56 protein-coding genes and 1 pseudogene (1 of these 57 running past the window's edge) are annotated in these 57,671 nt (G+C 49.9%); 28 read left to right on the top strand and 29 right to left on the bottom strand.

Features of this window, described 5'->3' with window-relative positions; all coding sequences use genetic code 11:
• Nucleotides 1-441: the 3' end of an NAD(P)/FAD-dependent oxidoreductase gene (locus tag FFM82_RS08005; RefSeq protein WP_137645339.1), read on the top strand. It extends 666 nt beyond the left edge of the window; the window shows 441 of its 1,107 coding nt (coding positions 667-1,107); the start codon falls outside the window, past its left edge; its stop codon occupies nucleotides 439-441.
• On the opposite strand, the gene FFM82_RS08000 is transcribed toward FFM82_RS08005, so the two are convergent.
• Nucleotides 438-821, bottom strand: coding sequence for a ribonuclease HI family protein (locus FFM82_RS08000; RefSeq protein ID WP_137645338.1), 384 nt, complete (start codon nucleotides 819-821; stop codon nucleotides 438-440). The two genes, FFM82_RS08005 and FFM82_RS08000, sit on opposite strands and share 4 nt — an antisense overlap.
• A 32-nt stretch (nucleotides 822-853) precedes the next feature.
• On the opposite strand from FFM82_RS08000, the gene FFM82_RS07995 reads away from it, so the two are divergent.
• The 7 genes from FFM82_RS07995 (at nucleotide 854) to FFM82_RS07965 (ending at nucleotide 8,900) form a co-directional block, all read left to right on the top strand.
• Entirely contained in the window at nucleotides 854-1,240 is a 387-nt protein-coding gene (locus FFM82_RS07995) for an EbsA family protein (RefSeq protein ID WP_137645337.1), read from the top strand.
• A 98-nt stretch (nucleotides 1,241-1,338) separates the two neighbouring features.
• The gene (locus FFM82_RS07990) at nucleotides 1,339-2,994 is read left to right on the top strand and encodes a formate--tetrahydrofolate ligase (RefSeq protein WP_137645336.1); all 1,656 of its coding nucleotides are present in this window, start codon (nucleotides 1,339-1,341) and stop codon (nucleotides 2,992-2,994) included.
• A 166-nt stretch (nucleotides 2,995-3,160) separates the two neighbouring features.
• On the top strand, nucleotides 3,161-3,610 hold the full coding sequence (lspA, locus tag FFM82_RS07985) for a signal peptidase II (RefSeq protein ID WP_137645335.1): 450 nt from the start codon (nucleotides 3,161-3,163) through the stop codon (nucleotides 3,608-3,610).
• Nucleotides 3,591-4,547 carry an RluA family pseudouridine synthase gene (locus FFM82_RS07980; protein ID WP_137645334.1) on the top strand — a complete coding sequence of 319 codons (957 nt, stop codon included), beginning with the start codon at nucleotides 3,591-3,593 and terminating at the stop codon, nucleotides 4,545-4,547. Before lspA ends, FFM82_RS07980 begins: the two co-directional genes overlap by 20 nt.
• A gap of 157 nt (nucleotides 4,548-4,704) precedes the next feature.
• Nucleotides 4,705-5,226, top strand: a complete 522-nt coding sequence (pyrR, locus tag FFM82_RS07975; protein WP_137645333.1) for a bifunctional pyr operon transcriptional regulator/uracil phosphoribosyltransferase PyrR — start codon at nucleotides 4,705-4,707, stop codon at nucleotides 5,224-5,226.
• 33 nt (nucleotides 5,227-5,259) lie between these two features.
• On the top strand, nucleotides 5,260-6,342 hold the full coding sequence (locus tag FFM82_RS07970) for a carbamoyl phosphate synthase small subunit (RefSeq protein ID WP_137645332.1): 1,083 nt from the start codon (nucleotides 5,260-5,262) through the stop codon (nucleotides 6,340-6,342).
• Nucleotides 6,339-8,900: an ATP-binding protein gene (locus tag FFM82_RS07965; protein ID WP_137645331.1), complete on the top strand. Its 2,562-nt coding sequence runs from the start codon at nucleotides 6,339-6,341 to the stop codon at nucleotides 8,898-8,900. The genes FFM82_RS07970 and FFM82_RS07965 overlap by 4 nt, the downstream gene beginning before the upstream one ends.
• A gap of 105 nt (nucleotides 8,901-9,005) precedes the next feature.
• Here FFM82_RS07965 and FFM82_RS07960 read toward each other — a convergent pair whose 3' ends face one another.
• The 3 genes from FFM82_RS07960 to FFM82_RS07950 form a co-directional block, all read right to left on the bottom strand.
• A complete protein-coding gene (locus FFM82_RS07960; RefSeq protein ID WP_137645330.1) occupies nucleotides 9,006-9,398 on the bottom strand; it encodes an iron chaperone in 393 nt (130 codons plus the stop codon).
• Between the two features lie 77 nt (nucleotides 9,399-9,475).
• Nucleotides 9,476-10,162 (bottom strand): DUF2087 domain-containing protein, encoded by a 687-nt coding sequence (locus FFM82_RS07955; protein WP_137645329.1) that lies wholly within the window; start codon nucleotides 10,160-10,162, stop codon nucleotides 9,476-9,478.
• Nucleotides 10,163-10,361: 199 nt separating this feature from the next.
• Nucleotides 10,362-12,068 (bottom strand): NFACT RNA binding domain-containing protein, encoded by a 1,707-nt coding sequence (locus FFM82_RS07950; protein WP_137645328.1) that lies wholly within the window; start codon nucleotides 12,066-12,068, stop codon nucleotides 10,362-10,364.
• A gap of 250 nt (nucleotides 12,069-12,318) precedes the next feature.
• Here FFM82_RS07950 and FFM82_RS07945 point away from each other — a divergent pair, with 250 nt between their 5' ends.
• The 10 genes from FFM82_RS07945 to FFM82_RS07900 all read left to right on the top strand — a co-directional run bounded on the left by FFM82_RS07945 (nucleotide 12,319) and on the right by FFM82_RS07900 (nucleotide 18,671).
• The gene (locus tag FFM82_RS07945) at nucleotides 12,319-12,741 is read left to right on the top strand and encodes a MarR family winged helix-turn-helix transcriptional regulator (RefSeq protein WP_137645327.1); all 423 of its coding nucleotides are present in this window, start codon (nucleotides 12,319-12,321) and stop codon (nucleotides 12,739-12,741) included.
• A gap of 89 nt (nucleotides 12,742-12,830) precedes the next feature.
• Complete coding sequence (locus FFM82_RS07940) at nucleotides 12,831-13,703, top strand: DegV family protein (protein ID WP_137645326.1); 873 nt, start codon at nucleotides 12,831-12,833, stop codon at nucleotides 13,701-13,703.
• On the top strand, nucleotides 13,700-14,140 hold the full coding sequence (locus tag FFM82_RS07935; protein WP_137645325.1) for a GNAT family N-acetyltransferase: 441 nt from the start codon (nucleotides 13,700-13,702) through the stop codon (nucleotides 14,138-14,140). The genes FFM82_RS07940 and FFM82_RS07935 overlap by 4 nt, the downstream gene beginning before the upstream one ends.
• 106 nt (nucleotides 14,141-14,246) lie before the next feature.
• Entirely contained in the window at nucleotides 14,247-15,002 is a 756-nt protein-coding gene (locus tag FFM82_RS07930; protein ID WP_137645324.1) for a DUF975 family protein, read from the top strand.
• A gap of 86 nt (nucleotides 15,003-15,088) precedes the next feature.
• Nucleotides 15,089-15,787, top strand: a complete 699-nt coding sequence (locus FFM82_RS07925; RefSeq protein WP_137645323.1) for a hypothetical protein — start codon at nucleotides 15,089-15,091, stop codon at nucleotides 15,785-15,787.
• Nucleotides 15,788-15,851: 64 nt separating this feature from the next.
• Entirely contained in the window at nucleotides 15,852-16,139 is a 288-nt protein-coding gene (locus FFM82_RS07920) for an RNA-binding protein (RefSeq protein WP_137645322.1), read from the top strand.
• 91 nt (nucleotides 16,140-16,230) lie between these two features.
• Entirely contained in the window at nucleotides 16,231-17,019 is a 789-nt protein-coding gene (locus FFM82_RS07915) for a DUF4931 domain-containing protein (RefSeq protein WP_137645321.1), read from the top strand.
• A gap of 64 nt (nucleotides 17,020-17,083) precedes the next feature.
• A complete protein-coding gene (locus tag FFM82_RS07910; protein WP_137645320.1) occupies nucleotides 17,084-17,416 on the top strand; it encodes a hypothetical protein in 333 nt (110 codons plus the stop codon).
• A 26-nt stretch (nucleotides 17,417-17,442) separates the two neighbouring features.
• On the top strand, nucleotides 17,443-17,751 hold the full coding sequence (locus FFM82_RS07905; protein ID WP_137645319.1) for a DUF960 family protein: 309 nt from the start codon (nucleotides 17,443-17,445) through the stop codon (nucleotides 17,749-17,751).
• 182 nt (nucleotides 17,752-17,933) lie between these two features.
• Entirely contained in the window at nucleotides 17,934-18,671 is a 738-nt protein-coding gene (locus FFM82_RS07900) for a DUF1003 domain-containing protein (protein WP_137645318.1), read from the top strand.
• On the opposite strand, the gene FFM82_RS07895 is transcribed toward FFM82_RS07900, so the two are convergent.
• Nucleotides 18,672-19,529: a DUF368 domain-containing protein gene (locus tag FFM82_RS07895; protein WP_137645317.1), complete on the bottom strand. Its 858-nt coding sequence runs from the start codon at nucleotides 19,527-19,529 to the stop codon at nucleotides 18,672-18,674.
• A 221-nt stretch (nucleotides 19,530-19,750) separates the two neighbouring features.
• Here FFM82_RS07895 and FFM82_RS07890 point away from each other — a divergent pair, with 221 nt between their 5' ends.
• On the top strand, nucleotides 19,751-21,103 hold the full coding sequence (locus tag FFM82_RS07890; protein ID WP_137645316.1) for an amino acid permease: 1,353 nt from the start codon (nucleotides 19,751-19,753) through the stop codon (nucleotides 21,101-21,103).
• Between the two features lie 63 nt (nucleotides 21,104-21,166).
• On the opposite strand, the gene FFM82_RS07885 is transcribed toward FFM82_RS07890, so the two are convergent.
• The 4 genes from FFM82_RS07885 to FFM82_RS07870 form a co-directional block, all read right to left on the bottom strand.
• Nucleotides 21,167-21,511, bottom strand: coding sequence for a hypothetical protein (locus FFM82_RS07885; protein WP_137645315.1), 345 nt, complete (start codon nucleotides 21,509-21,511; stop codon nucleotides 21,167-21,169).
• Nucleotides 21,512-21,595: 84 nt separating this feature from the next.
• Nucleotides 21,596-23,182, bottom strand: coding sequence for an L-lactate permease (locus FFM82_RS07880; protein ID WP_137645314.1), 1,587 nt, complete (start codon nucleotides 23,180-23,182; stop codon nucleotides 21,596-21,598).
• Nucleotides 23,183-23,198: 16 nt separating this feature from the next.
• Nucleotides 23,199-24,539 (bottom strand): glycosyltransferase family protein, encoded by a 1,341-nt coding sequence (locus FFM82_RS07875; RefSeq protein WP_137645313.1) that lies wholly within the window; start codon nucleotides 24,537-24,539, stop codon nucleotides 23,199-23,201.
• Nucleotides 24,540-24,990: 451 nt separating this feature from the next.
• Nucleotides 24,991-26,160: an MFS transporter gene (locus tag FFM82_RS07870; RefSeq protein ID WP_137645312.1), complete on the bottom strand. Its 1,170-nt coding sequence runs from the start codon at nucleotides 26,158-26,160 to the stop codon at nucleotides 24,991-24,993.
• 132 nt (nucleotides 26,161-26,292) lie between these two features.
• Between FFM82_RS07870 and FFM82_RS07865 the strand changes: the two genes are divergently transcribed.
• From FFM82_RS07865 to FFM82_RS13755, 5 genes are all read left to right on the top strand, one after another.
• Nucleotides 26,293-26,694 carry a winged helix-turn-helix transcriptional regulator gene (locus tag FFM82_RS07865; protein ID WP_137645311.1) on the top strand — a complete coding sequence of 134 codons (402 nt, stop codon included), beginning with the start codon at nucleotides 26,293-26,295 and terminating at the stop codon, nucleotides 26,692-26,694.
• A complete protein-coding gene (locus FFM82_RS07860) occupies nucleotides 26,678-27,196 on the top strand; it encodes a GNAT family N-acetyltransferase (protein ID WP_137645310.1) in 519 nt (172 codons plus the stop codon). The genes FFM82_RS07865 and FFM82_RS07860 overlap by 17 nt, the downstream gene beginning before the upstream one ends.
• A gap of 191 nt (nucleotides 27,197-27,387) precedes the next feature.
• Entirely contained in the window at nucleotides 27,388-28,680 is a 1,293-nt protein-coding gene (locus FFM82_RS07855) for a glycosyltransferase family 2 protein (protein ID WP_137645309.1), read from the top strand.
• A gap of 15 nt (nucleotides 28,681-28,695) precedes the next feature.
• Nucleotides 28,696-29,430, top strand: coding sequence for a hypothetical protein (locus tag FFM82_RS13760; protein WP_225425650.1), 735 nt, complete (start codon nucleotides 28,696-28,698; stop codon nucleotides 29,428-29,430).
• Entirely contained in the window at nucleotides 29,403-30,239 is an 837-nt protein-coding gene (locus FFM82_RS13755; protein ID WP_225425649.1) for a hypothetical protein, read from the top strand. The genes FFM82_RS13760 and FFM82_RS13755 overlap by 28 nt, the downstream gene beginning before the upstream one ends.
• 2 nt (nucleotides 30,240-30,241) lie before the next feature.
• On the opposite strand, the gene FFM82_RS07845 is transcribed toward FFM82_RS13755, so the two are convergent.
• Both FFM82_RS07845 and FFM82_RS07840 read right to left on the bottom strand, forming a co-directional pair.
• A complete protein-coding gene (locus FFM82_RS07845; protein WP_225425648.1) occupies nucleotides 30,242-30,799 on the bottom strand; it encodes an SAV1803-related protein in 558 nt (185 codons plus the stop codon).
• 23 nt (nucleotides 30,800-30,822) lie between these two features.
• Nucleotides 30,823-31,719 carry a helix-turn-helix domain-containing protein gene (locus tag FFM82_RS07840; protein WP_137645307.1) on the bottom strand — a complete coding sequence of 299 codons (897 nt, stop codon included), beginning with the start codon at nucleotides 31,717-31,719 and terminating at the stop codon, nucleotides 30,823-30,825.
• A gap of 89 nt (nucleotides 31,720-31,808) precedes the next feature.
• On the opposite strand from FFM82_RS07840, the gene FFM82_RS07835 reads away from it, so the two are divergent.
• Nucleotides 31,809-33,026, top strand: coding sequence for an MFS transporter (locus tag FFM82_RS07835; RefSeq protein ID WP_137645306.1), 1,218 nt, complete (start codon nucleotides 31,809-31,811; stop codon nucleotides 33,024-33,026).
• A 144-nt stretch (nucleotides 33,027-33,170) separates the two neighbouring features.
• On the opposite strand, the gene FFM82_RS07830 is transcribed toward FFM82_RS07835, so the two are convergent.
• The gene (locus FFM82_RS07830) at nucleotides 33,171-33,839 is read right to left on the bottom strand and encodes an ABC transporter ATP-binding protein (protein WP_137645305.1); all 669 of its coding nucleotides are present in this window, start codon (nucleotides 33,837-33,839) and stop codon (nucleotides 33,171-33,173) included.
• Nucleotide 33,840: 1 nt separating this feature from the next.
• Nucleotides 33,841-34,590, bottom strand: a complete 750-nt coding sequence (locus FFM82_RS07825) for a hypothetical protein (protein ID WP_137645304.1) — start codon at nucleotides 34,588-34,590, stop codon at nucleotides 33,841-33,843.
• A gap of 1,408 nt (nucleotides 34,591-35,998) precedes the next feature.
• Here FFM82_RS07825 and FFM82_RS07820 point away from each other — a divergent pair.
• The gene (locus FFM82_RS07820; RefSeq protein ID WP_137645303.1) at nucleotides 35,999-36,844 is read left to right on the top strand and encodes a phage integrase N-terminal SAM-like domain-containing protein; all 846 of its coding nucleotides are present in this window, start codon (nucleotides 35,999-36,001) and stop codon (nucleotides 36,842-36,844) included.
• A gap of 159 nt (nucleotides 36,845-37,003) precedes the next feature.
• Nucleotides 37,004-37,213, top strand: a complete 210-nt coding sequence (locus tag FFM82_RS07815; RefSeq protein WP_307722440.1) for a YozE family protein — start codon at nucleotides 37,004-37,006, stop codon at nucleotides 37,211-37,213.
• Nucleotides 37,214-37,269: 56 nt separating this feature from the next.
• On the opposite strand, the gene msrA is transcribed toward FFM82_RS07815, so the two are convergent.
• The 6 genes from msrA to parE form a co-directional block, all read right to left on the bottom strand.
• Nucleotides 37,270-37,785, bottom strand: coding sequence for a peptide-methionine (S)-S-oxide reductase MsrA (gene msrA / locus FFM82_RS07810; RefSeq protein ID WP_137645301.1), 516 nt, complete (start codon nucleotides 37,783-37,785; stop codon nucleotides 37,270-37,272).
• Between the two features lie 11 nt (nucleotides 37,786-37,796).
• Nucleotides 37,797-38,243, bottom strand: a complete 447-nt coding sequence (msrB, locus tag FFM82_RS07805; protein WP_137645300.1) for a peptide-methionine (R)-S-oxide reductase MsrB — start codon at nucleotides 38,241-38,243, stop codon at nucleotides 37,797-37,799.
• A 132-nt stretch (nucleotides 38,244-38,375) separates the two neighbouring features.
• On the bottom strand, nucleotides 38,376-39,305 hold the full coding sequence (locus FFM82_RS07800) for a manganese-dependent inorganic pyrophosphatase (RefSeq protein WP_137645299.1): 930 nt from the start codon (nucleotides 39,303-39,305) through the stop codon (nucleotides 38,376-38,378).
• Nucleotides 39,306-39,327: 22 nt separating this feature from the next.
• The gene (locus FFM82_RS07795) at nucleotides 39,328-40,287 is read right to left on the bottom strand and encodes a LysR family transcriptional regulator (RefSeq protein WP_137645298.1); all 960 of its coding nucleotides are present in this window, start codon (nucleotides 40,285-40,287) and stop codon (nucleotides 39,328-39,330) included.
• Between the two features lie 215 nt (nucleotides 40,288-40,502).
• The gene (gene parC / locus FFM82_RS07790; protein WP_137645297.1) at nucleotides 40,503-42,953 is read right to left on the bottom strand and encodes a DNA topoisomerase IV subunit A; all 2,451 of its coding nucleotides are present in this window, start codon (nucleotides 42,951-42,953) and stop codon (nucleotides 40,503-40,505) included.
• A 13-nt stretch (nucleotides 42,954-42,966) separates the two neighbouring features.
• Nucleotides 42,967-44,973 carry a DNA topoisomerase IV subunit B gene (gene parE / locus FFM82_RS07785; protein ID WP_137645296.1) on the bottom strand — a complete coding sequence of 669 codons (2,007 nt, stop codon included), beginning with the start codon at nucleotides 44,971-44,973 and terminating at the stop codon, nucleotides 42,967-42,969.
• A gap of 380 nt (nucleotides 44,974-45,353) precedes the next feature.
• Between parE and plsY the strand changes: the two genes are divergently transcribed.
• Nucleotides 45,354-45,977: a glycerol-3-phosphate 1-O-acyltransferase PlsY gene (gene plsY / locus FFM82_RS07780; protein WP_137645344.1), complete on the top strand. Its 624-nt coding sequence runs from the start codon at nucleotides 45,354-45,356 to the stop codon at nucleotides 45,975-45,977.
• Nucleotides 45,978-46,169: 192 nt separating this feature from the next.
• On the opposite strand, the gene FFM82_RS07775 is transcribed toward plsY, so the two are convergent.
• The 10 genes and pseudogenes from FFM82_RS07775 to FFM82_RS07730 all read right to left on the bottom strand — a co-directional run.
• Nucleotides 46,170-47,048, bottom strand: coding sequence for an aldose 1-epimerase family protein (locus FFM82_RS07775; protein ID WP_137645295.1), 879 nt, complete (start codon nucleotides 47,046-47,048; stop codon nucleotides 46,170-46,172).
• 32 nt (nucleotides 47,049-47,080) lie between these two features.
• Nucleotides 47,081-48,502: an ATP-dependent protease ATPase subunit HslU gene (hslU, locus tag FFM82_RS07770; protein WP_137645294.1), complete on the bottom strand. Its 1,422-nt coding sequence runs from the start codon at nucleotides 48,500-48,502 to the stop codon at nucleotides 47,081-47,083.
• Nucleotides 48,503-48,519: 17 nt separating this feature from the next.
• Nucleotides 48,520-49,062 carry an HslVU peptidase proteolytic subunit gene (hslV, locus tag FFM82_RS07765; protein WP_137645293.1) on the bottom strand — a complete coding sequence of 181 codons (543 nt, stop codon included), beginning with the start codon at nucleotides 49,060-49,062 and terminating at the stop codon, nucleotides 48,520-48,522.
• Between the two features lie 17 nt (nucleotides 49,063-49,079).
• A complete protein-coding gene (gene xerC / locus FFM82_RS07760) occupies nucleotides 49,080-49,994 on the bottom strand; it encodes a tyrosine recombinase XerC (protein WP_170178253.1) in 915 nt (304 codons plus the stop codon).
• Nucleotides 49,995-50,058: 64 nt separating this feature from the next.
• Nucleotides 50,059-51,396, bottom strand: a complete 1,338-nt coding sequence (gene trmFO, locus FFM82_RS07755; protein WP_137645292.1) for an FADH(2)-oxidizing methylenetetrahydrofolate--tRNA-(uracil(54)-C(5))-methyltransferase TrmFO — start codon at nucleotides 51,394-51,396, stop codon at nucleotides 50,059-50,061.
• A gap of 277 nt (nucleotides 51,397-51,673) precedes the next feature.
• Nucleotides 51,674-53,821 (bottom strand): type I DNA topoisomerase, encoded by a 2,148-nt coding sequence (gene topA / locus FFM82_RS07750; RefSeq protein WP_137645291.1) that lies wholly within the window; start codon nucleotides 53,819-53,821, stop codon nucleotides 51,674-51,676.
• Between the two features lie 88 nt (nucleotides 53,822-53,909).
• Nucleotides 53,910-54,776 carry a DNA-processing protein DprA gene (gene dprA / locus FFM82_RS07745; RefSeq protein WP_137645290.1) on the bottom strand — a complete coding sequence of 289 codons (867 nt, stop codon included), beginning with the start codon at nucleotides 54,774-54,776 and terminating at the stop codon, nucleotides 53,910-53,912.
• Between the two features lie 35 nt (nucleotides 54,777-54,811).
• A complete protein-coding gene (gene rnhB / locus FFM82_RS07740; protein ID WP_137645289.1) occupies nucleotides 54,812-55,579 on the bottom strand; it encodes a ribonuclease HII in 768 nt (255 codons plus the stop codon).
• A complete protein-coding gene (gene ylqF / locus FFM82_RS07735; RefSeq protein WP_137645288.1) occupies nucleotides 55,572-56,426 on the bottom strand; it encodes a ribosome biogenesis GTPase YlqF in 855 nt (284 codons plus the stop codon). The genes rnhB and ylqF overlap by 8 nt, the downstream gene beginning before the upstream one ends.
• 275 nt (nucleotides 56,427-56,701) lie before the next feature.
• Nucleotides 56,702-57,487 (bottom strand): annotated as a pseudogene (locus FFM82_RS07730) (zinc-binding dehydrogenase); the annotation flags it as partial.
• Nucleotides 57,488-57,671: the final 184 nt, after the last annotated feature.

Genomic DNA, 57,671 nt, shown 5'->3' with positions numbered 1-57,671 from the left:
ATCGAACTGCAACTACCCCAAACTTGGCCCGACGACGTCCCGGTGTTGATGCCCGAGGGTGAGCGGGACTTTATTCCGTTCACGCGTAGTAAGTTAGTCGTCGGTGCGACTCATGAAAACGATCAGGGTTACGACCTGCAAGTTTCGTCACTAGTTGAAGATGACTTATTTGCCAGCGGCCGTCAGCTGGACGCTAACTTAACGCGGGATCAAATTACGACCGTTAAAGTGGGGACCCGGGCGTACACCCGCGACTTTGCGCCGTTCTTCGGGCCGTTACCGGATAATCCGCACGTGCTGGTCGCCAGCGGTTTGGGCTCCTCAGGCTTGACAACTGGCCCAATTATCGGCAAATTGCTCGCCGATTACGTTCGTACCGGCCGTCACGACTGGTCCGCTTACCAGTTACCGGTCGAAACTTACTTGCGGTCGGCGGATTAATCTAGGTGTAGGCCTTGCTGGGCGAGTTGGTGGGCGCCGTGATTATCGCTTTCAGCGATCCACTGGGTGATGACGACTTGGCACTGGTCCTGTAATTTAAGCAGGGTGGCAAGTTCCACGGCGAAGTTTTTACTATACGCCTTGTCAACACTTTCGGCGACCACCTGACTATCGGTATAAAAGAACACGGCCTGGTCAGGACCATAAGTATCTAATAAGATTTTAAACCCGGCGATTGCCGCTAAAAATTCTGCGGTATGATTGTCACTAACCGGTAAGGGTTGCTTGTACTGGTGTTGCTGACCGCCGGCAATCAATAAAATCCCGGCGGCGCTGGCATTGGTCGTTGGTGCCGTTGCGGCATCCGTATATAATTGCATCGTTATCGCTCCAATTTGAAAGGAATTTTGCTGTGAATAATACGAAACGTACCTTTAAGTATCAACCAAAACCCGTGTCGAGTCTAATTGTTTGGTCCTGGACCGGCTTAATTTTAATGCTCGGCATCATTTACTGGCTTGAAATTTTGAAATTTAACTGGTTATTAGTTGCAATCGTGCTCGTCTTTATCCTAGCGGTGACACTGCAAATCGGTTTACGCCGGGTATCCATTGACCGGAATTTGCTGATTTTCAGCACGGTTTTTAACCGCTCGTGGTTAGTGATTCCGCGCGATCAGTTGGAATCGATTCGCCCGGTCCGCGGGGGGATTAAAGTTAAAATTGATAAAAACGAGTACCAGTTCTTAATGACGAAGAAGTCCCGTGAAAGTTTGATTAAAATCGCTCAGAACGCTTAATAACCGAACTAATTTATTTATAAATCTATTTATTGTTCATATTTTTGGGATATTCGGTATAATAGACTTAAGTATTGATCAAAAAAGGAGCGGCAAAGATGAAAGATATTGAAATTGCACAACGTGTCACCCCGCAACCGATTACGGAAATTGCGGCTAAGGCTGGCTTAACGGCTGATCAAATCGACCAGTACGGGAGTGCTAAGGCCAAGTTAAAGTTACCATTACCGGTTAAAAAGACGAAGCGTAACCTGATTTTAGTCACCTCGATCAACCCAACTCCGGCAGGTGAAGGAAAGTCCACGGTCACCATCGGGTTAGGTGACGCTCTGACTAAGATTGGCGAATCAACAATGATTGCCTTACGCGAGCCGTCGTTGGGGCCGGTCATGGGCATGAAGGGTGGCGCAACCGGTGGCGGTTATTCGCAAGTCATCCCAATGGAAGATATCAACTTACACTTTACCGGCGATATGCACGCCCTAACTGCTGCGAATAATACGTTAGCGGCCCTGATCGATAATCACATCCAACAGGGTAACGCACTCAATATTGATCAGCGCCGCGTTCAATGGAAACGTGCCTTAGACATTAACGACCGGGCCCTGCGCCACGTGGTAATCGGGCTAGGCGGCCCGACTTCGGGTGTGCCGCGCGAAGACGGCTTCGACATTACGGTAGCCAGTGAGTTGATGGCGATCTTATGTTTATCAGAAAACATCGCCGATTTAAAACGGCGGATCAACCGCATTGTGATTGGCTATACTCACGACCGCCAGCCGGTCATGGTTGCCGATTTGCAAGTTGGCGGCGCAATCGCCCTGTTGCTAAAAGACGCGTTGCGGCCGAACCTGGTGCAGACGTTAGCGCACACGCCGGCAATGGTTCATGGTGGGCCGTTTGCGAACATTGCTCACGGCTGTAACAGTGTGCTCGCGACCCAAGCAGGGTTGAACCTAGCGGATTACACCGTGACCGAAGCCGGTTTCGGTGCCGACCTCGGTGGGCAAAAGTTCATGGACATTAACGTGCCGGCGGTTGGTCAAGCCCCCAATGCCGTCGTGATCGTTGCGACCATCCGCGCCCTGAAGATGCACGGCGGAGTAGCGCTTGCGGATCTCGGTGAAGAAAACGTAGCGGCGTTACGGGCCGGCGCAGCCAACTTGGGGCACCACATCCACGCAATGCAACGTTACGGGGTTCCAGTGGTGGTAGCCATCAACGAATTTACCGCTGACACGGAAAATGAAATTCAAGCCGTTAAGGAGTACTGCGCGGACCTCGGCGTTCAGGCGATTTTAGCCGACGTTTGGGGCCAGGGTGGTGATGGTGCGGTCGAACTGGCCCACGCCGTTGTTGCATTGTGTGACCAGCCGAGTGAATTTAAGCCGTTATCACCGGCTGACGCCCCGATTGAAGACAAAATTCAAGCCATCGTTGAAAAGACCTACGGCGGGGCGGCGGTCGAATATTCCGGTAAGGCTAAACGCCAACTTAAGACCTTTGCCAAGTATGGCTGGGATAAGCTACCGGTCTGCATGGCCAAAACCCAGTATTCACTGAGTGATGATCCCAAGTTGTTGGGGGCGCCGAGCGGCTTTACGATTAACGTGCGGGAGTTCGTACCGAAACTGGGGGCTGGCTTTATTGTCGCACTGACCGGCAACGTGCTCACGATGCCCGGCTTGCCAAAGCATCCGGCGGCGTTGGACATGGATATTAGCGATGACGGCACCATTTCCGGGCTTTTTTAGCTGCTGGATTTAAAACAAGGTGATTTGAAAACCAGACTGCGGGGGCGGTAACGACCGTCCGGCAGTCTGGTTTTATGTTCGGCGGATAATTTAGGCGGCGAAAATGCCATGGCTAGTCGACTTTTGGTATAATAAAAGTCAGTTTAGTGATTGTGAGGAACAGCAAATGTGGATTTATTGGATATTAATGTTTGCCCTGGTCGTGATCGATCAGGTGATCAAAGCGGCCGTAGTCAGTCAAATTGCGCTGGGAGCGACCGTCAACGTCGTACCGGGTTTACTGTCCCTGACTAATTTACATAACAGCGGGGCGGCCTGGAGTATGTTAGAAGGTAAGATGAGTTTCTTCTACCTGATTTCGGTCGTGGCGCTTGGTGTGATGCTTTATTTATTTTGGCGGTTACGGCAGCGCCGGATTTACGAGTTCGGGCTGGTCTTAATGGTTGCCGGGACCCTCGGCAATTTTATCGACCGGATTCGGCTGGGCTACGTGGTCGATATGTTTCAGTTAGATTTCTTTAATTTTCCGATTTTTAATTTCGCGGATACCTGTTTAACGGTCGGGGTCATCGTGATTTTAATCGGTGTTTTGCGGGATGATAGTTTTGAAAAATAATTTGGAAGGGGCTGCCCAGTTCGCTAGTGCGGCCCAGACGTTTACGGTCACGACCGAAAGTGGCCGCCTAGACAAAGTTTTAGCGGGGCTGCAGACCACCTGGACGCGTTCGCAGGTCGATAAATTGATCAAGACCGACCAAGTAAGAGTCAACGGCGCACTTCAGCCGAGTAAATATAAGGTCAAAGCGGGTGACGTGGTGACCGTGGCTGCTCAGAAAGTCCAGTCGACCGAGTTAGTGGCCGAAGACCTCCCGTTAGATATCGTTTACGAAGATGACGACGTGTTAGTGGTCAATAAACCGCAGGGAATGGTCGTTCATCCGTCACCGGGGCACCCGGACCACACCTTAGTCAACGCCTTGCTCTACCATAGCCCCCTGTCAACGATCAACGGCGAGTTTCGGCCGGGCATCGTGCACCGCATCGATAAGGATACTTCGGGATTATTAATGGTAGCTAAAAATGACCGGGCGCACCGCTCCTTAGCCGCCCAGTTAAAGGCCAAGACTAATTTACGCGAATACGTGGCGCTGGTGCACGGTGTTATTAAGGAAGATACCGGCACGGTCAACGCGCCGCTCGGCCGGTCGCCGAAGGACCGTAAAAAGCAGGCGGTCGTTCGCGATGGTCGTGCCGCCGTGACCCACTTTAAGGTGTTGAAACGTTATCAGCACTATACCCTGATCAGTTGTCGGTTAGAAACCGGACGGACCCACCAAATCAGGGTTCACTTACAGTCGATCGGTCACCCGCTAGTTGGTGATCCGCTTTACGGTCCGAAGAAGACCATCAAGGGCAACGGCCAGTTTTTGCACGCCCGGCTATTGGGCTTTAAACACCCGGTGACTGGTGAACAATTGACGTTCGAAGCGCCGTTACCACCGATCTTTAAGGCAACGTTGGCGAAGCTTGACAAAAGTGACTTGAATCATTAGGCTTACTATTAATGAGAGTCCTTTAATCCGGCCCTGCGAGACTGAAAGGCAACCTGTTAACAATAACTTTTCGTTGACGGCCGGGATGTATTTTCCGGCCGTCTTTCTTTGTAATGTTGGTGACTCGCATGCAGACCAAAATACTTAGGAGGCAATTATGCAAAAAGAAGTTGTTGATTCCATGGCGATGAAACGTGCATTGACACGGATAACGTATGAAATCATTGAACAAAATAAAGGTGTTCGTAACGTGGTCTTGGTTGGCATTAAAACCCGTGGTGTGTACCTTGCTGAACGGATTGCGGCCCGCTTGGAACAATTAGAAGGGGCCCAAATTCCGGTCGGTGAACTGGATATCACGGCGTTTCGCGATGACCAACCCAAAGACGATCAGGCGCCGAGTTCGTACCAGCTGGCGTTTAGCGTGGCGGATAAGCGGGTTGTTTTGGTTGACGACGTTCTCTACACCGGCCGTACGATTCGTGCCGCGCTGGACGCGTTGATGGGTGGTGGCCGACCGCAAAGCATTGCGCTAGCCGTGCTTGTTGACCGCGGCCACCGGGAACTCCCGATTCGCGCTGATTTTATCGGTAAGAATATCCCAACGGCCCTTCAGGAACGGATCAAGGTTTCCGTGACGGAGGTCGATGGCCGCGATGGTGTTGAAATTATTAATTAGTTTTATAAGTCAATTAAGTGAGAAGGGATCGCAATGGCAGACCGCTATTTGATTCTTGAAGACGGCAGTGCCTACCTAGGTGAAGGCTTTGGCTCACCAGCGGTTTCAACTGGTGAAATCGTGTTTAATACGAGTATGACGGGCTATCAAGAAATTATTACGAATCAAATTTATCATAACCAAATTATTGCATTCACCCAACCGACGATCGGCAGTTACGGTATTAATCATGATAGTTATGAATCGATCCTTCCGACCGTTAAGGGCGTGGTTGTCCGCGATGTCGCAAGTATTTCGACTAACCGGCAGCGGCGCTGGTCACTGGATCAGTACTTAAAGCAGCAAAACATTCCCGGAATCAGCCACATTGACACTCGCCACTTAGCGAAACAGCTCCGGGCGAGTGGACCGATGAAGGCCAGTATCGTGGACGTGGCGGATGCCCACGCCTTTGATCAACTGGGCGCGACCGTGTTAACCAACCGGCAAGTTGCTGCCGTGGCGACGCCCAAGCCGTTTCCTAACCCGGGGACCGGTTTAAACGTGGTCGTGGTCGACTTTGGGCTCAAACACGGGATCTTACGTGAGCTTAGTAAACGGGCTTGCAACGTCACGGTCTTACCGTATACCGCGACGACCGACGAAATTATTAACTTGGATCCGGACGGTGTGATTCTCTCGACCGGTCCCGGCAAACCGCAGGACTTACCGGAAAGCGTACTGACGATGATCCAAGCGATTCAAAAACGGGTGCCGTTATTTGCCATCGGGTTGGGACACGAATTATTCGCAATGGCCAACGGCGCGACGATTATTAAGCTGGCGCCCGAACACCACGGTGCGAACCACCCGATTCGCGAAGTCATTACCAATCAAATTATTTATGCGTCACAGGGGCAGGGCTTTGCGGTTAATCCGGACAGTGTCGACCGTGATAAAATGATCACCACCTTTGTCGACTTGATCGACGGGACGATTCAAGGCCTGCGGTTACGGGATTTTCCGGCCTTCTCGGTCCAGTTTTTCCCGGACGGGGCGCCCGGTCCGACCGAGACGCGCGACATTTTTAATGAATTTGTAGAATCGATGCAACAAGCAAGGGGGCCGATGTGGTGAATAATCAGGGCTTACAAAAAATTCTCATCATTGGTGCCGGTCATAACGACATTGGTCGCGAAGGCCAACACGACGCGGCCGTCATCCAGATCGGGGCGGCCATCCATAAATTAGGGATTGCCGTCGTGCTAGTCGATAATAACGCGTACTCGGTCGCGGCCGAAAATAACTTTGCTGACCGGGTCTACGTTGAACCACTAACGGTCGCGGGATTGTCGCGGGTGATCGAAGCTGAACAGCCGGACGGCTTAATTCCCTCGTTAGGTGGCTTACACGCCGTCAGCCTGATACAGGGGCTGATTCGAACCAACGTCTTAAAAAATAATCACGTCCGGCTTCTGCAATGGGATTCGGAAATCATCGACATGATCGTCAATCCGGCGTTAATGAGCAACCGCTTGAAAGCCATCGGCGAACCGGTGATTGCGTCGCAAGTGGTGGCGAGTGACGTCGAGGCACTGGCGGTCGTCCGTTCAATCGGATTTCCAGTGATTGTGAAGTCGGTGGCGCCCCGCATCGAGGCCAGCCGGCAACTTTGCAAAGACCAGGAGGACCTGGCACGGGCGTTGGCAATGGGCTTTAAAGTTTCTGCCACCAAGCAGTGTATCGTCGAGCAGAGTATCGTTGGCTGTAAGGAACTCGAGTTTGTGGGCGTCCGTGATAAGAAGGATATGGCGCTGCTGATTAGCGGGATGGAGAACTTTGACCCGGTTGGGATTCATTCGGCTGATTCGATCGTTTTCGCGCCGACCCAAACGATCACTGACCAGGAGTACCAACAATTTCGAGCTGCAACGTTGAAAATCATGCGACGCTTGCGAATTAACGGTAGCTGCCACGTGCAGTTTGCCCTGGACCCGAATACCCAACACTATTACGTGATCAAAGTGACACCGTACTTTGACCGGGCGATGGCCTTGGCCGCCCGTGCGACCGGCTATCCGCTGGCACGGGTCGTGGCTAACTTAATGGCAGACATTAGCTTAGCCGAATTAAAGTTGCCGAGTGACTACCGTAAGCAAACGGCGTTGATCGAACCGGTACTCGACCACATCGTGTGCCGCATTCCGGTCTGGCCGTTCAACGTGTTAAAAAAGGTCAGTCACCAACTCGATACGGTCACCGAATCGACCGGCTCGGTCATTGGAATCGGCCGTTCAACCGAGGAAGCCCTGCTGAAAGGTTTACGCTCCACTGATGAATCGCGCTACCACGTCATCGCCAACCGGCCGCAAAATTATTCTGAAGGTGAATTGATTCAACGGCTGATCCACCCGCAAGCCGGGCGGATGTTGGTCTTACTGGAAGCGCTGAACCGGGGGTACCAGATTGATGAACTGGCGGAATTAACCAAAATCGACGCGTTCTACTTTTATAAGTTGCAGCACATTATCGAAATTGAAAAGGCGCTGTGGGCGCGTCCGTTTGACGTGCACGCGCTGGGGCGGGCCAAGTACTTTGGCTTCACTGACGAAGACGCGGCGGACGCTTGGCATACCGACGTGAAAAAGGTGCATCAGTTTGCGTTGGAAAATGAAATTCACGCGACCTTCAAGGAAGTTGAACCGACCGCCGGCGAGTTTACCGAACAGACGAATACGTACTATTCAACCTACGAATTTGATAACGAAAGTCAGCCCCAAGCCGGCCGTCCAGTCGTCGTCATCGGGACGGGAGCGAACCGGATTGGGACTAATCATGGGAACGATTACCTCGTTTCACAGCTGCTCTTTTATTTGCGTAAGGCCGACTACCAACCGATTTTGATCAACGCCAATCCGAACAGCGTTGCAATGACGCCGCGGTTAGCGACGAAGCGCTACGTTGAACCCAAGCAGTACTCCGATATTTTGAATATTTTGGCGATTGAAAAACCGGAGTTGATTTTTACGACCTATCACGATTACCGGTTAGGCCAGCAGTTAAGCGCGGATGGTTACTCGGTGGTTCAAATCAATAACAACTTGCCGCGGGAACAAATTAAGACTAACGATTCACCGGCCGTTGAAGTGATTTCGGACGGCATGGACGTGGCGGTGTTCGGTGTCAGTGAAATTATCGCGGGCAATAACTTACGCACGAACGTCCGTGGTTCGTTGCAAGTCTTTCCGATTCGCGATAAGGCGGAAAACCAAGCGATTAAGGCGTTAAGTGCCGAAATCAAGCGGCGGGTGCTAGCTTTCGGTGTACCGGGACTTTATACGGTACGGTTGACGATTGTCGACGACCAGTTACAATTAGCCACGATCGAACCGATGAGCATTGCCACGATGGCCTTGATCAGTAAGGCGGTCGGCTCCAGTGTGACCCGGTTGCTCCTGCACGTTAAGTTGGGCGAACCGTTGAGTAAGGTCATGTACGACTATCCGGATATTAGTGCCTTGAATACGGTGTACGTCCAAGCCAATACGTTCCCGTATAATCAGCTGCAAATTTACGATGCGGATGAAGTCACCGGCGAACCGAGTCACGCTACCGGAACGGTGATTGCCCACGGTGAAACGCTGAAAGCGGCGCTGACCGCGTTGGGTTCCGGTAATGAGGACACTGACTTTTAAGTACTGGTTATTTCGTTTCGAATTAGGAACAACTTATTTAAATTAAAATTATGTAAACTAAAAACGGCTGCCCGGATTAATTTCCGGGCAGCCGTTTTTAGTCGTTCAGTGGCGCCAAAAGGTGGTGACGGCAGCCTTAGTGGTTAAATTATACTGGATCGCCTGGTGAAGGAGCGGGTAGTTGACGGGTTGATCAAAATTAATTTGCCAGAGCATCTTCGTGACCCGGTCACCTTGGGCCGTGATTTGTGCCGCAAAGTGGTTGAGGGGGGCCTTTTCAAGGGCGACGTTCAAGTGGTGCTTGGCAACGCTGAAACCAACGATAAAGGTGCCGTGGGCGGTGAACATCGGTTGGTTCCAGGCCAATCGCGGTGTTAATTCTGGAAATTCGGTCGTAACCCAGTTTAGGACGGTAATCAATTGGTCGCAGTGCGATTGGTCACTAATTTGGCTAACAAACGTGGTAAAGTCGGTTAAGTTCGGTGATAAGGTCGTCATCAGGGCGCCTCCCAAAGTCGTTTAAGCCTAGTTTAGCGGTTGGGCGGCTTGGCGCCAAGTAATTTCACTCGGAGTGCCTACTTAGCTGGTCGCCAGTAGTCTGTTCCGGTCTGTTTCAAGCGTCCGGTCGCAACGAGCTGACGGCGAAGGGTGGCCGGATCAAAGTAGATGCGACTGAGCTGTTGATCGAGCGCATTTGTTGAAAAGTGTTGGTCAACGGGTAATTCGGTCACGATTCGGTCAAGAATAACTTGTCGTACGGCCGTTTTGCGGGGCCACTGTTTGAGTTGCGCCGGTTGGCGACTAAAGTCAAAGTAGTGCTGTAAGGCCGCGGCCGTTTCGGCTTCGGATAATTTAGGTGTTTTAGGGGCGGTCACGACTGGTTGGTTAGCTGCGGGTGCAAAGACGCTGTCGTAAATAGCCAAGTATAATCGCGCCCGTTTCGCCTTTTCTCGGAAGGTGAACTTTTGGTGGCGGATGGTTGCCGGTGCGACCTGCATTTGTTCGGCTAGGGCCTGGTCTTTGAGTCCGGCGGAAAAACCCGTCAGCAAGTCGCGTTGGTTGACGGTTAACGAATTATAGCGATTGTCGGCGTGGAGTAATTGGAACAAATTGCCACCGTGAACGAGGGTCAGGTGAGCGTCAATCAAATTGACGGCGGTTGCCGGTGACCATTGAACTTGACAGTAATTACATTGTAAACCAGTGGTCGTTTCGTGGTAGCCCCGTTTTAAGTCGGTTAGGGAAAACGCGCTAAGTACCATTGAGAAAACACCGTCCTTTTTAGATTAGCTGCTTATGTTTATTGTAATTGCAAACGAGTTTAAAAGTGAATGTTTATTATGCTTGTAAACACGTTTTATTTTTAACGTTTATGAAATCGATAAACAAGAGGAGCGACAATGATGGCATTAAAAAATCGCCTCTTTGAGGTGCAATCCTCAAAAAGACGATTTGAACGTATTATTTAGCCGGGGTTAATTTTTCGACCAGCTCGGCACTGGGTGAGACGTATAACGTTTTTTGACCTTCATAAATCACGAAACCTGGTTTAGCCCCGTTCGGTTTGCGGATCCGCCGTACTTGCACGTAGTCGACCGGAACGGTAGCCGAATCGCGGGCCTTAGAAAAGTAGGCGGCCAGGTTGGCAGCTTCGGCCAGAGTTTGGTCACTTGGCTCATCCGAATGAATAATGACGTGGGAGCCCGGAATTTTTTGCGTGTGTAACCAGTAATCACTTTTATGCGCCGTTTTTAAAGTCAACTGATCATTTTGGCGGTTGTTCTTGCCGACCGAAATTTTCGTGCCGTCACTCGCCACGAATTCTTGCGGCTGACTAGGTTGCCGGGAACTACGCTGTTTTTTCTTACCGCGTTGCTGTTTAAGGTAGCCCTGTTGCGTTAACTCTTGCCGAATTTCGGCAATGTCCGCGGGGGCCGCTAACTCGATTTGAGTGTGAACACTATCGAGGTAGTCGATTTCTGCCTTGGTTAGTTTGATTTGCTCGGAAACGTAAACGACCGCGTTTTTTTGTTTTTGGTAACGTGAGAAATACTTTTGCGCGTTACGGGAGGGCGATAGCTGATTTGAGAGCTTGATTTTTAGCGGTTGGTTATCTTGATAGTAATTAGGCAACGTAATTTCGGTCATGCCCCGTTTGACCTCGTATAAGTAAGTCGTTAAAATTTCACCCTTGACCCGGAGTTCATCCGCCTGTTTAGTGTTGGCTAAGGTTTGCTCCAACTTTTTGAGCTTGTTGCGGTTCTTTTTCAGGTCGTTGCGCACGACCCGGATTAAATTACCGGCTTGTTGCTGGACCCGTTCTCGTTGAGCGGCGTCCGCATAGTAAAAATCTAGCAGGGCGCTTAATGAATCAAAGTGGCGGGTCTGGTCGCCAAAGTGATCGAAGCGACCGGCGGCAAACATTGTTTTGTTAGTGGGCAAGGTCAATAAGGTTGGGGCGGGCGCGTCGAACTGGGCCAAAAAGTCTTGGTAGTGGGCGGCTAGGTCGCCGGGTTGGTGTAAGTCGGCCGCCAGTTGTTGCGCGCTGTCGCGACCGAATCCCTGGTAGTGTTGCTGGAGGGCTTTACTGAGGACCGCTTCGGCCGGAAATTGCCGAACTAACTCGCGGTAGTCCTGGTTAGGTACGAACGGATCGACTTTATCCTGCTTAGGCGGTTCGATGTAAGTTGCGCCTGGCAGTAATAGCCGGTACCGGTTTTGGTCGGCACCAACGTGTTTGATGGCGTCGAGAATCCGATTGGTTTTCGCTTCAATTAGGATGACGTTACTGTGGCGGGCCATGATTTCAATAATCAGGACCAGCTGTTCGGCATCGCCTAGTTCATTGCGCGTCGTCACCGTTAAGCGGACGACCCGGTCGTTGGCCGGTTGGTCGATCGCCGTAATGATTGCCCCCTGAAGGTACTTCCGCATCATCATGGCAAAGTTGGTCGGGACGGCCGGGTTCACGTATGGAATTTGGGTCGTCTGAATCCGCGGGTAGGTCGGATCGGCGGATAACAGGAGTGGCCAATTTTTCCGGTTGGCCCGCACCGTTAGAATCAGTTCGTTTTGGTACGGCTGGTTGATTTTGGCAATCCGGCCGGTCAATAAGTTTTTTCGTAGTTCGGTGACCATAGCGTGGGTAAATAAGCCATCAAAAGACATGTGATCACTCGCTTTCTTCTAGTTTACGTTCAGAACTGTGGATCTGCACAGTCAATCGCCTATTAGTATACCGTTTGCGCGGGGTGAAAGGCAACTGGTCGGCTTGACGACGGCGGCCCACCGTATCCGTGATCAATAATACTGCTATATACAAAAACCAAGTTAACGTGATTTTTGCTGAAATACGGGTGCGCCGGTTGGCTAGATATTGTATAATACATAGGAATTAGCTTTTTTAGGAGGATGCGTGATGAAATCAAGTTTAGCCGCGCTTGCCGCGTCAGCAAAACAGCAAACCAGCATGTTGAAAAAAATTACGAAGGCCCAGGGGGTGACCGTGGCGGAATGGCAGTTACTGATTCAATTGCAGGCCGGCCACGATACCCAGGAGAAATTGGCAACAATCATGCAGTTAGACACGTCGACGTTGAGCCGCCAACTTGCCAGCCTAGTTAAAAAGGACTGTTTGAGTAAGCAGGCGGTGGGACGTGATCGCCGGCAGTTGATTTATTCAGTAACTCCGACCGGTGAACAAGCGGTTTCTGCCATCAACCAGGCCTACGCTGATTACGAAACGGTCGTTTTTGATAAGTGGCCCCAAGATGAGCAAAACTTGTTGCGCATCTTACTGAACCGGTTGAACAAATCAATTGACCGTTCGTTAGAATCTTAAGCATTGATTAATGGTACCCGGTAGAGTCAGCGCGCATTTTATGCTATGATGATGAATATTACTTTATAGATGAGAAGTAGGTGTATGTCATGAAGATTGCTGTTGTTACTGACAGCACCAGCTATTTGACACCGCAAGAGGTCGCGGATAACGATATCCACGTTGTGCCGATTCCGGTGATTATAGATGGAAAGGTGTATCAAGAGGGCGTGGACATTACTACGGCCGACTTTTACGCTAATATGAAATCATTTAAGTCCTTCCCAAGCACGTCGCAACCGCCCGTTGGGGAAATGGTGGCGTTTTATAACCACTTGGGCGATCAGGGTTACGATGCCGTAATCAGTATTCATTTGGCTAGCACCATTTCAGGCTTTTATAACAGTTTGCTGAAGATGCGCAACATGGTCGATAATATCAAGTTGTATCCGTACGATTCACAAATCACGGTGCGTTTGATGGGTTACTTAGCGTTAGAAGCGGCCCGGATGGCGAAGGCCGGGGCGGATGTTGAAACGATTTTAGCCCGGCTAGATGATTTGCGGGCGTCAATGGGGGAATATTTCATCGTTGACGACTTGCAAAATTTGGTTCGCGGGGGCCGCTTGTCGAACGCTTCGGCCTTTATTGGCAGCGTCTTACGAATTAAGCCACTATTGACGTTTGACGATAATCACGAAATCGTGGCATTTGAGAAGGTCCGTTCGACTAAGAAAGCGTTAGCTAGGGTCGAGCACCTGTTCGCTGAAGCGAAGGCTAAGGTGGACTACCCGCTACGGGCGATCATTGTCCAGGGGAATAACTTGGAAGCGGCGCAAGCGTGGAAAGCCAAGTTACAAAAGCAGTATCCGGACATGCCGATTGACCTGACCTACTTTGGTCCGGTTATCGGGGCCCACTTGGGGGATAAATCGTTAGCACTCGCGTGGCTCAAAGATATTGATAAGGCCTACGACGCATGACGATTACCTTTTCAAACGACGCACCGAACCGGGCGGCGGCCTACGCCCTGCGTCAGGCAGTCTTCGTTGAAGAACGGGCAATCCCGGCTGCAGTTGAGTTTGATGATAAGGACACGGATGAACGGCTCTACGGTGTGTTGTATTTAAAGCCCGCTTTACCGGTCGCAACGTTGCGGTTGGAACCGCAAGCCGACCAGACGATGCGCTTTGGTCGAGTTTGTACCCGTAAAGCTTACCGTGGCCGTGGCTTAGGTCGGCAGTTATTGACAGCGGCTGAAAAGTGGGCGCTCGCCAGTGGCTTTACGTCCGGCCGCATTGATGGCGAACTGTCGGCGCAGTCGTTTTATGAACAGTGTGGCTACCGGGTCACAGCGGGGCCCTTTGAAGAGGACGGGGCGTCCGTCGTGATCCTGAAAAAAACATTAGTTAAACCGTAAAAGTGAAAGCCGACTGGACCACCGTCTCAGTCGGCTTTTTGACGAGTTTTAACCCTTAAAGTACGGTGAACGAGTATAATTAAGTGATGGGGAGTGGTCAGCTTATATGAAAACCAGAGCGGAATTAAAAACGGAAGTTAAGCAACTATTTAGGGGACGCTGGCGGCACGCCGTCGGACTCTGTATCGTGGTCAGCCTGTTATCGATGTTTTCGGTCATGGCGACCCAGTCGGACATGCGTGATCAAATGCAAAGTGGCGACTACGGAAGTACAACCAGTGCGATCGCGTCAAACGTCAGCCTACAGGAATTAACGTTGGTCGCCGCGATCGTCGTCCTGGCGCTCGTCTTCGAACTGATCATTTGGTTGGTTGTCAAAACGTTTAAGGTCGGGACCAGTTATGCCATGTTAGACTGGGTACGGCAACCACAACGGGAAATCCATCCGGTTGCGGACTCCACGGTCGGGTTCACTAAGCACTACGTTTGGGGAATCTTCGGGCTGGCCATTTATCAGGCCGTACTCGTCTTCTTGTGGATGTTGCTGCTGATCGTACCTGGAATCATCAAACTGTACGCGTACTCGCAAAGTTTCTACGTTTATAAGGATATGCTGGCGGCAACACCGCAAGGTCAGGCACGACCGCGTTTTCGTGACGCGGTTACGACCAGCCGACGATTGATGGCTGGTCATAAGTGGCAGTTTTTCTGGCTACAAGTTAGCTTTATCGGTTGGGCGATTTTAAGTATGTTCACCTTAGGTATCGGTCAATTATGGCTGATTCCCTACATTTACGGGACGAATGCGAAATATTACGACGAGTTAACGCGGCAGGCACAAGCAGCTGCCCCGATTAGTTAAGTCTTAATTGTGTTTACCAGCAGACCACGACAGGTCAGTTAAAATATGGTAAACTTGCGAAAGCAAGAAAGGAAGTGCGGAAGCGAATGCCTGAAAAAGAACCAACCCGGATGTCGCGCTTAAAGGCGCGTGAAGCTGAAACCGGTAAGACGCGCCGCTCAGCAACGCCACCAACTGGTCCTAAGAAAACGCCGGGACCTAAGAAGACGCGCCATTTATCGATTTGGGTGTTAGCGTTGATCGTCCTTGCGCTAGGCGGTACGATCGTTTATTTTGTGAACGCGACGACCAGTCAGGATAGCGTGGAAATGACCGAATCAAGTAGCTCGTCTTCGGCCGCAAGCAGTAAGAAGAAAAGTCGTAAAAAGGCGGCTAGGAAGGCGTCGTCTTCGGATGATACGACCAGTACTGATAGTACCGATAGTACCACGACGAGTGAGACAACGGCTGACACGGATACTGATACGACGGACACGCAAGGTGCGACGTCTTCGGACAGCGCAACTGGCAACGTTAGTGCTAACACGACGAATGCAACCGACAATGCGGCGAGTCATCAGACAACTAGCAGTCACGCTACGAGTAGTTCCCACACGTCGTCGGCCACTAGTCACAGCGAGTCACAGTCTTCAAGTGCGAGCTCCTCAAGCAGTGCGGGTAGCGCCAGTGGCACCCAGAAGTTTGATAACCGTGAGGACGCTATCAAGTATGGTGAGTCCAATAAAGGTAATTATAAAGTGGTCACCGATAAATCTGGCTCGTACATTACTACGATGGGCGATTAGCGCTAGGTAATTGACGGATTATTCGGTATAATGAGCTTAAAATCAATGAAGTGGAGTGATGGCATTGAGTCGTAACGTAGAAGTTAAGTACCCGGCAATTTTTCGTGATGAGGGAACTTACTGGGACGTGCGCTTTCCAGACGTTCCGGCGGCGCAGACCTTTGGTGCCAGCGTTCAAGTTGCTGCGGATAACGCTGCTAACGCGCTAGCCATTGCATTGTTTGAACGGCCGTTACCACCAGCGTCCGACCCGCAATTTTGGCGGCTCGCCTCGACGGAGTTTGTCGTGTGGATCACCATGGCCGACGTTCAGTTCGGGCCCGACGCGGATATCCCGGAACCGATGAATTAATTGTTTGACCGTAGCGTTTGGGAATTTCCCAGGCGCTATTTTTATGCGTGACGAAGGACTTTCGTTACGAGTTGAAAGGAATGGATTTTGAATGCAAGCACACCCGTTAATTTTTGATACTAACATTGCGAAAGGCAAGCCGGAAAATATCCGTCACCGCCAAAACGCCTGCCCGTTTTGTGATCCGGACACGTTGACTGACGTTTTGGCGCAGGAAGACGATCGGATTTGGCTATTAAACAAGTTTCCGACGTTACAAGCCACTTGGCAGACGATCGTGATCGAAACTGCCGACCACGATGGGGACATTGCGACCTATTCGCGGCAACAAAACCGGGACATTTTTGCCTTTACCCTCAAACACTGGCAAGCAGCAATCGCCAGTGGCAAGTACGAATCGGTGCTACTTTATAAAAATTACGGACCGCATTCCGGCGGGAGCTTACGGCACCCGCACATGCAAATTGTTGGGTTGGACGACGTTGACGGCTACGGTAACATCGTGCCGGAAAATTTAAGCGGCTACCCGATTGTGAGCGACGGTGAGCTACAAGTCACGGTTTCCGATCAACCCGTCATGGGGTTTGTCGAGTTTAACGTGGCCGCGACTAGCGACGACGTAGCGCGGATGGCGGATGCCGTTCAAACCGTGGTGCGCTGGTGTTTAAACGACTACTTTAACGGGCGCTGCGATAGTTACAACCTATTTTTCTACCCACTTGGTGACCGGATCGTCTGCAAAGTGATCCCGTTATTTAACGTGTCGCCGTACTTTATCGGTTACCGCTTGGCACAGGCGGATACCCCCGACCGGATGCGGGAAATTGCGGCTGACGTCCGGCGGAAGTTTATGGCGGAAGCGACCGGTGACGAGCCCTAAAGCCGTGCCATCCGTTGGAGTATGGTATCATGAAATTATTGATTAATGAGTGGAGGAATGTAGCGTGCAAAATTTAATTCCAGGCGATATGCTGGAGGTCGGTCAGAAACTGCGGTGGGAACTAGACGCCGGCATGACCGCTGATGAAAGTAGTGTGATTAACGACGCGGTACTAGCTGGAACCCAGTACTTCGTTGACGAAGCATTAGAAGGCAGCTACTGGACCGTTAAGTGGGATTCGGCGCATCAAAATATTGATATCTACGGTACGACCGGGTCCGTGGTGGGCCAGATCAAACCGACCGGAGCGACGCTGGAAGCCGATTTTCGGCAGGATTCCCAGGGCCTGTTTCTTCGAATCGAAAAAACGGTGGCCGTAGTCGTCCGCGATAACTAAGGGATAAAAGAAACGGGGTGGTGCGCATGTTTGAAGCACGGGAAGAACGGTTTGCGACCCTCGGGTTGGCAGCCAAGCTTCCAAGTGCCGTGATTGACGGTATTTGGGACGTCATCGACCAAGACTTAACGGGGGTCGTCCGTCTCGGAGCGGTCTTGCAGTTTGCGTTGATCGAACGTTCAGACCGGCTTACGGTGGTTTTTGACGACCGGCACCAGTCGATCCTCGAGTTTGACTTACCAATCGATTACCAGGACCAGTTTCCAGAAATGGTTGCGGTCCTGGATGATGGCCAGTACCAGACAATGATGTTATTAAGTGAATTAGCCGTCTAGTCGGTTAGTTTACTAGTCGATCGAACCAAAGAGGGCATTGTTAGAAAAGTAACCCGCCGCCTTGAAACGAGGCGACGGGTTTTTGGGTGCTTTTTTAAGTGGTTGTGGTACGGGTAACTGCCGTGATTGTGGGTATAATGAACACGACTATTAACTAATTAAACAGTAAGGTGTGATTTTAAATGACAAAGTCGGCGATTTGCTTAGTGGACCAACAACGGTACCGGTTAGTGGACGGGGTACAGTTACACGAGTTGGCGCCCGAACTACGTACGATGATTTTAGCGGATTATCCGCACGCCCACGCCCACAGTTTTATTTGCAGTGAACACTTGGTCCATTACCGCTTAGCAAAGATGGATCAGATGATCACGACGGATTATCAAGAAAATGACCAGGTCAATCAACGGCTATCAAAAGTGCTCGCAAAGAACACATATCAAGTGGTGGATGTTCACGACCAGTTAGAATCTTCGTTAACGTTTGGCCAGCGGGTCGCGGATGCGGTTGCGCACTTCGGGGGGAGTTGGGCCTTCATTGGGTCGTTTGTGGCGGTGATGCTTGCCTGGATGGTGTTAAACGTGTTACCGGTAATTAGTCATCATTTTGACCCGTACCCGTTTATTTTGCTGAATTTATTTTTAAGCATGGTAGCGGCAATTCAGGCTCCACTGATTATGATGAGCCAGAACCGGGCCGCCGAGTACGACCGGTTAGAAGCCCGCAACGACTTCCGGGTGAACGCCAAGTCGGAAGAAGAAATCCGGGTCCTGCATTCGAAAGTCGACCACCTGATTCAAAAGAATGAACCAAATATGCTCGAGATTCAAAAAATGCAGACCCGGATGTTAGGCGAACTTCAGGCGCAGGTCAACGAATTGCGGCGGTTGCAACCCCGTCGCCGCCGTTATCAGCGCTGACTATTTATATTTAGCTTCTAAGCGACTCATCCAGAAACCTAGCAGAACACCGACGATGGCGGCAACCGCACTCAATAAGTAGGTCGTAACCGTTGCGCCAGCGTAAGAGATGCTTTCGGCCGCGTAGGGGTTCGGAATCAAAATCAGTAAGGTGCTGGCGGCAACGATACCCAGGATGAAGTGGTAAACCCGTGAATGGAATTTTTGTAGCAGGTGGTCCATCAACTTTGAAAAGAGGACCATCGCCAGGGCACCACCGATGGCAATCGGCAGGTAAACGCCGACAAGGTCCAATTTTTTAAAGCCGGTCAGCATCGGCGTGAACAGCCCTAAAATCAGGAGTAAATTGGAGGGGCTTAAGCCCGGCACCAGCACACCTAAGGCGATCAGCGCCCCGGCCACCAGAAAACCACCGAAGTTGGCCGGTAAAGTGCCAAATAATTCACTCATAAAGTATAGGAGTCCGCCACTGATGACAAAGGTCGCGGTAAACCAGAGGACGTCCCAGAGATCGCGGGGGCCGCGGCTTACCGCGGTTTTCATCAGGGCTGGTAAGGTCCCGACGATGGCGCCGGCAAAGCCCCAGAGCACGATGACCTGGGTATGGGCGAGTAAGTATTCAAGTGGGGCCGACAGGAGGGCAATGCCAACGATGCCCCCTAAGCCGACCGGCACAAAGTACCAAAAGTCACGTTTGAAGTTTTGGCGGAAGTGGGCCATAAATCCGAGTAGCCGTTCATAGATGCCCAGGATAGCGGCTAAAACGCCACCGGACACGCCCGGCAAGATGAATCCCAGGGCGATGATAACGCCCTTTAAAAAGCGGCGCCAAAAAGTATCAGTTGTTCGACGTTGCATTTGAAAACTCCTTTGTAAGCAAAAAATGGGGTGATAACGGTTTATCAAAGTACCTAAAGATACCAAAAATTGCGTGAAAACGCAATTTTAGCTTTAGTAGTGGTTCAGACTTGCTCATCATTTCCATTTATCCTAAAATGTACTAATACGCAAAAATTTGAAAATTTATGAAAGGACCCGTGCCAGTGATGGTCACCGGGTCAAAGGAAAGTTGAGGGTCTATGGAAAATCAACAGCTCGCTCGTAAGTTAAAACGCCGACACGTTCAAATGATCGCCTTAGGTGGGGCAATTGGAACGGGCTTATTTCTAGGTTCAGGTGCTGCAATCAAGCAGGCCGGACCATCAATATTATTGGCCTACGCTATCGGGGGCGCGTTTTGCTACCTGATGATGCGGGCATTAGGAGAGTTATTACTTTCCAATACTAAACTGCATTCGTTTTTGGAATTTATCAATTTATATTTAGGTAAAAAGTTTGAATTCGCAATTGGCTGGACGTACTGGCTTTGCTGGATCAGCTTAGCGATGGCCGACTTAACAGCTAGTGGAATCTACATTCGCTACTGGTTCCCGTGGATTCCGCAGTGGGTCACACCGTTGATCATTATTTTGATTTTACTGATTTTTAACCTGTTATCGGTTAGTGCCTTCGGTGAATTGGAATACTGGTTTTCAATGATTAAAGTAGTGGCAATCGTCGCGTTGATTGTGACCGGGGCAATTTTAATCGGCTCGTCCGCCCACGTTGGCGGCCAAACCGTAACGGTCTCTAATTTAGTCAGTCACGGGGGCTTCTTTCCGAAGGGCGTCAGCGGCTTTTTAACCTCGTTTTCACTAGTCATCTTTGCCTTTACCGGAATTGAGATGGTCGGGATTACCGCGGGGGAAGCCGAAAACCCGGAAAAAGAATTGCCCCGGGCCATTAACAGCCTGCCGATTCGAATTTCCTTTTTCTACGTTGGGGCCCTGTTCGTCATCATGGCAATTTACCCGTGGGATCAAATTACCACGGCGCAGTCGCCGTTCGTACAAGTCTTTAGCGATATTGGCGTTAAAGCTGCCGCTAGCATCATCAACTTTGTTGTCTTAACGGCGGCCTTATCAGCTTGCAACAGTGCCATTTTTAGTACCAGTCGGACGCTATTTACCCTAGCACACGGTCAAAACGCACCACGTTGGATGGGCAAAGTCAACCGTTATAACGTTCCCGCACGGGCGCTGGCCTTTTCATCGTTGATCCTGCTTGTCATCGTGGTATTAAACTACGTGATTCCAAGTACCGTCTTTACGCTGATTTCCAACGTGGCAACCACGAACTTTATCATTGTTTGGTGTTCGTTGTTAGTTTGCCACTACGTTTATAAACGGACCCAGGATAGTAGCCAGAACCCGTTCCGGTTGCCACTGTTTCCTATGTCCAACGTGGCAACCCTGGTTTTCTTTATCGCGGTAACCATTATCTTATGCTTTGATCCGGTCAACCGTTGGGCGGTGATTGGTTCGGTCGTCTGGTTTGTCGCGTTACTAGCCATTGAGAGTGGCATGCGCCGGCACCAAACTGGCAGCGAGTAACACCTGAATAATCAACTGACGAAAAAAATCGTCCTAACCTTAAGGGTTAGGGCGATTTTTAGATTACACCGGGTTGGTTGGCTTTAACTGCTGCTCAACGGCCCGGGTATCCTTTAAAATTACGGCCTGGTCGCTAATCGGCATGATGCGGTGATGGGTCAGTAGCTCGTTGGTCAGGGCCTGATAAACGGCGGTGGCGACGACCCAGCAAGTCTGTGTGTCGTATTCGGGGGCCATTAGTAAGTCGTAGCCGACACTGGTATCCACGAAAACTTGAAAACCGATTCCGAGTCGGGCCTGTAAACGCTTTGCGTAACGGTGGTATAACGCTTGGTTAGCGGCTGCATCAGCCGTGGGACCCACCACCCGGTCACCAAGTTGTAAGCTATGCACTAGGCGCACTTGCATGTTAACCACGCCTCCTTTACGGATGGATAAACTACCCTTATTTTACCCGTTATTCGGCGTAATTGCAGTAAATTAGCTGGTTCTTTAGATTAATGCTAATAAGACGTAGCCACTAATACCGATTAGTCCAGCGTAAGCTAACCCGGGTAACAGGGTCTTACGCAGGATGGCGCCCTCCTGACCGTTTAAGCCCACTACCGAACTGACGGCGACGATGTTGTGCACGCAGATCATGTTACCAGCGGCCGCTCCAATCAGTTGGGCAGCTAGGATCACGTTCTGATTAAGCTGGGCGGTTTGACCAATGTCAGCTTGAATCTGAGCAAAGGTCAAAGTCGAGACGGTGGTACTACCGGTGACAAAGGCACCCAGCTGGCCGAGAAACGGGGCCATGAAGATCCAAATCCCGGCGAGGTAGGTCGCGACGAATTTAGCAATGTACATCGGCATGCTGGGTAGGTTAGCCTGGTTCAAATCGGAGTTAGTGAAGACCTGGACCATGATTAGGGTCACGATTAAAGCGAGTGCGGTTCCGCCCATACTGCCGGTCACTTTTTTTGCGGTCGGTAACAACGGCTTAAACGTGCGCGTTTGAACGAATAAGCCGATGATTGCCGCTAATGCGAGGATCGTTCCCGGCGAATACAGCAATTCCCACTCGGAGTTGATGGTGGAAAAGCCCAGGATGTGATTCCAAGACAAGTTCGCGTAGCGGGTCAGCACTTGCTGAAGCCCGTGCCACGTGCGACTGAGCAGTAATAAGATCACGACGAGGAGGTACGGGAACCAAGCCACCAGTAGCGGCATTGGTTGGGTACTCGTTTCAGCGGGCGCCTGGTAGTTGCGGACACGCCAGGCCAACTGGTGCGTCGGTAGTAACCAGTGGAAGCGGATGCTGATGATGGCCACTAACAAGGTTCCAAGCGGCGCAATGATCGAAACGAATTCGTAGCCAATCAGCCAGGCGCTCAGCAGGGCGAGCCCACTGTAAACAAAGCCAATTAGCAGCGACCAGGGAAGCACTCGCAGCCATTGCCGTAAACGGTGTTCACGGGGACCAAACCATAAAATCAAGAGTAGGATCAAGGCGGCTGGCATCAGTGCCCCGACGAATAGGTCGAGCTGGGTGGTCCGGACGCCAATTAAGTTTAAAAGGTGCGGCTTTTCCGTGACGTTACTAAGACCAACCGTTAAGGGCGTTCCAACGGCGCCAAACGCAGCCGGGGTCGAATCGGCTACCAGGGCCAAAATAACGGCGGCCATCGCCGGAAAGCCCAGTGCAATTAGCAGCGGGGCCGTAACCATGGCGGGAGTACCAAACCCGGACACCCCTTCAATTAAGCCACCAAAGAGGAACGTCACCAGTACGGCTTGTAGGCGCATGTCCGCGGAAATGGCGTGAAACCCCTGGTTAATCCGGGTAATTGCCCCGGTCGTGCGCAGCACGTTTAGCATCAGCAGGGCCCCGAATAAAATCCATAAAATCGGGAGCGCCTTATGAAAAGCCTGTAAAAGCGAGGCTAAAATAACGGTCGCTGGTAGGTGCCAGAAAAAGTAACTCGTGATGATGACGACGACGGCACTAATGCCCATTCCGCGGGTTGCGGGGAGGTTAAGGCCGCCTAGTAAAATCAACGGTAAAATAATTGCGGCTGCGGCAACCAGGATCATAGTTATCAGCTCCTTGTTAAGATTTTTGTAGCGGATGGTCCTGACTGTAAAAACTAATCAGGGTTAAAATGGCTGAGACTGCCACGAGTGGCCAAGCGATGCCGTGTAGGTAGTGGGCAGCTAGTGCCGGACTAGTTGGGTTGAAGAAGGCCATTAACCGCACGTTGTTCAGGGCACTAATGATGACGAGCAGGCCGAAAAAGCAGAGCTGGCAAAGCAGACCGCCGTACATGGAAAACCGGTACTTGTGAATGATAGCCAGGTCGGGATCCTCGCCCTCACCGTGATAAACACTGTCGTTAATGCCGGGATTTTCAAAGCCCAAGTAGAGTGCAACTAATAATAAGCCAAGCCCATAAATAACGGGAATTGGAATCAGCATCAACAGGTGGCCGATGACGAGTCCAAACCGAGCGATGGTCATGGCACTGAAGCGGGTGTGGTTGGCAATTAAGGTGGATAGCGGTGCCCCGGTTTCAAAGCCCAGCAAGTATAAGCCGAAAACGATGTACATCCCGGCCGCACCGAAGATGAAGTACCCGAAGAAACTGTTGAATAATAAGACCAGACTAAGTAGGAACCCACGGTTGACGACCCGGAGCTTATTGCTGTTCATGGCGTGCCAGTCCGCCCAAAACTCAAGGTTGAGTAGCAGGATGTCCAGGACGATCAGGGCGAGCACGGCGGGTAATGCGATATTTAAGTTAACTTTCCGTAATAGGGTCAGTAGCCCGAGCACGGCAAAAAAGATGATGAACAGGGCAACGCGCCAAAACTTGACGGGTTGCGTCGTGGAACGTTCATGTTGGTCGTAAAAGGCCAGTGAAAATTTCGATAGTAGCTGGCCAGCGGGAATCGCAATCAGAAAAAGCGCCGCTAGCAGGATAAAGGCCAGCCGGTACTGCAGGTCGAATAAGAAGTCCAAGCTAAAGAGGAGCGCTAAGCCCAAAAAGATTAGCCAGTACAATTTCTTTAATTTGAAATCGGTGGCCTCGGTTAAGTGGAGCTTAATCGTCAGGTAGTAGGGCCAGAGGTTAGCGGAGGTGTACCCTAAGGCAATTGCCGCGATCACCAGCATGGCCAGATTACTGGTTAGACTAAGAATGATACTGCCAATTGCGCCTAACCACAAACAGACGAGCAGGTAATTGCTGGCGGTTAGGTTGAGGTGCTTTGTCCAGAAGATACTGGCGGCCCGCGCAACGTACAGGACAATGATGGCAACTAGATAGTGACTGCTGCGAGTTTGTTGATATTTAAAAAGAATCAAGACGTACGGTAGCACGACGCCAATGTTTGCAAGAAAATTCAGGGTTGCTACCGAGAAATCTAGCCCTGAGTGGCGTAATTTTTCCAAAGTTTCACACACCAATCCATAGTTTTCTACAGATAAGTATAGCAATTTAACTGTTGAATTGCTGTTAAAGTGAATGCCGGTTCATAATCTTATATTGGTAGTAAACGGGGTTTAATGAGTCAAAGAGTTTCTGGTTAAACTCGGCGATGAAGCCGTTGAAGGGTGTTTTTGACGGATGCGCACTGGCTAACGGGTTCGTTGCAAAATCGAACGAACGTTCGTATAATATAAAGGGCCATGTTTAAGCTGAGAATTGCTGATTAAGTAGCGTTTTATAGCATCTAATTAGATTGTATACTCTTACTTTAACTAGAAAGCAAAAAATCAAAACCGTCACTAAGCAAAACCCATTCTTTTAAATCCAACAAAAAGGCAGTTACACCGGCAATAACGAGAGCGAATGCTGGTGTAACTGCCTTTATTAGTGGTACATCAAGCTTGTTACTAATTTCTAACTGTGTCGGCTTAACCACCACGTCAGCAAATAGCCCAGTAAAACCATGCCACTGGCTGCCAGCGCGGTTGTCGCAAGCCCCCAACTGGTGGTCACGATCCCGCCAATAGCGGTTCCTAGCGCAATTCCCACGCTAAAGCCAGCAATATTTAACGCGGCCGCGAGGTTAACTGCGGTCGGAGCTTGGCGCTTTGCTAACTTCAACACGTATGCTTGTAGGATCGGCACATTCATGAAACCCAAACTACCCAGAACGATGATGGTTAAAATCGCTGGCCCCAATTGGTTGGCAGTCCAGTAAAATACAAGGAGTGCTACAGCTTGCAGTAAGAAAATCCGCCGTAGTAATTGCAATGGGGCGGTAGCGATTAGCCGCCCGCCCAGCCAATTTCCAAAGGCAATCGCGAGTCCATAAATGACAAGAATCGGGCTGATCCACCGTGGTGCAACGTGGGTGACCGTTTGTAAAATCGGGGACAGGTAGGTGAAAGCGACGAAGGTCCCGCCGTAACCTAAGATGGTTACAACTAAGACTAACCCGATTGTTTTATTCGTTAGCAAGTGCCACTGCTGCGCCCAGGTCGGTGGGACCGTTGTCCGCTGTTCCCGTGGTAACGTCCGCAGGTTTAGTGCAAAGGCTAGTAAACCAAGCCCCGCGATGACTAGAAATGGTATGCGCCAACCAAAGTGGTCACTCACCAGCGTGCCTAACGGGGCCCCAAAAGCGGTCGCAATCGTGAACCCACCGAAGATGAACGAAATCGCCCAAGCTTGACGTTCGCCACTGACTAACTCGGCCGCAATCGTCGAACTGAGTGCAAACAGGATGCCGTGCGCAGTCGCCGCGGCAAAGCGCCCAACGAGTAACCAGTGAAAGGTGGGCGCTAAACTGATCAGCAAGTGTCCGGCAACGAAAGCGACTAGTGCCCCCAAAATAACTCGCCTGCGGGCGGCTTTGACCGTAATGACGGCTAAGACCGGGCCGCCGACCGCAACGCCCAACGCGTAAAGTGAGGTAATCATCCCGGCGGTGGCGGTACTAATGTGAAAGTCGCTGGCCACCGCTGGCAGAACGCCGACACTGATGAACTCGGTAACGCCCACGCTGAAGAAAGTTAACGCCATGGCAATCAAAGCTAACCGAGATTTTGATGATAATGCGTGCATTTAAAATGCCTCCTCGTTATAATAAAATTTGTGACTTTTTTGATTATAAGAAGATTACGAACAAAAAGTAAGTACGCACTTTAAAGTGCGGTAGGTACCTGAAAGTACCTAATGACTTCAGGGGGTGTTTAAGTGCGTAAAATTTATCATTTAGCAGTTGAAGCCACCTTAGACGTGATCGGTGGTAAGTGGAAACCCATTATCCTTTGTCATTTGGGTAACGGGACGTTACGGAATGGTGAGCTACGCCGCCTGATTCCAGAAATTTCACAACGGGTATTGACGCAACAATTACGCGAATTAGAGACGGACGGAATCGTGGCGCGGCACGTTTATCCGCAGGTGCCGCCGCGCGTCGACTATGAATTGACAGCGGAAGGCCGCAGCCTGCGCAACGTATTATTAGCAATGTCCGATTGGGGCGAACGGCGGGTTGCCCGCGCCCAAGAATCCGGCCGCGACGTTCAAATTATTGATCACAATCAACGCGGCTTTAATCGTATGGAGGACTTAAAAGATGGAAACGAAGGTTAGACAGTTAACAGTGGCGGACGCCCAAGCGCTACGTAAAATAAGTATTGAAACGTTTCAGGATACTTTTGGTGCTCAAAATAGTGCCGAAAACATGGCGGCTTACCTGACCAGCGCGTATAACTTACCAAAGTTACAAGCTGAATTAGCCACTGCAGGATCGCGCTTTTACTTTGTTGAACGTGATCACGAACCAGTGGGCTATTTGAAGTTAAACGTGGGCGGTGCGCAATCCGAAGCCATGGGGAAAGACGCGCTAGAAATTGAACGCATTTATATTCGGCCGGCATTCAAGGGACACGGATTGGGGAGTGCCTTTATTGAACAGGCACTAACCCTAGCGCGTGAAGCCGGCAAAACTAAGGTGTGGTTAGGTGTTTGGGAACATAATGAACCTGCCAAAGCATTTTACACCAAGCGCGGATTCACCCAATTTAGTGCTCACCACTTCGTTATGGGTGACGATCCGCAGACCGATTTATTGATGATTAAAAAACTGGACTAAATCAGTGGTTAAGCAGAATTAACCGGTCACAAAAACCCGGACAGATTAGCAAAATTATTGCTAATCTGTCCGGGTTTTTCTGATTAATCGATTAAATTAGTTTACTATGTTTTCGATTTGCCGGGACCAGCCAAACAAGGTTGAATCCCGGTATAATCGACCAGTATATTAATCACTCTGGGGGAGTTTTCATGACCATCTTTATCAATACGGCCATCGCTATATCAAGCCTATTTTACTTATACTTTTTATTAAACGTCATTCTGGTCAATCATTACCGCGAACCGGCCAAGCTCGTTAATAAGGGTAAGCAGCGTTATCATTTGTTCATTGTGATCCCGGTGCTAAATGAAGAGCAGGTGATTGGCCGCACCATTACGCGCCTATCCCGAGAATTAGCGAAATTACCCAGTAGTATTCAAGCTAATATCGTCGCCGTCGACGATAATTCTTCGGACCGCAGTTTAGCGTGCCTTACACAGCTCAAGTCACCTTATTTACAAATTATTCACCGGGCGGGTAACGAAAAAGCCGGTAAGGGGGCGGTATTAAACACAGCCGTCAATTACATTCATCGGACTTTAGCAGCGACGGAAGATCCGCAAAAAATTGTGCTGGGCGTCCTCGACGCCGACGCCTTTATGACCGGGGCGGGGTTGACCCGCGCAGTGGCACACTTTGAAACGGACCCCGAACTGACGATGTTACAAACCGGAGTCAGCATTTACAACCAGACGAACTGGTTGACCCGCATGCAAAATTTTGAATTTATGGGGGCCAATAACGCGACGCAACAGCTGCGCAACCGACTAGGCCAAGGCATTGCTTCCGGTAATGGTCAGTTCGTACGGTTAGACTTGGCGTTAAATAATCCGTGGGGCGACAGTTTATTGGAAGATTTGGAGTTCACCCTGCGGACGTGGTTGAACGGCGGCAAAACGGCTTTTGACCACAAGTTAGTCGTTGCCCAGGAAGGCGTCGAGAAAATTCGGCCGTTCTTTAAGCAACGGGTCCGCTGGTGTCAGGGATCCCTTCAGTGCATCCGTTACTTGCCCGCACTGTGGCGGTCCCCATCGCTAAATAAGTTCCAGAAAATCGATACTTCGGTGTGGGTGCTCATGCCGTTTACGGGGTGTGTGATGCCGGTTGCCGGCTTGGTCGCGTTGATTGTGTTGATCAGTCGTAGCTTGACTGAATGGCACGTGGGCTGGCACCACTTAGCAATTATTACGATCATATGTATCACCCTAGTCGTCATCGTCCTGTCAGCTAACCTTTATTTGCGGAACTACGCCGAAATTAATCAGCCGGCGAGTCCAATCAGTGCCTTGCTTCAAAGCCTAAGCTTTCAAGGGTATTTATTAATTGTGAGTTTGACCCCCTACGTTGCCATTTATCGGCAAGTTCGTGGGCAGACGGGGTGGACGAAGACGCACCACGGAACCCGTCAACCGGTTGGAATACCAGTCAAACAGTCGCAATAACAAGGGGAGTTGAACATGGCAAGACGTCTTATTTTAAGAATTGCGCAGGCCATTACGTTAATAATTGCGGCGGGTCTACTTATCTGGATGTTAGTGGCAAGTTGGCAAACCGCCTGGTCGACGGTAGTGCAAAGCGGTTGGGTCGCGATTATTGGTAGCCTCGGAGGGGTACTGGCACTCGTACTAGCCATCATCGCGGGTGGCCACTGGTTAGCTAAACAAAAGACGAGCTGGATTATGGCGACCTTTGCCGGCCTAACACTGTTAAAATTACCGCTATTGGCAGTTTTAAAAATCACACCAACCGCTGATTTTGAGCGTTACCACACACTAGCCGCATTCAACGCACAGGGTTTGACCTGGGTCGATTTGTTACACCGCGGTGACGTTGGGATTTTTAGCGCATTCCCGCATTCACTCAACGTGGCCAACTTTTTTAGCTTTATCACGGCACTAGCGGGGGATAACTTTGCCGTTAGTCAGCTCGTTAACATTGGCTGCACGTTTTTAGACCTACTATTAATTTATTGGCTAGTCGCCCGCTGGTTATCCAAACCGTTAGGAATTATGGCCGCGTTGACCTTTTACGCGTTACCAGCTTACTGGCTCTATAGTAGTTTATTAAACGGCGTGGAACCACTCTTTTTGACCTGCATCTTAGTAACAATGCTAGCGCTGAGTCGCGCCTTTTTACCGTTGGCGACCGCCACACGGCACGATCAGTGGCTGAACCTGGGTTTGCCTGGTTAGCCACCATCGTTGCTGACATGGTGCAACCGGTCATGATTATCTGGGTCATCGCCTTAATCGTATTTTCGTTAGGACTACTGTTACAACCACTGACTAAGCTGTGGCGTAAAAAGCTACTCGTTTACCTCGGTGCTACCGTTCTCATGATGGCGGCTTCTGGTGGCCTGTACAGTTGGCTGTACGGTTTTCCGGTGGCTTCCGATCAGGTCGCCATCAGCTACCGCTTAGCAGTCGGCACGGATTCGCAAACCAACGGGACGCAAAGTCCGCGAATTGAACACCAAGTACAACGGCAACTTGATCGGTCCAAGGATTTGGCCAGCGCGTACCCTAAGATTGCTCAGCAGATGCACCGGCAAATTCAAACTAACCTGACCGAATTGCAAGGGCAGCAGCGTCCATTTATGAACCAAAAAATGCAACAATTTGTCGCTGAAGATTACGGCTACCAGTTTGTGAGCCAAAATCTTAGTCCAACGTTAAATTCCCGGGCAACGCGCCAAGTTTGGCGTCAGAGCCGTGCACCACTAGTCATGATTGGCACCGGCTACTTTCAATTATTACTAATTGCGGCCCTAGTCAGTGTGATAATTGGCCTATCCTTGCTACTTAAGCGCCACTATTTAAATAATTATTTCTTTTATAGTGGTTTGTTAATGGACGGGTTCGTGTTAGGCGCGTTATCGTTAGAAGTTCAGGGACGCTACCACGTCATCGTGTACTTACCATTAATTTTTCTGGTCATTTGTGGGGCTGCGGGCCTCAAGACTTGGCTTTTGCACCCTAAGGCTAATGTTGAGAATTATTAGTCCTAGTCTTTGAGGAGCTGCGCTAACGGGCCGCGTTCTAGGTGGTCAAATAAGGTGAGGGCTTCTTCTTTTGAGAGTAATGAGCGCCCGTAACAGCGTTGGCGCCAGTTGCGCTGCGGTACCTGGTGGTCGACGTACCAGGCCCAAACGTCTTTTGATAAATATTCCCGGTAACCGTGGTAGCCGAACTGACCATCCGTTTCTTTGGCAATCAGGGCGTGCAAAATCAAGTGTTCAACTTCGTCAGCATAGACTAGTTGGGCACTTTTTTGGTAGCTAAAGGGGTACTGGTACTTGCGAATCGTCGCGGCGTCCGCCATGTTGCTAAACCGGTTTTCGGCTACGTGGTGGGTACACAGGCCGTCACGGGTCCGCGTGTAGTTACCGCGTTGTAGGCGCCGGACTTGGCCCGCTAAAAACTGTTGGTAGGACGCTTGGTTGAAGTAATCGTCTTTAACCGCACCATAGCGCCGCTGTAACTGCGTGACGGCGGTAGTGTAGGTGAGTGTCATTAGTTTCAGGTAGTGGTTAAACCGTTCTTGGTGGCTAAAAGTTTGCATAGTATCTTCTTTCATAACTGGTTTTACGTTAATTTGGCACGATAATCGCGGGCTTGCTTAGTTCGAATGCGGATAATCTCGTAGACGGACTGATCGATAGTCGGTCGAAACCGGTCTTCCAGCGCGGTTATCTCGTCGAGAGTTTGCTGCCCCGCAACCGCATCGCCAAAAAATAGGGCCCAAATTCCCAGCCAGAGCTGGCGCGATAACCGCTCGTCCCAAGTGAGGCGCTGAGTATCAAGTGCCAGCAGCTTTGATTTAATTGCTTTGGCCGCGGCGTAGTCGTGATAGTTTAACGTGACCTGAAAGAGGGTCCCGTAGTAGTTTGTTAATACCGGCAGGGCGTGTAGGGGGTCGCCCCAGGCTGTTTGGTAGCGCTGGCAATTTTGTTCAACTTTACGGGTTAAGGCTGGTAAGGCAGCCACCCCCTCGCTACTGGCTAGTAGTGGCACCAACACCGGGACGAATTTTAATTCCTGCAGACTCCAAGTTTTGGTTTGGCGTAAATGGTCGTAGGCAATCCGCGCCGTCTTTGTGAGCGCGATTCGCGAGTGGTCGTAGGCGAGCAGGAGAATGTCACCGTAGCTCGCGACCAGCCGTTCGTAGGACCGCGGACTATTGACGTGTTCACGCACCCAGGTAGCCAGTGCGGGGAAGTTTTGCTGTTGGTAATAACGTTCAACTTGCAATAGGGCTTGCGCTAACGGGGTCGGCTGATAATTACGGTGAATAAAGCGGAATTCATCCGCACTGATCCCGAGATTATCCAAAATTTTAAACAATTTGGTTGCCGCAATATCGTTTTGGCCGCGTTCGAAGCGGTTTGCAAACGACCGCGAGACCACGCCACTATAGACCGCTTGCTGGCTAAGGTCCTTAGTTAACCTAATTTGATGAATTGTCTGCCCAAATGCTGTCATCTTTCCTCCTTACGTTGCAAATATGCAACTAACTTATCATACCACGTTAGCGGATTCCCCGTATGATATGAAAAAAGGGGGAATCATGAATGTTATCCATTATCCGTTTAAGGGCCTTTCAGGCGATTGCAACTGGCAACTTGTTCGCAACGATTGGTATTAGTCTTTTTAACATTGTGCTGCTAATGTACGCTAAGAGTTTCCCAAATCCGCACTGGTACGTCAGTATGGTTACGGTTGCAACGTTACTGCCGTATTTATTTTCCGGAATCACTGGTAAGCTGGCCGACCGCTCGGCGAGCCGGCCCCACCGGTTAATTTATACCAAATTTTTCCAAGCCGGGAGTTACGTTTTGCTGGCTGGTGTCATCAATCAGCAAACGGCGCTCGTCTTTTACCTAGTTATTCTAATCAACGTCGTTTCGGACATCGTCGGTGGCTATGGTGAGGGCTTGATCAAACTAATGATTCAACGCCAAATTCCGGCCACTTTGCGGCAACAAGCAATTGGTTTAAATACCAGTGTTGCAACCCTGATCGCCCCGGTAGGTCAAACCATGGGAGTGGTCGTAATGAGCCAGTTCCATAATTACGCCGTTGCGGGGTTGATCAACGCCGCCGCCTTCGTCTTATCAGCACTGTGCCTGTTATGGGATGACCAACCACTAGCCCCGGCGCCCATGGTTGAAAAGACCACGCACCAACCAATCTGGCCGGCACTCACCAAAGCGGTACGGCGAGCATTCGGGTTAAGCGCCGTTAATTTCTTGGGCATCATCATGATTGCAAACATCTGCGATACCAGCTTAGATGGGATCTTAAACTTGTTTTTTATCGATCTTAGTTCCGAATTACCCGTATCTTACGGGACGGCCATCGTCCTGACCAACTGTGTGTACGTGGCCGGCAGTGTGCTCGGTGCGGCAAGCCGGCATACGTGGCTAGATCGCGTGACTAATTTGTCCTTATTGCTGATTACCACCGCCGCTACGGGACTGGCATACATGGTACTACTCATCGCGCCACGGTTCACGTTGATCTTACTTAGTGTCTTGGTTGTCGCATTTTGTAATGGTAAATTAAATCCACGGCTGATCAGCCAATTGATGCAGGTCATCCCCGCGCAAAATACCGCCGCGGTCCTCGGAACCGTGAGTGCCGTCGTGATGATGGCTGCCCCGATTGGGAGTATGTTCATCCTATTGTGCTACAACTTGTACGGCGCAACGATTGCACTTACCATCGTTCTTACCCTTGCAGTAATGACGTTTGGCTGGTGCCTCGTTGCGAAACGGGCTGAGTCGTAAAGCCGTATTATTACCGAAAGTTGTAACGTACAACGATTTTAATATGGGGCTCACATCGTGCTGCCAAAAGTTTTAAAACGAATACCAACGATGAGGAATCACAACAACAGCCGTCCCAATTAATTTAGGACGGCTGTTGTTGGGCTAATGTTGCTTAAAATCACGGATAAACGGTTGCGATGCCTTAGCAAACTCAACCGGAGAAAAAGTCGTAACCCGGCGCTGATCAAGCCAGAGAACTTGGTAATCTTTAAACTGGGTCAGATCACGGTAGTCGTGCGTGATGATCAAGTAAGTCCGGTCAGGATGTTCCCGGAGCACCGTGCATAAGCGGTTAACGTTTTGCCGGTCGATTTCAGCAGTGGGTTCGTCTAAGACGATTAACTCCCGCTGGCATTGTAAAAAGAGTAGTAATTGGACTAGTCGTTGCTGGCCACCCGAAAGCTGGCCGTAGACTTGGTTCCAAAGCGGTTCGATTACCGCGTAAGTCGCGGGATCAACGAGCGACTTAACTTGCGCCAACGTTAATTTGGTACGGCCGTATTCGACGCCCAAAATTAACTCGGCAACGTCTTGGACTTTGATTGAAGTTAACATTGGTAACCGCTGACTGAGGTACAGGGTGGATTTTGGCAGTGTCACCGGGGTGCTTGGTGAACGGAGCCCCGTCAAAAGGTCCGCCAACGTCGTTTTTCCCGCGCCGTTCGTTCCAATCAAAAAATTCACGCTGGGGACGGCGAGGTTAAATGAAAGGTCGTTAAAAAAAGGCGTGGTTTGCTTTGGAAATTGGTAGGTAAGGTGCTTAATTTGCATGCTAAATAACCTCCGCTGGCAATAATTTTAGGTGACGGTAACTGAGATAGCCAACAATTCCAAGGACAATCAGGCTAATGATGTAAGTGAGGAGGTAGGCGCCAATCTGACTGACAAGCGCCCGAAAAATAAAACTACCTAAAAATAACGGGCTTAAAATATTGAACAGTGGATTTTGAATAGCGGGTGTCATCACCGCTGCCAACCCGAACGAGGCAAAGACGACGCCAATTGAGATCAAGTTAACGAGGGCGTCCACGGTTTTCTCGCGAGCGGAGAAGGCGAGTAGTGGTAAGCAAAAGCAGACGGCGGCGGGGAAGGATAGTAGCAGTGTGAGCCATAACTCGGCTAGTAATGGCAAAACCGGTAAGTTAAACACGAGGCCGGATAGACCGCCGACTAAGGTGATGCTGATGCCGAGTTGAATAAAACTGATCAACGTTTCGGCCACTAAAATAACGGAAGGGCTAGTGACTAACGACTGGTACTGTTTTAAATAACCCTGCTCACGTAAAATGGCAACTGCGGATACGGCTTGAAGGGCACTTGAAAAGATCATCCAGCTAATAAACGGTGCCACGTTGGCTGCGTACTGAATGGGAGTCAACGGCTTGAAAAAATGGCCGGCCGTGTTCAAAATCAAAAAGAAAATCGGGAGACCAATCGTATAAATTAAAACGGTCGGGTTGCGACCCATGACTTTTGCAAAGTAGCGGGTGTAAATCAAAGTTTGTTGGCTGTATTTCAGCATGCTTGTCATCTCTTCATTAAATATTTTTCATTAATTACTAATAATTTTACCACTTTATAATGTAAATGTAATCCGGCCAAGGCAGGTTTGCTGGCAACTAATGATCCGTTGACGGCTTGGGGGGACTACCGCCAACGCGCTTATATTTAATAAAGTTTCCGAATTGCCATTAATTTTGATGAACAGGTTGACGCGTCGCATGACGGCGCCTATTATTTGGAGCAAGTTTTAAGACGGAGAAGGCGCTGCAGATGAAGTTAATTAAGGCTTTTTTCCTTAGTTATTTACGCGTTGCAATCTTTTACGTTTTGACAATGTACTTAGTGACCGCACCGCCGACTGGGCCGTTCGTGTTTAGATGGACTTTAGCGAATAGCGGGTTAACGTTGTCATACCTGATTTTTTATCCAGTTTTAATTTATCGGGTTCCTAACTTAAAAAAGCGCCGCTTTGCGTTCCAATCGTTAAATACTCGGTCGTTGAAGCGCCTTATCGAGGAAGATCATTTACAATTTAAATTAAGCATTAGGAACGAACGACTGCTGTTTAAAAGTCAGATGACCGATACAATCATGAGCTCGGAACTGACTTTTTTTGTTCAAGGCGCGTTATTACTGGTCTCAGGGCCGGTGCTGATTGGATTAGGACTATCCGTAGTTACCAAAAAGTGGCTAAAAAAGCGTGTTAAATAGCTGTTTTGCCAATTACTGAGCCAACTTTATCAATAAATTGCAGCCGCAACTATTAAAAATATCGGTTTCGCCATAACAACTTCAAGATCTGACTTCGTCACTTGACGCTGCTAAGATTTGGTTATTGTTGAATTTTTAGTTTAAATAATTCCAGAACGTCAGCAATTTTCGCTGAATATTTATCAGCAAACGCGCGTGCACAACATGATAATTAGTGCAAAAGCTTGGTTTGGCAGTAATTGTAAGGATAAACGTCAATATACTGAGAGGGGTGTTTTTTTATATATTCTAGTTTACATAATATATATTATACTAAGTAGAAGTATAAAGAAAAATCCTCCCCCACGACCTAATTTGGGTCCCCCGATGCTAAAAATAATTCCGCACCGGCTAATCTTTTGCGTTGGCTTCATCTGACGACCAAAATTTTATCCGTCACGACCACTAGATATTTTTGTTACCGTTAAATTTGGCTGCGTTATGGAGTTTCGGTTTAAATTAGACAATTGCGGCGACAATCATTAAACAACTGATATTTACAAATATTCCTAGGTTTTAGCAGCTGCGTTTAAAATCATTTAATGACCACTTGTCTGATTATAATTTGAACTTGGCCTTAGAATCCACCTCTCAGCACGTCCTAATGGTTTGTTTTTGGATGATTTTTGTGGTTAAGTTAAAGTAACAGATTATAATTAGAATGGAGATTTACTACCTTGGCAAGCACTTTCCCTTATGAAAAAAGTTTTATCCAGCACTTACAAGCTGCCGATAAGCAACCCGTGACGATTGAACAATACCGATTAACCCTAACGGACTTTTTTAACTACGAACAACACTTTAACGATACCTTTGCCCGTGATCAACTTCTAAGCGACTTGACCGAAAATGACATTCAGGCTTACTTAGCCATGCTGAAAAACAACCGCCAATTCAAACAATCGACCCTCAATAAGACTTTATCCAACCTGAACGGTTATTTCAGTTACTTATTCGAACACCGCATCATTACAATGTTACCAACTTTTAGCCTTAAAGGCCGGCCGTTACCAGCACACAACAACGGTGATAATTGGCCGGAACAGTTGTCAGAACTCCTTGCTAACGATGATTTGCACGTCTATACGCGGGCGTTTTTACTCTTTACGGCTAAGGGCTTTACGAGTCAAGAAATGCTGAAGCCGGACTTTGAGGAGACCATCCAGACAATTCCGTTCGCCTCTTCCGAACAAGTGTTCTTAAAAAAACTAACCGCTTTTTTGGCACCGCTAAAAGCCACGGGTCTGCACGGTATTTTCTTAAAAACGCGCCGGCGCGGACCTAGTGCCAACCTTTCATTAGCCGCGTTGCATAAGTACCTGGGTGGTGATAGTATCCGTGCGGGAATGCCATTAAAACCGGTAGCCTTACGGCAAAATTACATGCTGTGGTACTTAGATCACCACCGTACCGCGCCAGTCGAAACACTTTTATCACGTTTACGACTGGATGAGGCTAGTTTAAATTATTACCTAAACCTGTTGCGGCGGCGTGATCTGCGGGAACAGCGTAACCAAAAGTAGGCAACCTTTACATTGTTACATTTAATTGACACTTATTTACAAAACCGTCACGCAATTTACAGTTGATTATCCACTTAGTTAAAAAGCTTTAAAACCCCTATACATCTCCCAGTTAGGTCGATAAACTAGTCTTATCAACTTCATTAAATTCGTGAAAGGATGATTCAGATGACATTCTATCGTTGGCTCGAACCCTTTATTGATCAACGGGGTCCGTTCGCCCCAGCGGCCCGTTACGCCCATTCCGATTTTGATTTTCCACTTACTAGCAATGTCAGTGAATTATCCAATTATATCAATTATTTAAACACTAGAGAATCCGTAAAACGCTCGTTTTATTCCGCGTTAGAAGCTTACCAGGCTTCCTAGCCAACAGAAAGTGGCGCCCCCAGACCAACTGGGAGCGCCACTTTTATGATTTAAGATTAACGCCAATACTTTTTCAAAAATTGCTCGCGTCCGCCCATTTCTTCGATTTGATACCGAAACGGGTTGCGCCGGTAGAAGTCCTGGTGCGCTTCTTCGGCCCGGTAAAACGGCTTGGCGTCTTCAATTTGCGTCACGATGGGTTGCGTGAACCGCCCACTAGCCGCTAACGCCGCTTTTGACGCGGTTGCAACTTCACGCTGTTCCGGACTATTGACGAAAATCACTGGCCGGTAACTATCGCCCCGGTCTTGGAATTGTCCGGAGGCGTCGGTCGGGTCCGTTTGGCGCCAATAAATTTCAACTAGTTGCGCGTAACTGATGATTTCCGGATCAAACGTAATTTCAACCGCCTCGGTATGCCCGGTCGTATGGCTCGCGACTTGTTCATACGTGGGATTAGCAACGGTACCACCTGTGTAGCCCGAGACGACCTGCTTGATTCCGGGCTGTTGGTCAAAAGGCTGAACCATGCACCAGAAACACCCACCAGCAAAGATTGCTGTATCTGTCATTTAGGTCCCTCCTAGGAATGATCTGCTTTAAACAATGCCTGGTACTCACCGTAGCCCTCAGCGGCTAACGACGCAACCGGAATAAATCGGAGCGCCGCCGAATTAATGCAATAACGTAAGCCACCGCGGTCACGGGGACCGTCGAGAAAAACGTGACCTAAGTGCGATTTAGCTTGGGGACTCAAAACTTCTGTACGGTGCATGCCAAACGAATCGTCGTAATTTTCCGTCAGCCGCTGTTTTTGAATCGGTCGCGTAAAGGACGGCCAGCCACACCCCGCATCGTACTTATCTAACGAGCTGAATAACGGTTCACCACTCACAACGTCGACGTAGATTCCTTCTTGATAAAAATCATCGTACTTACCGGTAAACGGCCGTTCCGTTGCTGCTTCCTGGGTGACAGCGTACTGTTCAGCCGTCAAGCGCTGGCGAAGTTCTGCATCTTGTTCAGGCATATCATCAGTCCTTTCTAATTTCAGGCAAAAGGTTGTGCACAATCTTTTGCCCACCTATTACTATACGCCTTCCCGCTAAAAATACAAAAAAGAAGCCTTGATCAACTGATCAAAGCTTCTTAGGGAACTCAATTAAGCATTAAAAGCGTCCGTCAATGGCGGTACCACTTGCTTTTTACGTGAGACAACGCCTGGTAAGCTTAAGCGGTTGTTAGCCAATTGCTTACCGAAGGCCTTTTCAACGGGTGCCGTTGGTTCACCAACGACTAATAATTCGGAATCACTGTTCAAGATGTTCGTTGCCAAAATCAAGAACAAGTCATAACCTTCAGCCTTGTTTTCATCCTTAGCAGCCGCTTCTAAAGCAGCTTGACGCTTGAAGACGTCGTCTAAGTCGACCGTGTTGATTTGAGCGACACGAACGGTCGAACCATTCATGTCGAAGGACTTGGCGTCAGCATCGATTAATTCCTTTTCGGACTTGCTATCAATGTTAGTGCCCGCCTTCAACATGGCTAAACCGTAGCTTTCGTAGTCAACGTCGGCAATCTTAGCTAAATCCTTAACTACGGCAACGTCGGTTGGCGTGGTTGTTGGGGACTTTAATAATAACGTGTCGGAAATGATGGCAGAAAGCATCAAACCAGCTAACTTAGCCGGGATTTCGACCTTGTTTTCTTTAAATAACTTGTAAACCACGGTGCTAACACAGCCAAGCGGTTCTGCACGGTAGAATAATGGTTGCGCCGTGTTAAAGTTAGAGATCCGGTGATGGTCGACCACGTGGGTGACCATCACGTCGGCAATGTCGCTGACACTTTGTTGTGGTTCGTTGTGGTCAACTAACATCACCTTATCAACTTCCGGAGCCGCCTTGGTGATAACCCGCGGTGCCGGTTCATTGAAATGATCTAACACGTACTTGGTTTCTTCGTTAGGTTCGCCTAAAGCAACGGCTTCGGTGTCCGCCCCTAACTTGTTTTCTAAATATGAAAAGGCCTTAGCCGCCACAATTGCGTCGGTATCGGGATTTTGATGTCCAAAAACTAATTCCTTACTCATGCGCACAAAACTCCTTTAAAACTTATTTTTGATTAAATTTTTGTAACCGTGTGATGTAATCTTCGCTCCGCAAGTAAGTATCAAATTCTTCCAAGAAATTCTTGATCCGAGGAATTTGATCCTTATCCTTGCGGAAGACAAAGTTGAGGTCAAACTTAATGGCTGGTTCAAACGAAATCGTGTGTAATTTATCGACCGCCGGGTTGGCAACCATGAACGAATTTGGTAACGCCGTATTCGTCGCCGTTGCGGCCACAAACCGGTAAATTTGTTCGGGTTGGGTAAACCGGGCCACCGGTGTTGGTAAATCAGCCATCTGGTTTTTGTAAGATTCTTTGATGACTTGGTCTAGATAGTAATTTTCCGGGTACATCGCCCACGGCTTACTCGTCGTATCCTTAAACTTGATACGCTTCTTTTTAGCCATCTTCGGGTCACTGGAGATAAACAATAATTCGTCTTGAATAATCTTCTTGGACTGGTACGGCTTCCAGTTCTTAATACTTTCGTCCGGTAAATACATGACGGCTAAGTCAATCAGGTTGTTTTCAAGGCGTTCCCAAATTTCTTTACGGGTCAACATGTGGAACGAAATAATCACGTTCGGGTTAGCTTCGTAATACTTAATGGCAAAGTCTTCAAAAACGTGATCCTCAATGGAAGCTAAAATCCCAATATTGATCGCACCCTGAGTGGCGCTCGTCGTTTGCTGAATCTCATCGGTTGCCTTGTTTAAAACGTCGTAGATATTGTGGGTTGCATTAAGCATCGTGTAACCCGCATCAGATAAGCGTAATTTTTTACCAACTGAATAAAACAGCGGCGCACCAACCGTACGCTCGAGTTTCTTAATCTGTTGGGTCAACGCGGGTTGGGTAATTCCCAAAATCTGGGCCGCCTGCGTATAATTCATAGTTTCAGCTAATTGCAAGAAATACGTCAAAGTCTTTGAGGAAAAAATACTTTCTTGAGTTGTCTTCATGAATTTTACCTGATCCTTTCGTCTTATCATCATCTTATGATATCTATAATATTAAACAAGATTAGATTTGAAAGCAAGCGCTTGTTATCGGTAAATAAAGCTTAACTAATTATTAATCAAATAAACGTTCCACTTAATCTTACTGCTAACGCCCGTAAGCATGCAAGCGTTGCTTAGGCGAACCTTCAGAAATTACCACAATCCTTACAAAACTTTTACACTGTTAATGGTACCGGGTGCTCCTGCATCGTCAACGGCGTCCCTTCCGTGTCCGTATCGATCACGAACGAGCCGTTCGAGTACCGGGCGCTGACCGGGTGTTCGTCGGCTAAAATCGTGTGTCGTTTACCACGGTCAGTCAGTACTTCCAGGGCCGTACCACTAGTTCCACCAGCGATGATGACGTCATCAGCGACTCGGTGCGGGTTATTCTTCAATTCACGTAGCACCTGGACCCCGCGCCGGGCACGACTAGTTACCGGAATATCAGCAACTTTCATCTTCTTGAACGAACCCCGTTGCGTAATCATCGCAATCAGGTCAGTCTCACCGGCTAAGTCGGCCCGGACAATCAAGTCGTCACGCAGGTCCATGGACTTTACGCCCCCCGCTTTAGCCCCAATCGTCGGAACTTCACTGAGGTCGTAACGCAATCCGTAACCGTGTTGGGTGACTAACACCAGGGTGCCTTCCGGTGCGCTTGGTAAGTAGTTGACCGTGACAACTTCGGCACCGGTCGTCTTCAATTTAATGAACTGACTGGCACGCGTCTTGTAAGTTCGACCAGGGACGTAGTCGGCAAAAGCCGTTTGCTTAATGTAGCCGTCGTTAGTCGCTACTAAGAATTTACCGGTTGTTTTCAGGTTTTCAAACGAGAAGACCCAGGTGATCTGTTCGTTATCCGCCAGCCCAATCGTTTGCGAAATGTGCTCGCCAGTATCCTTCCACTTTGCGTCGGTCAGTTCGTAAACCGGCCGGTAAATCAAGTGGCCCAAGTTGGTGAACATCATCAGGTGATCCAAGGTACTATTCTTCTCGAGGTAAATCGGGAAGTCCTCATCCTTAAGCCCGTTATCGTCGGCGTCGGAAGCCGTGTACGACCGAATGCTAGTGCGCTTGATGTAGCCATCGTGACTGATCATGACCACGACGTCTTCTTGTGGCACCACGACTTCGGTTTTGACCTTCAGTTCCTGAATTTCAGCTTGAATTTCCGTCAAACGGGTCGTTGGATAGCGTTTAGCGACCGCCTTTAACTCTCGCCGAAGCACCTTATCTAGTTCCTTCGGTTCGGCTAAAATCAACTGGTATTCAGCAATGGCGTCCGCCAATTCTTGCGATTCCTTTTCAAGTTGCGTAACGTCGGTATTCGTCAAGCGGTACAGTTGCATCGTGACAATCGCTTCAGCTTGCAATTCTGAAAAGTCAAATTGGTCAACTAAGTTGTGCTTAGCGTCCTTTTTATCCTTACTGCCACGAATCGTTTTGATCACTTGATCTAAAATCGACATCGCCTTAATTAACCCTTGAACGATGTGCTGCCGGTCCGCCGCCTTCTTCAAATTAAACTGGGTCCGCCGAGTAATAACGTCGCGTTGGTGCTCCAAGTAAGCGGTCAAGATTGTCTTTAGGCCAACGTGTTCCGGCCGTTGGTGATAAATGGCCACCATATTAAAATTATACGTAATTTGGAGGTCAGTATTTTTAAACAAGTAGGTTAAGATTCCGGCCGCGTTAACGTCCCGCTTCAATTCAATCACGATTGATAGGCCTTTACGGTCACTTTCGTCACGCACTTCGGCGATACCCTCGATGCGTTTCATGATTCGAATCTCGTCAATTTTCTTAACCAGTTGCGCCTTGTTAACTTCATAAGGAATTTCGGAAACTTCAATCTGCGATTTATTTCCCTTAAGCGGCACGATCTTAGTCCGTGAACGAACAACAATCCGTCCGCGCCCAGTTTCGTAAGCCTGTTTGATACCGTCCAGTCCTTGAATGATGCCGCCCGTTGGGAAGTCCGGCCCCTTAACAAAGTCCATTAAATCTTCCAGTGACGCTTTCGGGTGGTTCATCAAAAACAGAATGGCGTCAACGACTTCACTTAAATTATGCGGGGGGATTTCCGTGGCGTAACCAGCCGAAATCCCGGTTGCCCCGTTGACCAGCAAGTTGGGAAAACGCGCTGGTAACACGGTCGGTTCGTACTCGGTATCGTCAAAGTTCAAGACCATGTCGACGGTTTTCTTGTCGATGTCGGATAGCATCTCACCGGCAATTTTACTTAACCGGGCCTCGGTATAACGCATCGCCGCGGCGGGGTCGCCGTCCATTGAACCGTTATTCCCGTGCATTTCAATTAGTGGTTCGCGTAACTTCCAGTCCTGACTAAGGCGAACCATTGCTTCGTAAATCGATGAATCCCCGTGCGGGTGAAAGTTCCCCATCACGTTACCGACCGACTTGGCCGACTTACGGAAGCCCTTATCATAGGTGTTACCGTCCTGATTCATTGCGTACAGGATTCGCCGTTGAACGGGTTTTAGCCCATCTCGGATATCTGGTAACGCCCGTTCCTGAATAATATACTTCGAATAGCGGCCAAAGCGGTCGCCCATGACGTCTTCAAGCGTTAATTCTTGAATTTTTGGTTGTTCAATTGCCAATTTGCGACCTCCCTTAGTGCTTTAATTGTTGGGCTAATTCTTCATCAGCTTTTTCGTGTGCAGAAGAAACGGCTTGATTATCTAAGATTGAGCCGTCTTCATCGAGCGTAAAGTGAACGTTACTTTCGATCCACTTCCGTCGAGGTTCGACTTTGTCACCCATTAAAGTTGTGACCCGCTTTTCAGCTAAAGCGGCGTCATCGATGCGCACCCGTACCAGCGTGCGTTTTTCCGGATCCATTGTGGTTTCCCACAGTTGCTCGGCATTCATTTCACCAAGCCCCTTGTACCGCTGCAAGGCGTAGCCCTTACCAAAGGTTTTGGTTCGTAGCGCTAGCTCTTCATCAGTCCAGGCGTATTCGGTTCGTAACTGTTTACCCTGCTTTTTTTGTAGTCGGTACAGTGGTGGTAAAGCGATATAGATCTTACCAGCATCGATCATTGGCCGCATGTATTTATAGAAGAAGGTCAGTAACAGAATTTGAATGTGGGCCCCGTCGGTATCGGCATCGGTCATGATAATCACCTTATCGTAATTACTCGACTTAATATCGAATTCTGGTCCGACGCCGGCCCCGATCGTATAAATCATCGTATTGATTTCTTCGTTCTTCAAAATATCGGGTAGTTTGGCCTTTTCCGTGTTCAGGACCTTCCCCCGCAGCGGTAAAATGGCCTGGAACTTCCGGTCACGGCCCTGCTTTGCAGAACCGCCGGCGGAATCCCCTTCGACTAGGAACAATTCGTTCTTCTTTGCGTTCTTCGACTGGGCGGGCGTCAACTTACCGGAGAGTAACCGTTCCCGCTTGTGCCGCTTTTTGCCGTTACGGCTCTCATCACGTGCTTTGCGAGCCGCTTCCCGCGCTTGCCGGGCCTTGGTCGATTTTCGAATCAACATTTGGGCAAACTCACCGTTTTCCATCAGGAAGAATTGGAGTTGTTCACTGACCACGTTATCAACGATGGTCCGGGCTTCGGGAGTCCCTAACTTCTCTTTAGTTTGGCCTTCAAACTGCAGTAAGTTTTCGGGAATGCGCAGTGAGATGACCGCTGACAAGCCTTCACGCACGTCGGAGCCTTCCAGATTTTTATCCTTTTCCTTCAACAACCCGACTTTGCGGGCGTACTCGTTGAAGGCCTTGGTCCACGCACTCCGAAAACCGACTTCGTGGGTCCCACCATCGGGCGTCCGCACGTTGTTAACAAAGGACAACAAGTTTTCGGAATAACCGTCGTTATATTGCGCAGCGACTTCGACTTCGACCCCTTCCTTGGTGCCGTCAAAGAACATCACGTCACCCAACGTATCCTTATCCTCATTCAAATAGCTAACAAAGGCTTTAATACCGTCTTCGTAATGGAAAACGAGGGCTTGTTCCTGGTTTGGACGTTCGTCGGTCAACGTAATTTTAACGCCCTTTAAAAGGAAGGCCGATTCCCGTAACCGTTCGGCGAGCGTCTGGAAGTTATAAACCGTCGTTGTGAAAATCTGACTATCCGGCTTAAAGGTGATCGTTGTTCCGGTCGGCTTGTTCGTCTTACCCTTTTTTTCTAAGGTACCGACCGGGTGACCACCGTTTTTGAAGTGTTCGACGTAGCGGTAACCGTCACGAATGATGGTTACCGTCAATTCACTGGATAAGGCGTTGACCACGCTGGCCCCGACGCCGTGTAGCCCACCGGAAGTCTTATAGCCCCCCTGGCCGAACTTACCACCGGCGTGTAACACCGTCAGGATAACTTCAGGCGTTGGAAGCCCCGACGCGTGCATCCCGACTGGCATCCCGCGGCCGTGATCGACGACCGTGATGCTGTTATCCGCGTGAATTGTCACGTTGATTTCCTTACCGTAACCGGCCAAGGCTTCGTCAACCGCGTTATCGACAATTTCGTATACTAAATGGTGGAGTCCGCGTCCGTCCGTGGAACCAATGTACATCCCTGGACGTTTCCGAACGGCTTCCAATCCTTCAAGCACTTGGATTGAAGAATCGTCATATTGTTGGCCTTTTTTTGCCATTCCCAAAACTCCTTTAACATTTTACTTAATTTAAATCACTTTTAGCCCTGAATTGTAGTTACTTGATTTATCGGGCTTGACACCGCTAACTAAAGCTATGCAATTTTGATTATAGCACAGGAAGATGACTTTTTAGCGACTTTTTTAGTTTTAAACGTTGGTGAGACGGATTTTAAGCCGTCATTCGCAAATAATCTAAATATTTTTTTAAATTAGTGACTAAATGGTCGTTCCTCACACCGAACGTACGTTTGATTACATTGTCAACGTTTGTTAAGTCGTTGTCAAGTTCAAACTTTTTTGCCGCTTTTACCCCGAATCACGTTAAAGCATGCTAAAATATTGAAGTGATTCTATTGTAGGGGGAACCAACTTTGATCGTGAAAATCATCAGCATGCTGATCGTGGCCTACCTGATCGGATCAATTCCGTCAGGAGTCATCATCGGTAAACTTTTTTTCCATACGGATATCCGGACTACTGGTAGCGGCAATATCGGTACCACCAACACCTACCGGGTCCTAGGCCACGTTGCTGGAACGGTCGTGATGGCCATGGACATCTTAAAGGGAACCGTGGCCGCCCTCCAACCAACGCTATTCTTCCACATGGACAACCGCTATACCCTGTTGATCGGTCTGGCCGCTATTTTGGGCCATACCTTCTCAATTTACATCGGTTTTAAGGGTGGCAAAGCGGTGGCAACTAGCGCCGGCATTCTACTGGCTTATAACTGGGAATTCTTCTTAATTGCCAGTGCCATCATGTTCACCTTGGTCTACGTCACAAGTATGGTCAGTGTCGCCAGCATGACGTCGTTTCCAATCGTGACGCTGATCGCAATCTTTTACTACCGCGACCCGCTACTCTCGATCGTCGCCTTAGTTTTAACCGGCTTCATCTTTTACCGGCACCGCAGTAACATTGCCCGGATTAAAAATGGGACCGAATCCCGCGTTCACTTCGGCTTAGGTTGGCGCCGCCAACAAAAGAAACGGAACTAATCAGTATCGACCAAACCCGCCCCGCGAATTTCGTGGAGCGGGTTTTATTTATCCCCTAAAGTTGCCCTTGCTTGGCTGGTGATGGTGTTGTTAGTTTTTTTATTTTAGTTAAAGTAACATATTACTGATGTAAATATTCACAAAAAAACCGGTACGGTCACTTTTCAGCAATCGTACCGGTTAAAATCGTCTTTAGAAGAACTTAATTTCGTACTGGGCGTTAAACGTCTGGTTAGCGGCCAAGCGGTTAATGCCCATCTTGTGGCTTAGCTGACCATCCGTAGCCACGTTGTCAGCAATGCCCCACCAAGGTTCAAGGCAAACGAACGGTGCGTCCGCCGGGTATGGTGACCAGGTGCCGACGTACGGTGCGTTTTCAATCGTCATCGCTACCCCGTGGTCGTCCAAATCTGAACTCAGCATCAAAGTCGTCTCCTGGTGATCAAGGTCCAAAATGACCGCGTCATCCTTAAAGAAGTCCCGCGTTAACGGTAACGGCTTAGTCAAGTCCAGTTGATCAGTGTTCGCCGCATCGTTTAACGGTGCCTGCAACGGGATGTGCGGGTAAACCTTCTTGGGGGCGACCGTTAACGTGTAGTTTTCTAAGCTTCCGTGCGGGTCAGCCAGCGGAACGTTAAAGGCCGGGTGACCACCGATTGAAAACAGTAAGTCCTGGTTCGCCGGGTTATGCACGTCGTAAGCCACCGTTAACTCGTGATCTTGCAACGTGTAAATCAGGCGAAGCCGGAACGCAAACGGGTACATCGCCCGGGTGGTGGCGTTATCCGTCAGTTCCAGGGTCACGCTAGTACTGCTCTGAGCCACGACCGTAAAGTCGTTGTCCCGGGCAAAACCGTGTTGGCCCATGTGGTAAGCTTGCCCGGCAACCGTGTACTGGTCATCCTTGAGCCGCCCCACGATTGGAAACAGAACCGGGGCATGCCGGCCCCAAAACTTAGGGTCCGCCTGCCACATGTATTCAACGCCCTCAGCAGATTTGACACTGCTTAACTCGGCACCCGCTTCATTGATTTGAACGGTCAAGTACTGATTTTTAAGTTCAACTGTCATCGATTCCTAACTCCCTTATGATTGATTTGACTTTAGAGAATGTACCGGCTTAGATCCTTATCTTCCGCAATGTTGCCGATCCGTTCCTGAACGTAATTTTCGGTAATCGTTACTTCACCCATTTCCATGTCCGGACCTTCGTAAAGTAATTCTTCCAATAACTTTTCAAGGACCGTGTGCAACCGCCGTGCCCCGATATTTTGGGTCTCGTGATTGACCTTATAAGCAATCGCCGCGATGGCTTCGATGGCTTCAATCGTAAAAGTGACCTTGATATTATCTGTCCCAATCAACGCAATGTATTGCTTGATCAACGCGTTCTTTGGTTCGGTCAGGATCTTCACAAAGTCATCCTTGCTCAAGTCGTCTAATTCGACCCGAATCGGAAAACGGCCTTGTAATTCGGCGATTAAGTCACTCGGCTTGCTTTCGGCGAAGGCCCCGGACGCAATAAACAGCACGTGGTCGGTATTGATTGGCCCGTACTTCGTTGAAATTTGTGACCCTTCAACAATTGGCAAAATATCGCGTTGAACCCCTTCGCGGGAAACTTCACCGGAATTTTGCTGACCGCCCGCCGTGATCTTATCGATTTCATCAATAAAGATGATACCGGTGTTTTCTGCCCGAATAATCGCGTCATGGTAAATATCCGCGCTATTAACTAGTTTTTCGGATTCTTCCTTGACCAGGATCTCGCGTGCTTCGGCCACCGGCATCGTCCGCTTGATCCGCTTTTTCGGCATCAGTGCACCCAGGCTATCACCAAGGTCGATTCCCATCTGACCAAGCATGTTGTTATTACCAGCAGGGGCTTGTTGCGGATCGTCCATTTCAATCGTAACTTCTGAATTTTCGAGCCGCCCACTCTTCAACTGGTCAGCCACCGATAAGCGTTGATTACGGACTTCATCAGTCACTTCTTCGTTAGCCGCGTTATCCGTATCCGGCATTTGACCATTTTGAAGCTGGCTAAACATGTTCATCATGTTTTGGAAGTCGTTCCCGTTGCGGTTGGACTGCTTCTTCTTCGCAGCCGGAACCAGTAGTTTAACGAGCCGCTTGTCGGCCGCAGTGACAGCCTTGGCGCGCACGCCGGAATAGGCGGTTTGCTTTTCCATTTCAACGGCAACGTCCACTAAGTCGCGGACCATTGATTCGACGTCGCGCCCGACGTAACCGACTTCGGTAAACTTGGTAGCTTCGACTTTAACGAATGGCGCGTGCACGATTTTAGCCAACCGGCGGGCAATTTCGGTTTTACCGACCCCGGTTGGTCCGATCATCAGCATGTTTTTCGGCGTGATCTCATCCTGCATATCCTGTGATAATTCCATCCGTCGGTAACGGTTGCGTAGTGCAATCGCCACGGCCTTCTTGGCGGCGTTTTGGCCGATAACGTAATTATCGAGGGCCGCGACGATCTGTTTAGGTGTTTGATTAATTGCTTCCATCATAAAACTCCTTTAAATTATAAGGCTTCGGAAATGACGTTGTGGTTCGTAAAGATATCGATGTCCCCGGCAATGTTGATCGCGGCTTCGGCGATCTCCTGCGCCGTCATGTCCTTGGCGTGCATTTGCATGGCCCGGGCAGCGGCTAGGGCAAAGTTACCCCCGGAACCAATGGCTAACACGTCGTTATCCGGCGTGATCACCTCGCCACTCCCGGAAACCAGCAACATTTCGTCCTTATCCATTACGATTAATAAGGCTTCCAGCTTTTGTAACGCCTGATCACTGCGCCATTCCTGCGCGAGTTCCACGGCCGCCCGCTGTAAATTGCCGGAATATTCATTGAGTTTCTTTTCGAAGCGGTCTTCAAGGTTAAACGCGTCGGCGACACTACCGGCAAAGCCCACGACGACCTGGTCATTATAGATACGCCGAACTTTATGGGCGGTCCCTTTCATGACGACCTTTTCACCCATCGTCACCTGGCCGTCACCGGCCATCGCGTTATGGCCGTTTTGACGAACGGCACAAATGGTAGTTGCTTCAAATTTTACTGGCATACTGGTTCTCCTTTACGTTACTTCCGCGTTGCCCGCGGAAAAAAGTTCCGATAATCTTGTTGTAAATGTTCCTTGGTCACGTGCGCATAAATCTGGGTCGTGGACAAACTGGTGTGACCCAGCAGTTCCTGAACCGTCCGCAAGTCGGCCCCGTTATTCAACATCTGGGTCGCAAACGTATGCCGCAACATGTGCGGGTGAATGTCAGCCGTTAAGCTGCTCTTCTTCACGATCTGATTCAAGACGTACTCAATGCCCCCGCCCGTAATCGCACCACCGTGACGGTTAATAAAGACCGTCTGGTGCTGGCAGTCGTACTTAGCCATCACCGGCGTCCGGCAGACTTGATAATAGTGCTGCAACGCACTGGCCGCGTAACGCCCAAACGGGACGTAGCGTTCCTTATCACCCTTCCCGCGAATCAGCATCATCTTGAGGTCGAAGTCGATATCGTTCAACTGTAAGTCGACGCACTCGCTGAGCCGAATGCCGGTCCCGTACAAGACCTCGAGCAAGGCCGCGTTACGGGTCCCCATCACGCTATCATCCGCGTAAACGGTTTGAAAGAGGACGTCCAATTCTTTTTGATAAAAGAACCGGGGTAAGCGGTCAGCGTGCTTCTTCAGCTGAACGTAAATGAACGGGTTGACCGTTGCCAAGTCGTTCTTAACTAAAAAGTTATAAAACGACCGGAGACTGGAAACTTTCCGCGCAATCGAGTTACGCGTTAAATGGCGGTCATAGAGGTGGCTGAGGTAGACGTTCACGTCTAGACGGTCAACTTTAGTATACGCTTTCGCGCCGCCGTTAGCCGTTAAGAAATCATTAAAAGCTTGGATATCTTCCCGGTAAGCCGCGGCCGTTTCGGCTGAATATTGGCGTTCAACCCGAATATACTTTAAAAAAAGGGCTAAATAGTCTGCTTCTTCCATTAAAAAACCTCCATTCCTTGCTACTTTAGCAAAGTCTGGAGGAAAACTCAATTATGCGCTTTAATTAGTCTTCACTGACCGCTGGACTCAGCGTTTCGGCCCGGAAAGTTTCCAAGTCCGCTAACGCTCGTTCTGATAAGGCGGTGTTGCGTTCGCGCTTATCGCGAATTCGTTGTTTGAGTTTCGGGACGATGCCGAAGTTGGCGTTCATCGGTTGAAAATGGCTGGCACTGGTATGGGTAATGTAGTGTGCCATCGCGCCCATCATCGTGTCGGTCGGAAATGCCACTGGTTCTAATCCCAAGGCGAGCCGGGCCGCATTCGTCCCAGCCACGATACCACTGGCCGCACTTTCAATGTAGCCTTCGACCCCGGTCATCTGACCCGCAAAGAATAGGTCGGCACGTTGTTGGGTCTGGTAAGTCGGCAATAACAATTTCGGCGACTTCATGAACGTGTTGCGGTGCATCACGCCGTAGCGCACAAATTCAACGTTTTCTAAGCCGGGAATCATTGAAAAGACCCGCTTTTGTTCCCCCCACTTTAAGTGGGTCTGGAAACCAACGATATTATAAAGTTCGCCGGCCGCGTCGTCTTGCCGTAGTTGAACGACCGCAAAGGGCTGCTTACCGGTTTTGGGGTCTTCCAGACCGACCGGCTTTAGCGGGCCAAACAACATCGTTTGCCGACCGCGTTGTGCCATCACTTCGATTGGCATGCAGCCTTCGAAGACGTCGGAATTTTCAAAATCGTGCGCTTCAGCCATTTCAGCGTGAATCAAAGCGTCGTAAAAGGCGTCAAATTCTTCTTCGGTCATCGGACAGTTTAAATAGGCCGCTTCTCCCCGGTCGTATCGGGATTTCAGGTAGACCTTGTCCATGTTGATCGAGTCCTTAGTCAAAATTGGGGCGGCGGCGTCGAAGAAGTGCAGGTCGTCTTCGTCATTAAAGGCTTGGATCGACTTTGCTAGTGAAGCCGCCGTTAAGGGACCGGTTGCCACTACGGTGATCCCGTCAGCGGGTAAACTCGTAATTTCTTCATTAAAGACTTCAACGTTGGGTAACTGGTTGATGGCTTCGGTAATTTCAGCGGAGAAGGTGTCGCGGTCGACCGCTAACGCCCCGCCGGCAGGGACAGCGTGGTTTTCAGCCGCTTGCATCACGATCGAATTCATCTGCCGCATTTCGGCTTTTAACAGCCCAGCGGCGTTTGCGAGCTGGTTGGCCCGCAGTGAGTTGGTACATACGAGCTCGGCGAACTGGCTCGTGTGGTGTGCCGGCGTCATTTTACTCGGTCGCATTTCGTATAACCGGACGTTGACGCCCATATTTGCAATTTGCCACGCGGCTTCGGAGCCCGCAAGCCCCGCACCGATGACGTTAACAGTTGGTATTGATGCCATCCTGAATTCCTCTTTTCGTTAGTTCACATACCGTTGATAGTATTGGCTTAATTCTAGCGTACTTACGGAACGAACACAAACCATTTCATTGCCTTACGACACCCATTCGTTCAAAATGGCGAACATTCTCACTCACCCCTTATATCAATCCCCCGTATTTTTTGACATAATTTGAATAATATCCGAACAGAATCAATTATCAATTTGTTAACGTTCGATTGTTGAGCAACAAAAAAGAACGCTACCGTTGCGGGCCGCGTTCTTTTGGTTGCAGTCTTTACTTTTGAATATCTTCTGAATAATCACCGTTTGGACAGAGGACCTGCTTGCCCCCCTTGACCTTCTTTTCAACCAGGTAATGCCCATCCTTCGGGCAATTCCGGCCAATCAGCTTGTCCCAAGACACAAAGTCACATTCTGGGAACCGTGAGCAACCGTAGAACAAACGGTTCTTCTTCGATTTCCGTTCAATGACCTGGCCCTTTTGACACTGCGGACAAACCACGCCGATTTCCTTAACGATTGCCTTGGTGTTTCGGCAATCCGGGAAGCGTGAGCAAGCGTAAAACTTACCGTAGCGCCCCATCTTGATGACCATCGGTGCGCCACAAATATCACAGTTGAAGCCGGCCAGTTCATCTTTGATTTGGATTTTCTCCATACCCTCTTCGGCCTTCTTGACCTCTTTAGAAAACGGCTGGTAGAAACTATCCACGACTTTGACCCAGTCTTCCTTGCCGGCTTCGGTCGCGTCCAACTGTTCTTCAAGGTCGGCGGTAAAGCCCACGTTAACCACGTCCGGGAAGTATTCCTGGATGATGTCGTTAACAATCTCACCGAGTTCGGTCGGGACGAAGCGCCGGGCCTCCAACTTAACGTAGTAGCGCCGCTGAATCGTGTCCAACGTTGGCGCGTAGGTCGATGGCCGGCCAACGCCGTTTTCTTCCAACGCTTTGATCAAGTTGGCTTCGGAATAGCGGGCCGGTGGCTGGGTGAAATGTTGTTGCGGGTCGGTCTTACTTAACTTGACCACGTCACCCTCACTGAGGTCCGGTAAAACGTTGTTCTTTTCGGTCTTATCATAAATCTTGGTAAACCCGGCGAACTTGGTTTTCGACCCGTTAGCCCGGAACTGCACGTCGTTTTGGTCGATTGTGACCGCCATCGTGTCCAATACTTCCGGCGTCATTTGACTGGCGACAAACCGTGACCAGATCAACTGGTATAACCGGAACTGGTCGCGATTCAAATAGTCCTTAATGCTGGCCGGGGTCCGGAAAACGGAGGACGGCCGGATGGCTTCGTGGGCGTCCTGAGCACCTTCCGGTAACTTCCCCTTGACCGGTTTAGTGGCCGCGTATTCGGCACCGTACTTTTCGTGTAAGAACTGGGACGCTTCGTGCTTAGCAATCGTCGAAATCCGCGTCGAATCGGTCCGCATATAGGTGATCAAGCCGACGTTCCCGTCCTTACCCACGTTGATGCCTTCGTAAAGTTGCTGGGCAGCCATCATGGTTTTTCTGGTCCGGAAATTCAACTTACGGTTAGCGTCCTGCTGCATCGTTGACGTTGTGAACGGCGGTGCTGGCAGGCGTTTACGTTCCTTCTTAACGACCTTAACCACGTTAAAGTCACCCTGCCGGTCTAACTGTTGCAGCACCTTTTGAACGGCGGCGTTGTCGTCTAAGGCCATCTTTTTACCGTGGGTCCCGTAAAAGTTAGCTTTAAACTTGGAACGGCCTTTTTTGAACTCACTTTCGATCGTCCAGTATTCTTGGGGCTTAAAGGCTTTAATTTCCTTTTCTCGCTGGATGATCAGGTCCAACGCGATCGACTGAACCCGTCCGGCGGAAAGGCCCTTCTTAACCTTTTTCCAGAGGAGCGGGCTGATCGAATAACCGACTAAGCGGTCGAGGATCCGGCGGGCCTGTTGGGCGTCGACCAGGTCCATATCGATTGAGCGCGGTTCCTTAAAGGCGTTCTTGACGGTATCCTTGGTAATTTCGTTGAAGACGACCCGGTTCTTATCCTGCGGGTCCAATCCTAATAAGTACGACAAGTGCCAGGCAATTGCTTCACCCTCACGGTCCGGGTCAGACGCCAGGTAAACGGCCTTGGCCTTTTTAGCCTCTTTCCGTAACCCCTTGATGACGTCACCCTTACCACGAATCGAAATGTAATGCGGTTCGTAGTCGTTATCAACGTCTACGCCCATCTTACTCTTGGGTAAATCGCGGATGTGGCCCAGACTGGCGACCACCTTATAGGAACGGCCGAGATATTTTTCAATCGTCTTAGCCTTGGATGGTGATTCCACGATAACTAATTTTTTGGCAGTGGATCTGGTTTTTCGTTTAGTTGTTGCTTTTTTAGTTGCCGGCTTCCGTTTGGCCGGGCTTTTCGCTTTGGTTGTACTAGCAGCCACTAGATCAGCTCCTTAAACTTTTGATCATGATTATGGTGGATCTTGTACTGACAAATCCATGTAATCATATTTCAAAAGTTTCAGCTTGTCAAATTAATGGTAAAAACTCTTCTATTATATGCCGCGAATTTAACACCGGTTTGGCTCCCGCGGCAATCAATTGATTACAACCGACCGACAACAGCGCGTCGATCGGACCGGGGACCGCCAGCACGTTACGGTCGTTTTGAAGCGCTAAGTTCGCCGTGATTAAACTACCGGAACGCTCACGGGCTTCAATTACTACTAACGTCTGGCACAACCCGGCAATGATCCGGTTCCGGGCCGGAAAGCGGTAACGGGCGGGGCCGGTCCCCAGCGGGTATTCACTGACCAGCAAACCGTCGCGTGCAATTTGCCGCTGCAGGGTCGCATTTTGGCGCGGGTACGCCCAATCCAACCCGGTTCCGATGACCGCAATCGTCGGCATTCCTGCCGCTAAGGCCGCTTGGTGGGCGTAACCGTCTGTTCCGGCCGCTAAGCCACTGACGACCGTCACCGAATCACTTGCCAGCGGTGCTAGCAAGCGGGTCACACAGCGGGCCGCGTAAGTCGTTGCTTGGCGCGCACCAACGACTGCGAGCAACCGTCCCGTCAGTAATTCGCGGTGGCCCTTTAAAAACAACACCAACGGCGGGTGGTAGCTTTCTAGCAGGGCAAGCGGATAATCCGGATCAACAATCGTGACCGTTTCTACGGCCGCGTGGCGGGCCAACCGGTGGGCAAACGCCGGACTGTACCAATCGGCCATAAAGCCCGTCATTTGCTGCTGAGTCAGCTGACCAAGTAGTCCTAACAACCCCGGGTCAGTGACCACAACGTGTTCGTGGACACAATGTTTTAAGACCCGGCCAATTGCCGCGTACGAAAAATCTTTGACCAAGGTTAATCGAATTAACAAACTTCGTAATTGCATCACCGTTCACTCCCCTTTATTAGGAAGTTCCGCAATTAACGGTCAATCACGTTTTGAACCGGTGAAAAAGAACGCCGGTGAATCGGCGTAGCGCCCAGTCGTTGCAAACCGGCCAAGTGCTTGGCGGTCCCGTAACCCATGTTATCGGCAAAATCGTACCCCGGATAAACGGTCGCGTAAGTCGCCATCAGGTGGTCCCGGACCACCTTGGCCACGATGCTGGCTGCCGAAATACTGGCACTCTTGGCATCCCCCTTGATCAGGCGGGTCTGCGCAATTGGTACCGGAATCTGCATGGCATCGACCAGTAACCGGGTCGGTCGCACCGTCAACCCGTTGACCGCTTCGGCCATGGCAACCCGGGTCGCCTCATAAATGTTCAACTGGTCGATTTGTTGCGGACTGGCGACGCCTAAACTAACCGCGACCGCCCGCTCTAAAATTTGCGGCATTAATTCAGCCCGTTTTTTAGCCGTTAACTGCTTGGAATCGTTGACTTCGATCAAATCAAAATCTTGCGGTAACACGACCGCCGCCGTCACCACCGGACCAGCCAGTGGCCCGCGACCGACTTCATCGATACCGGCAACGTATTGGCCACCGTGGGCCCAAAAATCGCGTTCTAACCGCATGTGCTGCTCAAAGCGCGCACTTAACGCCGCCCGTTTTTCTTGCTGCTTTAAGTATCGTTGATAAGCTTGCTGAACGCCCTTACGCGAATCCGCTTGAATGGTCGCTAACGTTTCGGCGCTCGGGGTTGCCGCTAACAACTTTTTTACGGCCGCGACCGTGTACTCAGACATCCCGCTGCGCCCCCGTTAAGTCCAGCGTAAACCGTCCTAGGCGTCCTTTGCGGATGTCTAGTAGAAAGGCAACGCAGAACCGTTCCCAGTCCTCACGCATACCGGCGTTTTTCGTCATCACTAGCAGTAAATCCGGGTTGGCTAGCGTTAACTGGTCAGCCGTCAATTTATAGCGCTCCATTAACCGGTTCGCATAGTGGTGCTTAAAGAAATCGAGGGCGTAGAGCGCCACGTCATCGTTAGGATAAATGTTTTCTTTAATCGCACCGGTGACCGCCAACTTAGTGCCGACGACCTGGTCCTCAAATTTCGGCCACAAAATTCCGGGGGTGTCGAGTAATTCCAGCTTATTAGAAGCCTTCAACCACTGTTGACCCTTGGTGACGCCGGGCCGGTCACCGACCTTGGCAATTTTCTTATTAACAATGTGGTTTAACAACGTTGATTTACCGACGTTGGGAATTCCGACACAGACCGCACGAATCGGCCGGTTGGTAATCCCGCGGGCCGCAATTTTGGCCAGCTTATCCGCCAGCATCGTGGTTGCCGCCTGGGTAATTTGCTTAGCAGTCGCGCGATTCCGCGAGTCGACAGCAATCGCCGTTTGCCCCTGGGCCTCGTAATGGGCGACCCAGTCAGCCGTTTTTTGCGGGTCAGCCAGGTCCTTTTTCGTCATAATCAGTAAGTGGGGCTTTTGCTGAATGACCTTTTCAATATCTGGATTGCGGGAGGCCTCTGGAATGCGGGCGTCCACCAATTCAAAGACAATGTCCACTAAGTGTAAGTTATCTTGAATTTGATGGATCGCCTTGGCCATGTGCCCGGGATACCATTGAATGTTTGCCATAAATAAATCTTCCTTTCACCCGTAACGGGGGACGTTCAATTGGTTACTGGTTCCATCATACCGGCAAATCTACAAAAACACCAGTCCCAGCCGCAGATAGCCAATGCTTTTGGTCCTTTTACCACTCGCGACGAGGGGCCGAACCGTCACCCACCCGGTGGGTCCCTTGAAATTAAGCTGCCGGTACCAGCCACAACTTCACCCAATTTTCAACGACTAAATAACGCCGCGCCTCCCAACGGTTGGCACGGCGTCATTAGTAACAAAAACGGGGTTTAAAGTGTAATCATTGCTTTGATGGTCTTACGATCCTGCATATCCCGATAAGCCTGGTTGATGTCCGCTAATGAATACGTCTGGGTAAAGACCCGTCCAGGATTGATATCACCGTCGAGGACCGCCTTGAGCAAGAAATGCTTATCGTAAGTGGTGACCGAAGCCGAACCACCGGCAATGATCAGATTTTGGGCAAACGTCGACCCAATGGCGTGATTGTTATAGTGGGGCACGCCCACGTAACCGATCCGACCACCGTTATGCAAAACGCCCAGGGCTTGTTCAAAGGCCGCCCCAGTGCCCACGCATTCCAACGCGGCGTCGGCGCCACCACCAAGTAGTGCCCGCACTTTTTGAATGCCCGCTTCACCGCGTTCCGCGACGACCGCCGTGGCGCCGGAGGCCAGTGCCATTTGCTGACGATCTTCGTGGCGACTCATCAAAACGATTTGGGACGCTCCGCGCATCTTGGCAGCAATCACCGCACACTGACCGACCGCACCGTCACCGATGACCACCACCTTGTCGCCCGCCGCTACGTTAGCACTGCGGGCCGCGTGGTAACCGGTCGGCATAACGTCGGCCAACGTTAATAGTGATTTGAGCATGCCTTCGGTATAATCGCCCGGTTGCCCGGGAATTTTAACCAACGCCCAGTTCGCGTAGTTAAAGCGGATGTATTCAGCTTGAAAGCCAAACGACCAGTTACTGGTCCCCGGGTGGCGGTCACAAGTCCCGTCGAAACCGGCTAGACAAGCTGCACACGCACCACAGCCATGGGTAAACATACTAAGATTAGCTCTGTAAAACCAAACCGGTTTTACAGAGCTTTTTGAATTACAGTGGAATATGTGGAGCTAAAGATCGAACATGCCCTTTGGACTTCAAGTCCGTATTACAAACCGATCACCGCCATTATTCTTAGTAATTCAGGTTTAAGTATGTTGGTCTTCGAGACCGTGTTTAGGA

Origin of the sequence: Lactiplantibacillus plajomi, assembly GCF_005405405.1 — a bacterium.
Taxonomy (GTDB): Bacteria; Bacillota; Bacilli; order Lactobacillales; family Lactobacillaceae; genus Lactiplantibacillus; species Lactiplantibacillus plajomi.
This window is presented reverse-complemented; position numbering and strand designations above follow the sequence as displayed.

Bases quoted from the DNA above. Each gene is read 5' to 3' on its own strand.
- FFM82_RS08000 (WP_137645338.1), bottom strand. From the start codon at position 821: ATGCAATTATATACGGATGCCGCAACGGCACCAACGACCAATGCCAGC.
- FFM82_RS07990 (WP_137645336.1), top strand. From the start codon at position 1,339: ATGAAAGATATTGAAATTGCACAACGTGTCACCCCGCAACCGATTACG.
- lspA (WP_137645335.1), top strand. From the start codon at position 3,161: ATGTGGATTTATTGGATATTAATGTTTGCCCTGGTCGTGATCGATCAG.
- FFM82_RS07980 (WP_137645334.1), top strand. From the start codon at position 3,591: ATGATAGTTTTGAAAAATAATTTGGAAGGGGCTGCCCAGTTCGCTAGT.
- pyrR (WP_137645333.1), top strand. From the start codon at position 4,705: ATGCAAAAAGAAGTTGTTGATTCCATGGCGATGAAACGTGCATTGACA.
- FFM82_RS07970 (WP_137645332.1), top strand. From the start codon at position 5,260: ATGGCAGACCGCTATTTGATTCTTGAAGACGGCAGTGCCTACCTAGGT.
- FFM82_RS07960 (WP_137645330.1), bottom strand. From the start codon at position 9,398: ATGACGACCTTATCACCGAACTTAACCGACTTTACCACGTTTGTTAGC.
- FFM82_RS07955 (WP_137645329.1), bottom strand. From the start codon at position 10,162: ATGGTACTTAGCGCGTTTTCCCTAACCGACTTAAAACGGGGCTACCAC.
- FFM82_RS07950 (WP_137645328.1), bottom strand. From the start codon at position 12,068: ATGTCTTTTGATGGCTTATTTACCCACGCTATGGTCACCGAACTACGA.
- FFM82_RS07945 (WP_137645327.1), top strand. From the start codon at position 12,319: ATGAAATCAAGTTTAGCCGCGCTTGCCGCGTCAGCAAAACAGCAAACC.
- FFM82_RS07940 (WP_137645326.1), top strand. From the start codon at position 12,831: ATGAAGATTGCTGTTGTTACTGACAGCACCAGCTATTTGACACCGCAA.
- FFM82_RS07935 (WP_137645325.1), top strand. From the start codon at position 13,700: ATGACGATTACCTTTTCAAACGACGCACCGAACCGGGCGGCGGCCTAC.
- FFM82_RS07930 (WP_137645324.1), top strand. From the start codon at position 14,247: ATGAAAACCAGAGCGGAATTAAAAACGGAAGTTAAGCAACTATTTAGG.
- FFM82_RS07925 (WP_137645323.1), top strand. From the start codon at position 15,089: ATGCCTGAAAAAGAACCAACCCGGATGTCGCGCTTAAAGGCGCGTGAA.
- FFM82_RS07915 (WP_137645321.1), top strand. From the start codon at position 16,231: ATGCAAGCACACCCGTTAATTTTTGATACTAACATTGCGAAAGGCAAG.
- FFM82_RS07905 (WP_137645319.1), top strand. From the start codon at position 17,443: ATGTTTGAAGCACGGGAAGAACGGTTTGCGACCCTCGGGTTGGCAGCC.
- FFM82_RS07900 (WP_137645318.1), top strand. From the start codon at position 17,934: ATGACAAAGTCGGCGATTTGCTTAGTGGACCAACAACGGTACCGGTTA.
- FFM82_RS07895 (WP_137645317.1), bottom strand. From the start codon at position 19,529: ATGCAACGTCGAACAACTGATACTTTTTGGCGCCGCTTTTTAAAGGGC.
- FFM82_RS07890 (WP_137645316.1), top strand. From the start codon at position 19,751: ATGGAAAATCAACAGCTCGCTCGTAAGTTAAAACGCCGACACGTTCAA.
- FFM82_RS07885 (WP_137645315.1), bottom strand. From the start codon at position 21,511: ATGCAAGTGCGCCTAGTGCATAGCTTACAACTTGGTGACCGGGTGGTG.
- FFM82_RS07880 (WP_137645314.1), bottom strand. From the start codon at position 23,182: ATGATCCTGGTTGCCGCAGCCGCAATTATTTTACCGTTGATTTTACTA.
- FFM82_RS07870 (WP_137645312.1), bottom strand. From the start codon at position 26,160: ATGCACGCATTATCATCAAAATCTCGGTTAGCTTTGATTGCCATGGCG.
- FFM82_RS07860 (WP_137645310.1), top strand. From the start codon at position 26,678: ATGGAAACGAAGGTTAGACAGTTAACAGTGGCGGACGCCCAAGCGCTA.
- FFM82_RS07855 (WP_137645309.1), top strand. From the start codon at position 27,388: ATGACCATCTTTATCAATACGGCCATCGCTATATCAAGCCTATTTTAC.
- FFM82_RS13760 (WP_225425650.1), top strand. From the start codon at position 28,696: ATGGCAAGACGTCTTATTTTAAGAATTGCGCAGGCCATTACGTTAATA.
- FFM82_RS07845 (WP_225425648.1), bottom strand. From the start codon at position 30,799: ATGCAAACTTTTAGCCACCAAGAACGGTTTAACCACTACCTGAAACTA.
- FFM82_RS07840 (WP_137645307.1), bottom strand. From the start codon at position 31,719: ATGACAGCATTTGGGCAGACAATTCATCAAATTAGGTTAACTAAGGAC.
- FFM82_RS07835 (WP_137645306.1), top strand. From the start codon at position 31,809: ATGTTATCCATTATCCGTTTAAGGGCCTTTCAGGCGATTGCAACTGGC.
- FFM82_RS07830 (WP_137645305.1), bottom strand. From the start codon at position 33,839: ATGCAAATTAAGCACCTTACCTACCAATTTCCAAAGCAAACCACGCCT.
- FFM82_RS07825 (WP_137645304.1), bottom strand. From the start codon at position 34,590: ATGCTGAAATACAGCCAACAAACTTTGATTTACACCCGCTACTTTGCA.
- FFM82_RS07815 (WP_307722440.1), top strand. From the start codon at position 37,004: ATGATTCAGATGACATTCTATCGTTGGCTCGAACCCTTTATTGATCAA.
- msrA (WP_137645301.1), bottom strand. From the start codon at position 37,785: ATGACAGATACAGCAATCTTTGCTGGTGGGTGTTTCTGGTGCATGGTT.
- msrB (WP_137645300.1), bottom strand. From the start codon at position 38,243: ATGCCTGAACAAGATGCAGAACTTCGCCAGCGCTTGACGGCTGAACAG.
- FFM82_RS07800 (WP_137645299.1), bottom strand. From the start codon at position 39,305: ATGAGTAAGGAATTAGTTTTTGGACATCAAAATCCCGATACCGACGCA.
- FFM82_RS07795 (WP_137645298.1), bottom strand. From the start codon at position 40,287: ATGAAGACAACTCAAGAAAGTATTTTTTCCTCAAAGACTTTGACGTAT.
- parE (WP_137645296.1), bottom strand. From the start codon at position 44,973: ATGGCAAAAAAAGGCCAACAATATGACGATTCTTCAATCCAAGTGCTT.
- FFM82_RS07775 (WP_137645295.1), bottom strand. From the start codon at position 47,048: ATGACAGTTGAACTTAAAAATCAGTACTTGACCGTTCAAATCAATGAA.
- hslU (WP_137645294.1), bottom strand. From the start codon at position 48,502: ATGGAAGCAATTAATCAAACACCTAAACAGATCGTCGCGGCCCTCGAT.
- hslV (WP_137645293.1), bottom strand. From the start codon at position 49,062: ATGCCAGTAAAATTTGAAGCAACTACCATTTGTGCCGTTCGTCAAAAC.
- xerC (WP_170178253.1), bottom strand. From the start codon at position 49,994: ATGGAAGAAGCAGACTATTTAGCCCTTTTTTTAAAGTATATTCGGGTT.
- trmFO (WP_137645292.1), bottom strand. From the start codon at position 51,396: ATGGCATCAATACCAACTGTTAACGTCATCGGTGCGGGGCTTGCGGGC.
- dprA (WP_137645290.1), bottom strand. From the start codon at position 54,776: ATGCAATTACGAAGTTTGTTAATTCGATTAACCTTGGTCAAAGATTTT.
- rnhB (WP_137645289.1), bottom strand. From the start codon at position 55,579: ATGTCTGAGTACACGGTCGCGGCCGTAAAAAAGTTGTTAGCGGCAACC.
- ylqF (WP_137645288.1), bottom strand. From the start codon at position 56,426: ATGGCAAACATTCAATGGTATCCCGGGCACATGGCCAAGGCGATCCAT.